Here is a 55593-nt window from a genome sequence, read left to right on the forward strand (position 1 = left end):
CCGACGCCACACCCGGCGCCGCCCGCGGCGGTGGCCCCGGTGGCGAACCCGCCCGCGCCGCCCGTGGTGCCGCCCGCGCCGAGCGCACCGCCGCCGCGCCCCGGGCCGCCTGCGGCCGTGCACCGGATCACCCTGCGCCACTACCAGATGCCGCCGCGCAAGAAGCCCGCGCCCCGGCTCTCGCCCGTCACCTTCACGCTGCTCCTCACCGCCCCCGCCGTCATCGGCGCGGCCCTGCTGCGTTCCCGCTCCGGCTCCCGCTCGCGCTGAGCCCACCTTCCCTGAGAGGTCCCGTTGTCCGACTGGCTCGTCCTGGTCATCGCCATGGCCGCCGCATGCGCGGTCGTGCTCACCATCACCCTGTTCAGCAGCCGCCGGATCACCCCGGACGTCGACACGTCCGAAACCCCCGACGTCATCGAGTACATGACGATGATGATCGGCGTGGTGTACGCCATCGTCCTCGGTCTCGCCATCGCCGGCGTCTGGGAGGGCCGCGGAGCCGCCCAGGCGGACGTACAGCAAGAAGCCCAGGCCCTGCACGAGATCAGCCAGCGCGTCCAGGTGTATCCGGCGGAGGTGCGCGACCGGACCCGGGCCGACGTCGACGCGTACGTCAGCTATGTGGTGCACACCGAGTGGAGCCACATGGCCAAGCACGGTGATCTCACCGACGAGGGCAGCGAGAAGCTGGAGCGGATCCGCCGCGATGTGACGGACTACCACCCGGCGAACGACTTCGAGGCCCAGGCCTACCAGCCGGTGATCGACCAGGTGGGCGCGGTGGACGCGGCCCGGACCGCCCGCGGGCAGGGGGCGGGCGCGACCATGCCCGGAGTCGTGTGGTTCGGCCTGATCATCGGTGCCCTGGTCACGGTCGGGCTGATCTTCACGATGCAGATCCGGCGCAGCTGGCGGGAGCTGCTGCTCGCGGGTCTCTTCAGCGCCCTGATCGCCTTCCTGCTCTTCCTGATCTGGGACTTCGACGCCCCCTTCGGCCGGGGCATCTCGGCGACCGCGGGACCGTTCATGGATCTGTTCCCCGGCATCGGCTGACACCCGGCCCGCCGTACCGCGCACCGAGGCTCCGCCGGACCGGCGGGGCCTTCGCTCGGCCGGGCGGGGGACGGCGATGCCCCATTCGCCGGACAGCGATCGCGACACACCGGGCCGCCTCCTAGCGTTTCGGGCATCGAGGTGCATCACCCCCCATGTGGAATCGGATCCGCAGCTGCTCCTCGGGGACCGGAGGACTGACCATGGGCGCGATACGCATCGCTTCCGCCACCCTGCTCGGCGCTGCCGCCGCCCTCTCCCTCGCCGCGCCGACCGCCACCGCGGCCGAGGGCACCGCCGGCGGAAGCAACATCACTCCGTTCGGCTTCAGCGTGACCCCCTCGCTGATCGCGCCCGGCGGCCAGGTCACGCTGAACGTCACCGGCTGCTCCACGGAGGCCACCGTGTCCTCCGGAGTCTTCGACACGGTCACCGTGCCCAAGGACAGTTCGCGGAACGCGACGGTCGACTGGGACGCCAAGCGCGGCGCCGCGTACACGGTGACGTTCTCCTGCGACGGAGCCCGCGGCACCAGCCAGCTGACGATCAGCGGCGGTTCGCCGACCACCAGCTCGACCGTGCGCCCCACCGTCCGGCCCACCGTCACCACCCCGCGGGGCGTCCGCGGCGGCCTCGGCGGCAGCGTGGACGGCTCCCTCAGCCCTGTCGAACTCGCGGCCGGCGCCACCCTGATCGCGCTCGCGACCGGGGGCACGGGCTACGCCCTGTACCGCCGGCGCGCCACCGGCCGCCGCCACTAGCGGCCGCCGCCGCACCGCACGCACACCCGTCGCCCCCGAGTCCTGGCCAGGACTCGGGGGCGGGGCCGCCTGGATCCTTCCGGGGAGGTTCGTCCCGGTCAGACCCGTACGCCTTGGCGCCGGCGGCGGGCGACGAACAGCGCGCCGCCGAGCGCGGCCGTGCCGACGAGGGTGCCGCCGACCGCCATCTCGGTGTCGGTGGGGCCGGCCGCGCCGCCGAGGCCGCCGTCGGCTCCGCGGCCCTCCAGGACACGGAAGCTGCGGGTCGCCACCCGGTCGTTGTCGTTGCACTTGACCGCCAGGCTGTACGTCCCCGGCGTCGTGTGGTCGTGGATCCGCGCGGTGGCGTAGTTGACGTCGCCCGACGACAGGTGGACCTCGTCGAAGGCGTTCGAACTGACTCTGCCGCCGTTCTGGCAGCCCCTGGCGGTGATCCTCAAGGTGGCGCCCTGGTGGACCGCGTAGGGGTCGACTTCGACGCTGTTGGGGCCGCCGCCGTTCGGCGGGCCTCCGGCGACGGCCACCGGGGCGGCGAACGCGACCGCGGCGCCGACCGCGAGGGCCACCGTTAGAGCGCGTGAAGCACGCATCGTTGAACCTCCATGGGAGGACGCCCCGGAGCCGTGCTCCGGGATGATCGACGAGTACGCCTCCCATGACGAACCCTCACCGCCGCTCATACAAGCCGCATTTCGACGCTCATCCACCCTGGTGAACCGCGGGGTCCCGGCCCGCCCCGGAATCTGACGGACCCGCAGGTCACAGGCCGTCAGATCATTTTCGCCGCCGCCCCACCCGGATGGCTCAGGCCCGCTGGACAGCACCCGTTCGCCGCTCCCCGATCGCCGCTCGATCACTGCGCCCTTACGTTGCTCGAAGGCGCTGAGGGTGGACGGCGAAGGAGACGGAGAGACATGGCGCAGGACGAGTACGGCACGGAGCGTCGCAGATACTCCCCGTGGGGAGCCCTGGCCCTGGTGATGCTCACCGGCCTGGCGCTGTTGCGCAACGGGGCGGACGTGACGATGGGCCCACCGCAACCGGCCGCCGCAGCGGCGCTGACCAGCAGCGCGGGGGTCGCGACACCGCCCGCGTCGGCCGGGGCGGTCCAGCCGCTGCCCTTCGCCCCCGCCTCCCGGGTGCGGATCGAGGCGATCAACGTGAACGCCCCCGTCATGGACGTCGGCACCGACCCCCAGGGCTGGGTGCAGGCCCCGCCGCCCGAGGACCCGAACCTCGCGGGCTGGTATCAGAACGGGGTGGCCCCGGGGATGCGCGGAACGTCGGTCATGGTCGGCCACGTCGACAACATGAAGGGGCCCGCGGTCTTCTACGGGCTCGGTTCCCTCCAGAAGGGCAACCACATCGAGGTGGACCGCTTCGACGGCCGCACGGCGGTGTTCGAGGTGTACGGCGTCGAGGTCTTCGACAAGGCCACCTTCCCGGGCACCCGGGTGTACGGCGACACCGGGCACCCGGAGCTCCGGGTGATCACCTGCGGCGGCGGCTTCTCCAGGGGCCGCGGATACGACGGAAACGTGGTGGCCTTCGCCCGCCTCGTGTCCGTCAAGTAGCCCCACAGCGGCGGGCGCGGGCGTCGCAGGGACGCCTGCCGAGGGTTCATCTGCGACGCGGCGGGACCTTCAACTCGTAGCCCTGCTTGAGGAGTTCGGGCAGGTAGCTGCGCAGGGCCGCGACGCTCTGCGAGCGGTCGCCGCCCGCGTCGTGCGAGAGCACCACGACGCCGGGCGCGGCCCCTTCGAGAACCCGGCTGATGATGGTGGGGGTGCCGGGCGTGGTCCAGTCGAGGGTGTCGACGGTCCAGGCGAGCGGCTCCATGCCCATCTCGGCCTGGATCTCGAACACATTGCGGTTCCACGCCCCGTACGGCGCCCGGAACCACTGGGGCGGCTCCCCCAGGGTCTGCTCGATGACCTCGCTGGTGCGGCCGATCTCGGAGCGGATCTGGGCGGAGGGCGTCTTGTTGAGCTGCGGATGGGTCCAGGTGTGGTTGCCGACCACGTGCCCGTCGTCGCGCATCTCGCGCAGCAGGTCCCGGTTGTCGGTGGCCATCTCGCCGCACAGGAAGAACACCGCGCGCACGTCGTGCTCGCGCAGGGTCTTGAGGATGCCGGGGGTGTAGCGCGGGTCGGGCCCGTCGTCGAAGGTGAGCACCATGGAGCGCTCCCCCAGCTGCGGCATGCTCAGGAACGGCCTGGTGCGCACCGGTGGCAGCGCGGTGTGGTAGCGCGGCGGGGTGTAGGCGGTCATGGGTTCGAGGCGGTACGCGCTGGCGCGCACGGGGGGCACGGCGGCCTGGGGACCCGCGGCCGGCGGTGCCGCGCGGGGCGCGGTGGCCGGGGCGACGGTGTCCTCCGCGGTGAGCACGCGTACGGCCGCTGCGGCCGCGAGGCAGCCGGTGATGCGCAGCAGTGTCCGCCGACTGGGGAGCATCTGATCCCTTTTCATGACATACGGCTTTTGTTCGTCATGGCGGAAGATTAGGGTGTATCGGGCGCAACCGGGCCGACGAAACGTCAACAGCACGAGGACACCAGCACGAATGGAGTCACCGGACGCCGCCTCCCGCCGGGCGTCCAGGCGCGGCGGGCGCGGACGGCTCAGCCGCGGCGGACCAGGGGGAAGGGCAGGGTCTCGCGGATGGTGAGGCCGGTGAGGAACATGACGAGCCGGTCCACGCCGATGCCGAGGCCGCCGGTGGGCGGCATCGCGTATTCGAGGGCGTCCAGGAAGTCCTCGTCGATCTCCATCGCCTCGACGTCGCCGCCCGCCGCGAGCAGCGACTGCGCGGTGAGCCGGCGGCGCTGCTCGATCGGATCGGTCAACTCCGAGTAGGCGGTGCCCAGTTCGGTGCCGAAGGCGACCAGGTCCCAGCGCTCCGCGAGCCGTGGGTCGGTGCGGTGCTGGCGGGTCAGCGGGGAGACATCGGTGGGGAAGTCCTTGTAGAAGGTGGGTAGCTCCGTCTTCTCCTCGACGAGCCGCTCGTACATTTCGAGCACGATGTCGCCGCGCGTGTTGTCCGGGGTGTGCGGAACGTGCACCCGGTCGCAGAGCCGGCGCAGCCGCTGCTCGTCGGTGTCGGCGTCGACCTCCTCGCCGAGCGCCTCGGACACCGCCCCGTACAGCGTCTTGACCGGCCAGGGCCCGGAGATGTCGTACTCGACGACCTTGCCGTCACGGTCCGCCTTGCGGGCGATCGGAGAGCCGAAGGCGGCGGTGGCCGCGCCCTGGATCAGCTCGCGGGTGAGGTCGAGCATCACGTCGTAGTCGGCGTACGCCTGGTAGGCCTCCAGCATCGTGAACTCGGGGTTGTGCTTGTAGGAGACGCCCTCGTTGCGGAAGGTGCGGCCCATCTCGAAGACCTTCTCGACACCGCCGACGCAGAGCCGTTTGAGGTAGAGCTCGGGCGCGATGCGCAGATACAGGTCGAGGTCGTAGGCGTTGATGTGGGTGGTGAAGGGGCGGGCGTTGGCGCCGCCGTGGATCTGCTGGAGCATCGGCGTCTCGACCTCCAGATAGCCCCGCTCCAACAGGCCCTGGCGCAGCGCCTGGACGGCCGTGGAGCGGGCCCGGACCACCTCGCGGGCCTCGGGGCTCGCCACCAGGTCGAGATAGCGGCGGCGCACCCGGGCCTCGGGGTCGGCGAGGCCGCGCCGCTTGTCGGGCAGCGGGCGCAGGCACTTGGCGGTCATCTGCCAGCCGGTCGCGAACAGCGTGAACTCGCCCTTCTCGCTGGGTCCGGTCGTGCCGGTGGCCGTGATGTGGTCGCCGAGGTCGACATCGCGGGTGAACCGGCCGAGGACCTCCTCGCCCGCACCCTCCCGGGTGAGGGCCAGTTGGAGGTCGCCGGACCAGTCGCGCAGGACGGCGAAGACCACACCGCCGAAGTCGCGAACGGCCATCACACGCCCGGCCACGGTCGCGCCGATGCCCTCGCCCTCGGCCCGGAGCCGGGCCAGGGTGTGGCTGCGCGCCGGGATGACGACGGGGTAGGGCTCGGTGCCGTCCGCGCGCAGCCGGTCCAGCTTGCGGTGGCGCACCCTTACCTGGTCCGGGAGTTGACGCTCCGTCACTTCTGTGGCGCCGGGCCCGGTGAGACCGAGCGCCTCGATGGAGGGCAGGCCCGCGGTGGTGACCGGTGTGGTGACGCCCTTGTGGTGGCCCTTGCCCCAGAGCTTGCGCAGGCTCGGCACCGAGACGAAGCCCTCGGCGATGCCGGAGGCGAGGCCGACCCGGGCGAGGGAGCCCGCGTCGCCGTAGCAGAGGAACCGGGGGAACCACTGCGGCTGGTACTTCACGTTGGACCGGTACAGGGCCTCCAGCTGCCACCACTTGGAGAAGAAGAGGAGCAGTTTGCGCCACAGCCGCAGCACGGGTCCGGCACCGATGCGGGCGCCCTCCTCGAAGGCCGAGCGGAACACCGCGAAGTTGAGCGAGATCCTGCGCACCCCCAACTTCGGTACCGCGGCGCAGAGTTCGGCGACCATGAACTCCATGACGCCGTTGGGCGCACTGCGGTCGCGGCGCATCAGGTCGAGCGAGATGCCGTCGGGGCCCCAGGGCACGAAGGAGAGCAGCGCGATCAGCTTCCCTTCGGCGTCGAAGGCCTCGACGAGCAGGCAGTCGCCGTCGGCGGGGTCGCCGAGCCGGTCGAGCGCCATCGAGAAGCCGCGCTCGGTCTCGGTGTCGCGCCAGGCGTCGGCCCGGTCGACGATCTGCCCCATCTCCTCGTCGCTGAGCGCCGAGTGGCGGCGGATGCGGGTGGTGGCCCCGGTCCGCTCGACGCGCCGGACCGCCTGGCGGGTGACGCGCATGTCGCGGCCGTCCAGGTCGAACCTGGCGACGTTCAGGATCGCCTCGTCGCCGAGCTGGATCGCGCCGAGCCCGTGCCGGGCGTAGGCGGTCGCGCCCTCCTCGGACGCGCCCATCACGGCGGGCGCCCAGGCGTACTTGCGGGCGACATCGAGCCAGGCGTCGATGGCCGGGCCCCACGCGCCCTCGTCACCCACGGGGTCGCCGCTGGCCAGGGCCACCCCGGCCTCGACCCGGTAGGTGACGGCGGCCTTGCCGTTGGGCGAGAAGACCACGGCCTTGTCGCGCCGGGTGGCGAAGTAGCCGAGGGAGTCCTGGCGGCCGTAGGCGCCGAGCAGCGCCCGGATGCGGGGCTCCTCGTCGCCGTGCAGGGCGGCCTCCATCCGCTGCGAGCGGAAGAGCGTGGAGGCGGCGGTCAGCAGGGCGATGGCGCCGAACAGGCCGAGGAAGAAGTAGAGGGGCTTCGGAGGGCTCCCGTCGAAGCGGCCGCCGGAGACGAGGCCGCCGAGGACGCGGTTGGCGGCCCACAGGAGGCGCTGGCCGCGCGGCAGGGTGTTGGGGAACAGCTCGATCAGGCCCCAGCCGACGAGGACGCCGGCCGCCAGCCCCAGGCACAGCACCCCCACGGCCCGGCGGAAGGCACCCCGGCGGGTCTGCGCGTAGAACTGCTTGCGGGCCAGGATCAGCACCACGAGGGCGGCTCCGCAGAGCAGCCCGTTGGCGATCCAGGCCCATTCCATGACGGCGAGGAGCAGCACGTCGAGCAGGAACAGCAGCCCCAGGTAGATGACGACCAGCCACCAGGCGACCTTCTTGCGGGCGCCGATCGCGGCCGCGAGCAACAGCAGGAAGACGGCGTACGCGAGGTTGGCGCTGACCGGCACGGCGACCCGGTCCAGGAACCAGGAGATCGGGTGGAGCAGCCGGCGCAGCGGCGGGATCAGCGCGATGACCGCACAGAACAGGCCGAGCGCGGCGAAGAACATCGCGAACGCCTCGGGCACCCGCCCCAGAAAGCCGGTCCGGGACGGTGTCGGCGCCGCCTGGCTGACAGTCATGCTCAGCACTCTAGGGAGGCCGGGGCCGGGCCGCCTGTCGAAGGCTCCGCCCGGCCCGTTAGCCTCGGGGCGTGACAGAGCAGCAGCCCCACCCCCTCCCCGAGTCCCAGCGCTTCGAGCGCGGCACCGACGGTCCGAAGGTGATCGTCGCCGGTGTCGACGGCTCGGACTCCTCCCTGCGGGCCGCGGCGTACGCCAGTGGCCTGGCCCGGCGCCAGAACGCGCTGCTCGCCCTCGTGTATGTGCAGCCGGTCCTTCCGGCGGGCGCCGCCCTTGGCGCCCCGGTCGCCGACACCACGGGCGAGATCGCCGAGGGCCTGGTCGCCGAGATCAGGGCGGCGGCCGAGCGGGTGCGCGGCATCTGGGACGTGCGGTGGGAGTTCCACACCTTCCGGGGCGACCCGTACTCCGGCCTGGTGACCGCGGCCGACGAGCTCACGGCGGACGCGGTCGTGGTGGGTGCGTCGGAGTCGGCCGGGCACCGCATCATCGGCTCGGTCGCCGTCCGCCTGGTGAAGGCGGGCCGCTGGCCGGTCACCGTGGTGCCGTAGCCGCGCCACCGCCATCGCCACCGCCACTCGGACCTGCGCGGACCTTACTGGGACATCGTCAGGCCGTCCTTGGCCGCGCCCCGGCCCAGGACCGCCTCGCGGATGTGGTCCCGGGCGGCGGTGTAGTCCTCGCGGTCCGGTGACTTCGCCAGCGCCTGCGGCAGGCTCATCACGCGGCCGCGGTCCACATCGATCCACTGGGGAATGAACTCCGCCTTGCTGACCTCCCAGCGCGCGCCGGGCCTGGCGGGCGGTGCGAAGGTGAAGCGGGCGATGGAGCTCATGTTGCCGCGGTCGTCGCGCGCACCGGTGTCGTTGAACATCTCGCCCGCGATCTGGTCGCCCTCGCCGTAGACGATCCAGGTCCCGTTGACCTTCTCGTACGCCTGCGGGATGTGCGCATGGGTGCCGAGAATGAGGTCGATGTCGGGGCGGCCGTTCGTCTTCGACGCGGTGAGCGCCTTGCCGAGGCCGAGCTGCTGCTCGTCGGGGTCGGTCTGCCACTCGGTACCCCAGTGGAGGCTGACCACCACGACGTCGGCGCCCGCGGCCCGGGCCGCCCGCGCATCGGCGACGATCTTCTTCTGGTCGATGAGGTGGACCGCCCACGGCTGTCCGTCCGGCATCGGATAGCCGTTGGTGTCATAGGTGTAGGCGAGCTGGGCGACCTTGGCGCCGCCCGCCGCGAGCAGCGCGGGCCGCGCCGACTCCTCGGCCGTGCGGCCCGACCCGGCGTGTTTCAGGCCGGCCTTGTCGAAGGCCTTCAGGGTGCGGGCGACGCCGTCGGCCCCGTCGTCCAGGCTGTGGTTGGAGGCGGTCGAGCAGGAGTCGTACCCGGCGTCCTTCAGGGCCGCGGCCACCTGCGGCGGGGATGTGAAGGCGGGGTAGCCGGTGAAGGGCCCCTCGTCCTCGCCGTACACCGTCTCCATGTGACAGATCGCCAGATCGGCCCGGGAGATGATCGGCTTGACCCCGGAGAGCATCGGCCGGAAGTCGTAACTCCCGTCCTCCGCATCGGACTTGGCGCGCTGGATGGTCGAGTCGTGCGGGAGTACGTCGCCGGTGGCGACCAGCGTGAAGGGGTGCGGAGCGGGCGCCGGCCCCGCGGCCAGGGTCCGGTGGGCGCCCTGTGGCTGCGGCTGCTGGACGGGGGATCGCTGCCCCTCGCCGCATCCCGCGGTGGCCGCGAGCAGGAGGGCCAGGGCGGCCGCCGCCCCGAGTCGGGCGCGCTGGGTCGGCTGGTGCATCGCAGTCGGACTCCGTTGCTCGAAGGCGTTCGTGTGTCCGAAATCCACCCCGCGAGAACCGGCCGGTCAAGCCGAAAAGCCGTTCATACGATTCAAGATCGCTGAATCGGACGCACCCGGGGCAGGGACCGCCGCCCCGTCCGACCGTTCGCCGTACCACTCGTCGGCCCGGTTCGACCGCTCGTCGCAGGGCGCGGTACGACGGCTGTCCCCGTACTCCCCGATGCGCTCGGATACCGCTGGTCAGGGGTATCGGGGAGAGGGCGGGCACGGTGACGACGGCGGTCGGGGACATACGGCGCTACACCCACGAGCGGGATCTGGCCGAGTTGCAGCGTGTGCACGGGCCGGCGCTGCTGCACTTCCTGCTCGGGCTCACCTTCGGCGACCGCCAGCGCGCCGAGGATCTGCTCCAGGAGACGCTGGTGCGGGCCTGGCAGCACCCGGAGGCGTTCGAGGCTCCCTACTCCTCCATGCGCCCCTGGCTGTTCACCGTCGCCCGGCGGCTCGCCATCGACGCGCGGCGCAGCCGGCTTGCCCGTCCCGCCGAAGTCGCGGACGAGGTGCTGCTCGCGACCGCGGAGTGCGCCGACCACACCGAGCGCTGCACCGCCGCCCTCGACGTCCGCTCGGCCGTGAGGTCGCTCACACCCGAACACCGCGCGGTCCTGGTCCAGTTGTACTTCCGCGGCCTCAGTGTGAACGAAGCGGCACAGGTGCTCGGTGTGCCGCCAGGGACCGTCAAGTCCCGTTCGCACTACGCACTGCGCGCGCTGGCCCGGGTGCTGCCCGGCTATTCTCCTTCGGGTCCCGAAGGGCTCTCCTCGGTGGGTTCCAGGTCCGCCTCGGTGAGCAGGGCGAGCAGCGAGGACGCCTCGGCGGCCTCCAGGTAGGCGGCCCGGCACGGCGCGCACCGGCGCAGATGCGCGGCGACGTCGCGGTCCTCCTCCGGCTCCAGCGCGCCCAGCACGTACGCGCCGAGGAGCTGCCGCACATGCATGAGCACCTCGTGTCTTGTGACGGATCCTGCCCTTCTGGCCACGGCGGGCACGCGCCCCCGGTTCAATGCTCCCTGGAGCTCCCCGGGAGCGCCGGGACGGTCGATGAAAGAGGCGAGACAGGATGCGTCCGGAGGGAAGTAGCGGGACCAGTGGTGGCGAACTGCTGGTGCCGATGGCATGGATGTACGCGGAGTACATCGCCGACGAATTGCTGCGTACCGGCGATCTGATGCCGCCGACGACGCTGGAGTTCAGGGCCGGGCGCAACGCCCTCGCCCTGACGATCTTCCTGTCCGACGGCGCGGTCGGCGGGGCCCGGGTGGTGGCCCGGCTCGACGAGTGGAGCTCGCTCACCGCGGCCGGGCGGCCCTGGCGGCGCTGGGTCTGCGCCCGGCTGCACCGGCTGCTGCGCGATCAGGAGCGGGGGCCGGACGTGGAGCTGGCGCGGGCGGCCTGGCGGTGGCTGGAGGAGACCGAGCTGCTCGCGGCCGATCTGGACGCGGTGGTGCCGGGCGGGGTCGATCCCGGCGCCGACAGCGAGGACGAGCCCCGGGTGTGGACGCCGGCGTGGGAACTCGGCCTCCCTCTGGGGCACTTGGCGATCCACCTCTTCTGACTCTTCCGACTCTTCTGACACAGCTGACACAGCTGACACAGCTGACACAGCATCAACTGTGCACGCCCGCACGGTATTTGGGTATGCGCGCCGTGATCTTCATACCCGCACCCACGCCCGTCTCGATGACGAGGCCGTAGGCGTCGCCGTAGACCTGCCGCAGTCGTTCGTCCACGTTGAGCAGTCCGATGCCGCCCGAGGCTCCGCCCTCGCCGCGCAGGACGCGGCGCAGCCGCTCCGGGTCCATGCCCGCGCCGTCGTCCTCGATCACGACCTCGGCCTCGTTGCCCGCGTCCAGGGCACTGATCGTGATGCGCCCCGCCCCGACGGCGCCCTCGATACCGTGCTTGACGGCGTTCTCGACGAGCGGCTGGAGGCACAGGAACGGCAGCGCGACCGGGAGGACCTCCGGCGCGACCTGGAGGGTGACGGAGAGCCGGTCGCCGAAGCGGGCCCGGACCAGCGCCAGATACTGGTCGATGCAGTGGAGTTCCTCGGCGAGCGTGGTGAAGTCGCCGTGCCGCCGGAAGGAGTAGCGGGTGAAGTCGGCGAATTCCAGCAGGAGTTCGCGGGCGCGTTCCGGGTCGGTGCGGACGAACGAGGCGATCGCCGCGAGGGAGTTGAAGATGAAGTGCGGGGAGATCTGGGCGCGCAGGGCCTTGATCTCGGCCTCGATCAACCGGGTCCGGGAACGGTCGAGTTCGGCGAGTTCGAGCTGTACGGAGACCCAGCGTCCGACCTCGCCCGCCGCGCGCGCGAGGACCGCCGACTCGCGGGGCGCATAGGCGATCAGGGTGCCGAGCACCCGGTGGTCCACGGTGAGCGGCACGGCCACCGCCCAGCGCAGCGGGCAGTCCAGATCGTCGCAGGACAGCGCGAACGCCTTGTCGCGTCCGGTGTCCAGCAACACCCGCACCTGGTCCATGACTTGGGCGCCGTGATGCTGCTCCCCCGCCCCGTCCCAGGTCAGGACGGTGTCGCGGTCGGTGAGGCAGAGCGCGTCGGTGCCGAGCAGGGAGCGCAGGCGCCGGGCCGACTTGCGGGCGGCCTCGGCGGTGAGCCCGGCGCGCAGTGGGGGCGCCGCGAGCGAGGCGGTGTGCAGGGTCTCGAAGGTGGCGTGCTCGACGGGCGTGCCGACGTCGCTGGTACGGGCCCGCCGTGCGGTGCGCCGGCCGAGCAGATACCCGGCGGCGGCCAGGAGCGGTCCGAGGAAGAGCAGGGCGGCCAGGGTCATCGCGGCGCGCCTCCCGCGCGGGCCAGGGCTTCGGGCAGATGGAAACGGGTCATGGCGGCGTTGGTGCCGGCCGGGACGCGCCCCGGGGTGGCGAGCGAAACCCCGATCATGGCGAGGAAGCCGACCGGCACCGACCAGACGGCGGGCCAGGCGAGCAGCGCGTGCGCGAGCCCCGGCGGGGCCAGGCCGAGGACCGTGGCGGCGACCGCGAGCAGCGCCGAACCGCCCCCGAGGAGGAGCCCGGCCGCCGCCCCCGGCGGGGTCAGCCCGCGCCACCAGATGCCGAGCACGAGCAGCGGGCAGAACGAGGAGGCGGACACCGCGAACGCCATCCCGACCGCGTCGGCCACCGGCACCTGGCTGACGAGCAGCGCACCGAGCAGCGGCACCGAGATGGCGATCGGCGTGGCGAGGCGGAAGTGGCGTATGCCGCGCGAGGGCAGCACGTCCTGGGTGAGGACTCCGGCGACCGCCATGGTGAGTCCGGAGGCCGTCGACAGGAACGCGGCGAAGGCGCCGCCCGCGACCAGCGCGCCCAGCAGATCGCCCCCGGCACCGCCGACGAGGCGCTCGGGCAGCAGGAGCACGGCCGCGTCCGCGTCCCCGGTGAGGGCGAGTTCGGGGGCGTACAGGCGGCCGAGCGCCCCGTAGACGGGTGGCAGCAGGTAGAAGGCGCCGATCAGGGCGAGGACGACGACGGTGGCCCGGCGGGCCTCGCGGCCGCCCGGGCTGGTGTAGAAGCGGACCACGACGTGGGGCAGGCCCATGGTGCCGAGGAAGGTCGCCACGATCAGCCCGTACGTGGCGTACAGCGGGTGTTCGGTGCGGGCGGCGGTGCCGGGGACGCGGGTCGCGGCGTCGAGGGCGAGCCGGGTGCCGGCCTCGACGCGGTGTTCGCCCGGCACCAGGGTCAGCGCCTCGCCGTGCCGGGGGCGGCCGTCGACGGTGCCGGTGGCGCGGACGGACAGCGGATCCGTCAGTCTCAGGGTCAGGGTGTCGGCGACACGGACGGTCTGCTGGTGGCGCAGGGCGGCCGGTTCGTCGTAGACGGGACGCGGGGCGCCGTCGCCCCGCCAGGCCAGGACCAGGAAGAGGACGGGCACGAGCAGCGCGGTCAGCTTCAGCCAGTACTGGAATGCCTGGACGAAGGTGATCGAGCGCATGCCGCCGGCCGCGACCGCGACGACCACGACGGCGGCGACGAGCACCGGCCCGAGCCAGTCCGGCGCACCGGTCAGGATCTTCAACGTGAGCCCCGCGCCCTGGAGTTGGGGCACCAGGTACAGCCAGCCGGCGCCGACCACGAACACGCTCACCAGACGGCGCACGCCCGGCGATTCGAGCCGGGCCTCCGCGAAGTCGGGCAGCGTGTACGCGCCGGAGCGGCGCAGCGGCGCCGCCACGAACAGGAGCAGCACCAGATAGCCGGCGGTGTAGCCGACCGGGTACCAGAGCATGTCCGGGCCCTGCACCAGGACGAGTCCGGCGATGCCGAGGAAGGAGGCCGCGGAGAGGTACTCCCCGCTGATGGCGGCCGCGTTGAGCCCCGGCCCCACGGTGCGCGAGGCGACGTAGAAGTCCGATGTGGTGCGCGAGATGCGCAGGCCGAACCCGCCGACCAGGACGGTGGCGAGCACGACGGCGGTCACCGCCACCACGGCGTACGTCTGGCTCACTCGGCGCGGCGGCCCTGCGTCGGGCGGCCGTCCGTCGGCCGGTCGGCGACCAGGCGGGCGAAGTCACGCTCGTTGCGCTCGGCGGTGCGCACGTACCACCAGGCGATGAGGGCGAGCGGCCCGTAGACGGCGAAGCCGAGCACGCACCAGGTGACGGCGTCGTCGTCCAGGGCGCGAAAGGCGAGCGGCAGCGTCCCCACCGTGAGGGCGAGTACCACGAACCCGGTCACGGCGGCTCGGAATTGACCGCGCATCAGGGAGCGCACATAGGCGCCGCCGAGCGCGGTCTGCTCGTCGATCTCGGACTGGGCGCGGTGGCGTGGCAGTGGGCGGACCCTCCTCGGCTCCCCGGTGACCCGCTCGCGTCGCGCCGCCTGCTCTGCGGACATGGCGCGGAGTGTACGCAGCCGCTCACCGATCGGGGAAGGGGCAGGTCAGCGGGTGGTGCGCCGCAGCAGGCGGTCGCGCACGGTGCGGGCGTGGCGCCGGCTGACGGGGAGTTCGGCGCTGCCGACCCGCACGCTCATGCTGCCCGCGTCCAGGCGGAGTTCGTCGATCCGGTCGAGCGCTACCAGGTGGCTGCGGTGGATCCGCACGAAGCCCCGGCCGCGCCAGCGCTCCTCCAGGGTGGACAGCGGGATCCGCACGAGGTGGCTGCCGCGTGCGGTGTGCAGCCGGGCGTAGTCGCCCTGGGCCTCGGCGTACGTGATGTCGTCGATGGCCAGGAAGCGGGTGACGCCGCCGAGTTCGACCGGGATCTGGTCGGGTTCCTGGACGGTGGCGGAGCGGTCGCCGACGAGTTCGGCGACCCGGCGGACCGCCTCGGCCAGGCGCTCGCCGCGCACCGGTTTGAGGACGTAGTCGACGGCCTTCAGATCGAAGGCCTGCACGGCGAAGCCCTCGTGGGCGGTGACGAAGACGATCAGGGGCGGTCGGGCGAAGCCGGCGAGCAGCCGGGCGATGTCGAGTCCGGTGAGCCCGGCCATGTGGATGTCGAGGAAGACGACGTCGACGCCCCGGTCGCCGTCGTCGCCCGCTTCCAGGGCCGCGCCGATCAGCCGGAGCGCCTCGGTGGCGCCGGTCGCGCCCTCGGCGGTGCGGATCCGGGGGTCGGAGCGGAGCAGGTAGAGGAGTTCTTCGAGGGCGGGGGCTTCGTCGTCGACCGCCAGTACGCGCAGCATGGGGCCGGAGTTTAGGCGGGCGCGTGCCGGGGTGTCTTGAGTGTTCGGGGCGGTTCCCGCGTACCTGATGGCATGAGTCCGCCGCAGATCCACCAGGCCGTCGGGGCCTACGCCCTCGGTGTGCTCGGTGCCGCCGACGCCTTCCGCTTCGAGGAGCACCTCGCCGGGTGCGCCGGCTGCGGTGCGCTGCTCGCCGAGTTCGACGGCGTGACGGCGCTGCTCGCCGCGTACCTCGCGGGCGGGCCGGTGCCGGCCCCCGCGGTGTCGCCCGAGGTGCTGCACGGGATGCTGGGGGCGGTGGCCGGGCGGCGCCGGCGTGGACGAGTGGTGCGGCTCGCCGTGGTGGCCGCGGCGGGCGTGCTGGTGGCGGGCGGCGTCGGCATCGCCGTCGAACCCGCGCCGTCGGGCTGGACGGTGGCCTCGCACGCGCCCGGGGTGGCGGCCTCACTGGTGACGGATCGTCAGGAGTGGGGCACCGATGTGGAGTTGACGCTCGCCGGAGCGGAGCCGGCGTCGTGCACGCTGGTCGCGGTGGGCCGGGACGGCTCGCGCGAGACGGTGGCGAGCTGGGCGGAGCGGGGCGGCCCGCCCGTTCGGATGCGCGGGGCGGCGGCGTTCGCGCAGGACGCGATCGCACGGTTCGAGGTGCGGGTCGCGGACGGGACGCCGCTCGCGACCATGATCCCGCGGTGAGACGGTCGCCGAGGCGGCCGTGCCGGGCCCGGGCCGCCCGCCCGGGGTGCGCTACTTGAGCAGCTTCGACAGGCGCCGGTCGGCGAGGATCCTGCCGCCGGTCTGGCAGGTGGCGCAGTACTGGAGGGAAGAGTCGGCGAAGGACACCTCGCGGACGGTGTCGCCACACACCGGGCACGGCTGACCGGTGCGGCCGTGCACCCGAAGGCCGCTCTTCTTCTCCGCCTTGAGGCGGCCGGCGGCAAGCCCGTGCGAGCGCTCGACCGCCTCCGCCAGGGTGGTGCGCATGGCCTCGTAGAGCGTGGTCGTCTCCTCGTCGGTCAGGTGGGCGACGGCCTTGAACGGTGACATGCGCGCGACGTGCAGGATCTCGTCGCTGTAGGCGTTGCCGATGCCCGCGATGAGGGACTGGTCGCGCAGCGCGCCCTTGAGCTGCCGCCGCTCGCCCTTGAGCAGGGCCGCGAAGTCGTCCCGGCCGAAGCCGGGGGCCAGCGGGTCGGGGCCGAGCCGGGCGATGCCGGGGACCTCGGACGGGTCGTGGACGAGGTGGACGGCGAGGCTCTTGCGGGTGCCGGCCTCGGTGAGGTCGAAGCCCGCGCCGCCCGCCAGCGAGACCCGCAGCGCGAGCGGCCCCTTGCCGGGCTTCGGCGGGGCGGTGGGCAGGGTGTCGTACCAGCGCAGCCAGCCCGCCCTGGCCAGATGGGTGCACAGGTGCAGACCGTCGGCGTCGAGGTCGAGGAACTTGCCGTGCCGGGCGACACCGGTGACGGTGCGCCCGGCAAGGGCGGTGTACGGCGGGTCGTAGGTCTTCAGGACGCTGATCGCGACCGGCACGGCGGCCGCGATCTCCTGTCCGACCAGGTGGTCGGAGAGGAATTCCCGCAGGGCCTCGACTTCGGGCAGTTCCGGCATATGTCCAGGGTGCCCCGGCGGCGCGCGCTCAGCGAGCCGCGGACGCCGCGAGGAGGTCCCCGAGCTCGCGCCGCAGGCACGCGGCGAGCCGGTCGAGATCGGGGACGGCCTTGCCGTCGGCGACCAGGCCGATGTGGACGCGGCCGCCGTACGCGGACAGGGCGACCGCCAGGGACTGGCCGCGGGCGAGCGGCGCCATCGGGTAGACCGCGCGCAGCGGGCAGCCCCCGAGGGAGAGCTCCGCGCGCGGCAGCGGCACGCTGGTGACGAGCACGTCGAAGAGCATCCGGGCCGCGCTTCCGGCCAGCGGCGCCCCGAACCGGTGGGCCAGTGGCGGCAGTTGATCGGCGAGCAGGGCGACCGCCCCGGCCCCGCGGCCGGGCCCCGCCGCCTTGTTGCGGTCCATGGCGGTACGTACCGCGGCGAGCCGGGCCAGTGGATCGGGCTCGGCGACGGGCAGGCCGAGCAGGTACGCGGAGAGCTTGTTGCCGGAGCCGGGCGGGGCACCGGGGCGCCGCCGCGAGACGGGGACCAGGGCGCGCGGCTCGGCGCCGGGGACGCCCGAGCCGCGCTCCAGGAGCCAGCGGCGCAGCCCGCCCGCGACGACGGCGAGCAGCACGTCATTGGCGGTGCCGCCCTCGGCCCTGCGCACCCGCTGGACGTCCTCGTGGTCGAGCACGGCGGTGGCCAGGCGCCGGGTCCCGCTGGAGTCGGCGGCGAGCGCGGAGCCCGCGCCGAGGTCGAGGCGGCCGGCCCGCATCACGGAGGCGCCGATGCCCACGGCCCGGGTGAGTTCGCCGACCCGGTCGCGGGCGAGGCCGGCCACCTCGCGCGGGCCCGGCAGCCAGGAGCGGGGCGGCACCGGGCGCCGGCGCCGGACGCCCGGGGTGGCGAGCTGGTCGAGGACGCCGGCGCCGATGGCGACCGCGCGCATGCCGTCGGCGAGCGCGTGGTGCAGCTTCACCAGGACGGCGAAGGGCCCGTCGTCCTCGCCGGTCAGGACGTACATCCGCCAGGGCGGCAGACCGCGCGAGAGCGGGCGTTCCATCAACTCGCCCGCGATCCGGGCGGCTTCGGCGTCGAAGTCCGCCGCGGGCAGCCGCACCCGCCGGACATGGCGGCGGACGTCGAAGTCCTGGTCGGCCACCCAGGCCGCGCCGCCGACGGGCAGCCAGACGTCGCGTACGCGCATCCGCAGCCGCGCGATGGCCGCGGCGCGCCCCGCGAGGAGGTCGAGGACCTGCCCGGCGGCCGTACCGGGGCTCGGGTCGAAGTGTGCGAGCGCCCCCAGGTGCATGGGGTGCTCCGCCGATTCGAGGTGCCAGAACGCCAGATCAAGAGGTGCCAGCAGCTCACTGCTCAAGGGGTCCTCGTGTCAGTCGGAGGCCGATCGGGCGGCCACGGTGCCACCCGCAGGGAGTGAGCAGTCAAACCCTTACGAACGGTTACGGTCAAGTAATGACTCGCTACGGATAGTTACCGCCAAGTATTGATCACTTCCGCTCCGCTCCCCCGGCCCGCCCCCGGGGCCGCGGACGTCCGGGGCCAGACCGCCCGGGGCCCCGACCGCCCGGGCTCAGTCCTCGCCCCGCTCCGGGACGGTGAACTCGCACCACACGCACTTGCCGCTGCCGCGCGACTCCACGCCCCACACATCGGCGAGCCGGTCCACCAGCATCAGACCGCGCCCCGACACCCCGGAGGAGCCGGCCTCGCGGCGCCGCGGCAGCGCGCTGGAGCGGTCCTCCACCTCGACGCGCAGCCGGCGCTCGGGGCCGGACAGCGCGCGGATGGTGACGATCGCGCCGCCGTCGGTGTGCATCAGGGCGTTGGTGATCAGCTCGTCGGCGGCGAGCTCGATCTCGTCGGACCGCTCGCGGGCGCCCCAGGCCCGGACCGCCGCCCGGATCATGTGCCGGGACGAGGCGAGCGCCTCCGGGTCGTTCTGTGCCACGTGCTGGCGGAGCCGGCCGCCGCCCTGCGGCACCTCCATGGCGCTGCGGCGCAGGAGCAGCAGCGCCACGTCGTCCTCGCCGCCCCGCTCGTCGACCACGTCGCACAGCCGGTCGGCGAGCGCTTCGAGCTCCTCGGGGCCCGAGCGCACCAGGGACGCGAGGAGCCGCATACCGTCGTCGAGGTCCGCGCCGGGCTGCTCGACGAGGCCGTCGGTGTAGAGCAACAGGGTCTGGCCCGGGTCGAGTTCGATCGTCGACACCGGGTATTCGAGCCGCCCGAACTCGGCCGAGAGCCCGAGCGGGAGGCCGCCTTCGACCGGCAGCCTGCGGCAGCTGCCGTCCGCGCGGCGGAGCAGCGGATCGACGTGGCCGGCCCGCACGATCTGCACCACCCCCGTGCTCAGGTCGGCCTCGGCGTAGGTGCAGGTCGCGAAGCGGTCGGTGTCGAGCTCGTGCAGGAAGACCGAGGCCCGGGCCGTGACCGTGGCCGGTGCGTGCCCCTCGGCGGCGTAGGCGCGCAGCACGATGCGCAGCTGGCCCATCACGGCGGCGGCGTGCGTGTCATGGCCCTGTACGTCGCCGATGGCGACGCCGACCCGGCCGCCGGGCAGCGGGATCACGTCGTACCAGTCGCCGCCGATGTCCCGGCCGAACCGGGCCGAGCGGTAGCGCACGGCGAGCTGGGCGCCGGGCACCTCGGGGATGCGGCGCGGCAGCATGGCCTGCTGGAGCCCCTCGGCGAGGTCGTGCTCCTGCTCGTAGAGCATGGCCCGCTGGAGCGACTGGGCGATCGAACTGCCCAGCGCCACCAGGAGGTTGCGCTCGTCGCTGGTGAAACCGCGCTTGTCGCTGTAGAGCAGGCCGATCGCGCCGATGGGGCGGCCCTGGGCGATCAGCGGCAGATAGGCGGCGGAGGTGATGCCGAGCCCGCTGATGTTCGGCCACAGGCCCGGATAGGACTCGGCGAAGTCCTGGGGCGACTCGATGAAGCGCGGGGCGAGCGTGCGGACGACCTCGCTCATCGGGTACTGCTCGTCGACCCGGGTCCACCGGGTGCCCGGCACGAAGCTGCCCTCGGGTCCCTCGGCGATGAGGTGGATGCGGCCCGCCTCCAGGAGGCCCATGACCAGACTGGTGGCGCCCAGGTACTCGGGGCCCTGCGAGTCCTTCATGACGTCGATGACGTCCTTGACGGTCCTGGCGTGCGCGAGGGCGGCGGTCGCCGCCTCCACGACACTGGTCGTGCGCCGCCGTTCGTCGTCGAGGCCGACCCGGGCGGTCGACTCGGCGAGTTCCTGCGTGGCGTCGCGGACGATGCCGATGATGCGCAGCGGGCGCCCGCTCTCGTCGCGCCGCACGAAGCCCTGGGTGTGGGTCCAGCGCAGGCCGCCGTCCCGGGACCGGATGCGGAAGTACACGCCGTAGTTGACGCTGCCGTTCTTCAGCGCCTGGGACACCAGCGCGTCCAGCCTGAGGGCCTCGGCGGGCGGCACCCGGGCGGCCAGCGACTCGGGCCGGTTGTCGTACTCGTCGGGCCTGAGGTCGAACACGTCAAGGGCGGGCTCGTCCATGTACATGAGGCCGGCGCCGAGGTCCCAGTCGAAACTCCCCATGCGCAGGTCCCGGCCGTACGAGTGGAGGAAGCGGCACTCCTCGCCGCCGGCCGCCTCGCCGCAGTGGCACAGCCCGGCCGCCCCTCCGCCCCCTGCACCCGCGTCCATGGGGCCACGCTAGGCGCAGCCGGGACCGCGCGCATCAGGGAGCCGCCGGTGGGCGCGGGAGCGGGCGGGGGCGGCCGGGGCCGTGCCTCAGTTGGCCGGTGAGGCCTTGCGCAGGGCGGTGATGCAGCCGGCGATGGCGCTCTGAAGGGCTTCGAGGCGCTGGACCATGTCGTCCTCGTAGATGTCATCGGCGTCGTCGAGCGTCAGCTCCTCGAACACCTTCGTCGCCTTCTGCAGGCTGCTGTAGAACTTCGTGCGGCGCTCCTGGACGCGCAGCTCGGGGTCGGCCTCCACGGCCTGTACGACGAGGCCCTTGACGGTGTCGTACGCCTCGGTCGCCCACTCGCCGGCCTCTTCCGAGTCGTCGAGCTCGTCGAGCAGGGACAGATGGCGCTCGGCCTCGGCGCGCAGTTCGGCGGGCGCCTCGACGGTCTGCCCGGCCGGCGTCCTGATCTGGCCGTTCTCGACGATCTGGCGGACGTAGCCGATGCGGTCGGCGGCCCTGGTCTCGGAGGCCACCGCCTTCTTCAGCTCGTCCGTGCGCGCGATGTCGCGGGCCAGCTCGGTCTGGAGCGCCGGGTCCTCCTTGATGCGGTCCAGGAGGGCGGAGCGGGCGGCCTGCGCGGTCCCGGGGTCGGCCAGGATCGCGGCGCGCAGCGCGGTCGGGTTCTCGGCGACCTCCAGGGCCTTGGTCGGCCGGATGCCCTCGGCCTCGGCGGCCGCGGTGATGGCGGTGCCGCGCTCGGAGGTCGCGCTGGAGCGGGAGGTGTAGTAGGTCAGCCACACGTCCGCGTCGGGAAGTTCGATGTCCTCGCCGGGGACGAGCGCCTCGAAGAGCGGGACAAGGCCGTCGTCGGAGGCCCTGTCCCAGGCCTTGTAGTAGCGCATGACGCGCTCCGCCGAGCAGCCGGCCAGCTCGCTGAACTCCTTCGCGGAGACCTTCGGCGTCTCACCGGCCGCCTGCCCGCCGGGCCGTACGCTGCGCGCCACCTTGAGGGCGAAGGACCAGCCGCCGGTGCGGGCGTAGGCCCCGAACTCACGGGCGTCCCGCGCCACGCTGTCGTGGACCGGGTCCGCCGCCGCCTCGTCGTGGACGAGGGCGCCGGCCACGCTGTCGTGGACTTCTGCGGCGGGGGGCGCGGACGGCTCGGGCAGGTCGATGGCGACGGTCACTGAGGACGCTCCTGGCTGCTGGAGGAGGGACAACGGCACAAAGGACGCAGCCTATATGCACCTCTTGGTCCCTCTTTCCGTCACACCCCGCGCCGCAGCCCGCGCGTCACGGCCCGTGTCGTGCTCGCGGCCACCGGCAGGAGTTGCCGGTGGCCGCGAGCGGGGCGGAGACGTTGCTAGACGTTCTCCGATTCCGGGGACGGCGGGACGATGCCGGAGTCCCCGCTCGGCAGGTCCGTCGGCATGTCCGTGGGCAGCGACGGCATGTCACCGGAGGGGCTCGAATCCGGGATCGAGGGCTCCACGGGCGACGGGGTCGAGGGGCTCGGGGACGGCGTGGAGGGGCTGGGCGAGGGCGTCGCGGTGACCGTCGTGGTGGCGGTCGGGCAGCCGCTCGGGGTCGCGGCGCCCGGCTGGTCGGACGGCGGGGCGGAGCCGGGCGCGGCGGGCGAGGGCGTCTCGGTGACCGTCACGGTCGGCGTGGGCGTCGGGCAGTCCGGGCTCGGCGGCGGGGAGCTGATCGGCGGCGAGGTGCTGGGGCTCGCCGGCGGCGACGGCGGCAGGGTGACCGGCGGCTTGTCCGGGTCGATCTGGATGTCCGGGCGCTCGCGGTCGCGCCGGCCGTCGTCGCCGGTCTTCCGCTCGATCCAGGTGTTGTTGGTGATGTTGACGATGATGAGGTTGTTGATGACCACGGTGGTGGGCCGCACCACGACGACCCGGTCCGCGTGGTAGCCGGGCCACGGCTTGCCCTTGTCGTTCCACTCGCCCTGGTGGGCGTTGGGCGGCTTCAGCGGGTTGCCGCACGCGCACCGCACGCGGGGCGCGCCGTGGTCGTCGACCAGCACGGCGGTGCCGGCCTGGAGCACGGACTGGAAACTGGTGGCCGAGCCGTCGCGGAAGCCGTGGTTGGTGACCCGGGTGTCATTGCGCAGCACGACGGGCGTCAGTCCGCGCAGGAAGCTCGCGACCGAACCGGGGTCGATCCCGGCGGCGTCCGCGAAGGCCCGGTTCTTCGCCCGGTCGCCGCCGAGGAAGCGGATCTGCTTCTCCACGTCGCAGCTGGCCACGGACTGGGTGCCGCCGTACAGGCCGGGCGCGGCGCCCGAGACGATACGGGTCGACCGGCCCCCCGGCGCCGGACTTCGGGGAGCGGCGGGCGCCGCCGGGGTGGGGGTCGCCGTCGAGTCGGCCGTGGACTGGGTGAACGGGTCGGGTCCGGCGGCGGCGATCGGCTGGAGGTTGAGGTCCTGCCGGCTGTCGGCGCCACTGGCGCCGCCGCCGCATCCGGCGGCGAAGGCACCGACGGACAGTGCGGCGGCGGCCGCGGCGATTCTGCGCAGGGTCGAGGGCACGTGGATCTCCCAGCTGTACGCCCCGAGTTGCCCCTCATTGTGTGCAGCAGGCGCACGCCCCGCGCAAACGGACGGGGGCGGAACGGGGGACACGGCCGCTCGCCCGTACCGCTCCCCCTCCCCCACCCGGGCGGGCCGCCGCCCACACGCGCGGTGGCCGGCACGGCGCTGACCGGGTCATGGCCGCTGGGTCACGCCCGAGCGGCGTCACACCAGTTCGGGCCGCTGCCACTCCCCGCCCAGCACGTGGTGGTCGAAGAAGCCCAGCAGGGTGCTGTACCAGAGCCGGGCGTGGTTCGGGGCGAGGATCCAGTGGCCCTCGTCGGGGAAGTACAGGAACTTCGTCGGGACCTCGCAGCGCTGGAGGGCCTGGAAGAGGGCCATGCCCTGCCCGACCGGCACCCGGTAGTCCTTGGCGCCGTGGACCACCAGCATCGGCGTGTGGATGCGGTCGGCGCCGGCGGCGGGAGAGTTCAGCTCGTAGCGCTCCGGCCGGGTCAGCGGGTCGCCGAAGATCCGCCGGAAGTAGTCCGAGGCGTCCGTGTCCGACTGGAACGCCCCCATGTCCCAGACCGAGGCGTGCGAGACGATCGCCTTGAACCGGCCGGTCAGCGTGGCGATGCGGTTGGCCAGGTAGCCGCCGTAGGAACCGCCCGCGAGGCCGGTTCGGCTCGCGTCGATGTCGGGGCGGGCCTCGGTGGCATCGGTCAGCGCCATCAGGTCCCGGTAGGGCTGCCCGCCCCACTGGCCCCAGCCCCGCGTGTGCATCCGGGGCCCGTACCCGGACGAGAGCGCCGGGTCGGGCAGCAGGACCGCGTAGCCGCGGGCCGCGAACGGCCACGGGTTCCAGCGCCAGGTCCATGCGTTCCAGGACGTCTCGGGGCCGCCGTGCGGGAAGACGAGCAGCGGCGCCGGCCGTTCGGCGGACGCCCCCTCGGGCAGCACCAGCCAGGAGCGCAGCGGGAATCCGTCGTCGGCCACCGTGTGCACCTCGGTCAGCGCCCCCGGCAGCCGGCCCGCCGCGCCCGGCGCGGCGAGCGCGACGGGCTCCTGGTCGGGCGCGGCGGCGTCGAGGCGGACCGGGGTGGGCGGCAGGTCGACCCCGTTGCGCAGCGCGTACAGGGTGCGCCCGTCCGGTGCGACGCACAGCGAGGTGTACGCGCCGGAGGCGGTGAGCCGGGTGACGGTGCCGTCGGGGTCGCGTCGGAAGACGGGCGAGTGCCCGAGCTCGTCGGCGGCGAACCAGACGGTGGCGTCGTCGGCGAGCGGCGAGACCACCGCGCCGGCGGGCCAGTTCTCGAACTCCGGCACCAGCTCGCTCTCCGCGCCGGTCGCCAGGTCCACGCGTACGAGGGTGTAGGAGTACGGCGTGTCGTACGTTTCGAGCACCTGCCGGGTGCAGATCAGGCCGGTGCCGTCGGCGGTGAACAGCGGGGCGTGGTAGACGAATCCGTCCCGGTCGATCACGCGGAGCTGTTCGCCGGTGGCCGCGTCGGCGATCACGACGACGGTGCGGTTGCGGTCGGGCACCGGCCCGTGGACGAAGCGGGTGTGGGCGACGCGGGTGCCGTCGGGCGAGAGCGCGGTCTCGGCCTCGCTCGGGCTGCCTTGGCCGCCGGCGTCGACCGGCGGGCCGGGCGCGTCCGGGACGCGGCGCACGAACGTGTGCGGCTCGTCCGGGCCGAGGTCGCTGTCCCAGTGCCGGGTGGGCCCGGACTCGTAGAGGATCGCGGTGACCTTGGCATCGGCCCGGGCCTCGCGCAGCTTCGCGTGCGCCGCGGCGTCGGCGGCGCCGGGCAGGAGTCCCGCGGTGTAGGCGAGGGTGCCGGTGTCCCGGGCGAGGCAGAAGCCTGCGATGCCACCGGGGTGACGGGCCGTCAGAACGGCCTCGCCGCTCTCCGGCAGCGTCCACACCGCCGCGCCCTCCTCGTCCTCCTGCGCGGTGGCGGGGTCGCTGTCGGGACGGGCGGAGAGGAAGTACAAGGTGCCGTCCGAGGCGAACGCGGGCGCCGACTCGCCCTTGCGGGAACGGGTCAGCCGGCGGGGCTCCCGGGCGCCGGCGGGGTCGAGCTCCCACAGACCGGATACGCAGGTGTTGCCCTCGGCGTTGAGGGTCCCCACGGCGGCCACCAGCCGCTTTCCGTCGGGTGAGAGCACGAGGCCGTGGACGCGCGGGATCGCGAGGAAGGCGGACAGGTCGTGGAAGGCGGTGGAGTCACCGGGTGTCTCGGACATCCGGTCATCCTGTCCCGGGGAGGCGGGCGGCAACAGGGGACAAAGGGCCGAATCACGTCCCTGCCGTACCGTCAAATCGCGTGCCCGGAACGGCATGCGGAGGTCGCCAGGCATCACGAAGGCCCGCGCCCCCGTGGAGAGGGGGGCACGGACCGGTGTTCGTCGCGGGTCAGTCGATGCCGGGCAGGATGTGCGGCTCGGTGAGGTCCTCCTCGTAGCCCGCGAGGCGGATCGGGGCCGAGCGGGCCCAGACCTCGATGTTGCGGAGCTTCTCGGGCCGTCCGGGCCGTTCGCCACCGCGTTCCGGCGTTCGGCGTTCGCGCTCTGTGGTCTCTGGTGTCACCGCGCACTCCTTTGTGTCGCGTAACCCTGGGCGTCCCGGTCTGCGTCGGTCTCCGACCCGGTGTCCGCCCGAAGGCAGGGGCAAGGGCAGTTCTGACGCGGTGGCGCCGGCACTCTGTCCGCATCCCGCCCGCAGGTTGCGGGACGGATCCGGTACGGGCCTTGGGGGTTGGTGGACCCGCTGTGGCTACCGTTCGCACCAGAGTAACCAAATGAGCGCGGTTGCGCTCGATAGGGCCACTTCCTTTGCGTCAACTTTCCTTCGCCGGGCGTTAAGCCCGATGTTCACCCCGCCATGATCTGCTGATGGGGTCGGCTGCCGCGCGCGGGGAGGAGACCACATGGAGCTGTCGAGCGGACCCGTTCCGGACCGGACAGTGGGCTCGGTCGAGGAGCTGATGGAGCTGCTGCACGCGTGCCGCGGCGCCTGGGACACCCCCGACCGCAGCGGCGATCCGGTCGATCTGCACGACCACGCGCTCCAGACCTCGCACCTGCTGCGGCGCTCCCACCCGGCCGACAAGGAACTCCAGGTCGCGGGCCTGGTGCACGACCTCGGCCATCTACTCCATCCAGGTGATGACGCCGGACACGCCGACACGGCCGCACGGGCGGTGCGCCCCCTGCTCGGCGACCGGGTGGCCGGGCTCGTCCGGCTGCATGTGCCGGCCAAGCGGTATCTGGCGGCGGTCGAGCCGGACCGGACGCTGTCGCCGCAGAGCGCACTGACCCTGCGGGCGCAGGGCGGGGTGATGGGGCCCGAGGAGGCGGCGGCCTTCGCCCGCGATCCGCTGGCCGAGGACGCCGTGGTGCTGCGGCAGGCCGATGACGCGGGGAAGGTCGTGGGGCTCGACGTGGGCGTGATGGAGGACTGGCGTCCGGTCCTTGAGCTGGTCGCGGCGCGGCTCGACCAGCCGGGGAACGGCCCCCGCTGACGCCGGGAGCAGCCCCGCTGACGCCGGGGAAGGGCCTCCCGTTCGCGCCAGGAAACGGCCTCCCGTTCGCGCCGGAGGGCGGCACGCCGGTGCGCGTGCCGCACTCCGGTCGAAAGCCGCTGGCCTACCAGTTGGCCGGCGCGTAGTCCTTGAGGAAGACGCTGTGCAGGTCCTCGCCCAGCTCGCCGCGCACGATCGGGTCGTAGACGCGGGCGGCGCCGTCGACCAGGTCGAGCGGGGCGTGGAAACCCTCCTCGGCGAGCCGCAGCTTGTCGTGGTGGGGGCGTTCGTCGGTGATCCAGCCGGTGTCGACCGACGTCATCAGGATCTTGTCGGTCTCGAACATCTCCTGGCCGCTGGTGCGCGTGACCATGTTCATGGCCGCCTTGGCGGCGTTGGTGTTGGGGTGCCCGGCGCCCTTGTAGCCGCGGCTGAAGACGCCCTCCATCGCCGACACGTTCACCACGTACGCACGGCCGTTCGGCGCCTTGCGGGCGGCGTCCGCCATGACCGGGCGCAGGCTGCTGATCAGGATGAACGGCGCGGTGTAGTTGCACAGCTGGGTTTCGAGCAGCTCGACCGGCGAGATCTGGTCGATGGACTGCACCCAGGTGTTGCTGTCGACGACGTCCGGGAGCAGCCCGCCCGCGTCCAGGGCCGTGCCGTCGTGGTGCTTGGCGATGCTGGCGTTGCCGGCGACCAGGGCGAGGTCGGCGACGCGCTGGGCGTCGAGCCCGGAGGTGCCGACGGGCAGCGCGGCCAGGCCGTCGACCGCGCCGGAGTTGAAGGCTCCGATGACCTCGTGGGCAGGCAGTTCACCGGCGGGCAGCGGCGCGCTCTCGCCGTCGACCAGGGCCGCGTACGCGGAGGGCAGCCGGCGCACGGTCTGGGTGGCGTTGTTGATCAGGATGTCCAGCGGTCCCTGGGCCGCGGTCCGCTCGGCCAGGGCGACCACCTGCGCGGGGTCGCGCAGGTCGATGCCGACGACTTCGAGGCGGTGCATCCAGTCGCCGGAGTCCTCCATCGCCTTGAAGCGGCGGATGGCGTCCTTGGGGAAGCGGGTGGTGACGGTGGTGTGCGCGCCGTCGCGCAGCAGCCGCAGCGCGATGTACATGCCGATCTTGGCGCGGCCGCCGGTGAGCAGGGCACGCTTGCCGCTGAGGTCGGTGCGGGCGTCCCGGCGGGCCCGGTTCTCGGCCGCGCACTTCTGGCACAGCTGGTGGTAGAACGCGTCGACCTCGACGTACCGGGTCTTGCAGATGTAGCAGGACCGGGGGCGCTGGAGTATGCCCGCGATCTCGCCGGTGACGGAGGAGCTGGGCAGCAGACCCTCGGTCTCGTCGTCGATCCGCTCGGCGGAGCCGGTGGCGGTCGCCTCCGTGACGGCCCGGTCGTGGGCGGTCTTGGCGGCGCGGCGCTCCTGGCGGCGGCGCTGCTTCACGGTGCGGTAGACGCCGGCCGTGGCGCGGCGCACGGTGATCGCGTCGGGGTGGTCGACGTCGATCCGGTCGAGTTCCGCCAGCACGCTCAGGCAGAGCGCGAGCCGCTCGGGGTCGATGCCGGGGCCGAAGTCCTGGTCAACGCCCTGCGCGGGCCACTCGTCGACACCGGGGCCCTGCTCCTGGCCCTGGAAGTCCTCTGTCACCGTCATCGCCGCTGCGTTCCTCGATCAGTCCGAATATCAAGTTCCCAAAAGCGCCATGGTACGGAGCGACCGGCCCACATACCAAACCGAGGTGCCCGGCGCCTTCACGGCGCGGCGGCCGTTCGCGCGTCGCCGAACCGTGTCAGCGCCGCGTGCCGTGGCGCGCCGCGCTTCGCCCGGGTGGCCGTTCGAAGACGCAGTCGCCGCAGAGGCCGCCGCCGGGGCAGCGGTAGTAGAGGCAGCAGCTGCGCCTACGGAAGGCCGGTCCGCTCAACAGGGTTCCGGTGTCGGCGAGTTGGGGGTGCTCGAACAGCTCGGCACCGAGGGCCAGGGCCCGGTCCGCCACCTCCGGGCGCCCCGACTTCCGCGCCCAGCCGTGGAGTTCGCGCACCGCACCGGCCAGGGCCGAGCCCGCGTTGCCGCGCAGCAGTCCGTACGAGACGGGGGTGTCGCGGCGGAACACCTCGGCGAGCGGGGCGAGATGGCCGTCGATGACGCCCTGCGCCAGGGCTTCGGCGCTCGCCTCGCGGTCGGGCCCGCCGGGCGTCAGGAGCAGATCGTCCGGCGAGGTGCGCCGGCCGTCCCAGCACAGCCGCTCGGCCCCGAGGTCCGGCAGTACGCCGTGCAACACGGCCGGCCCGAGCGCGATCGACCAGAGCCGGGCCGCGAGCCCCAGGTGGGCGATGGACGCGGCGACCCGGCGCTCGGGAGCGCCCAGCCGGGCGGCCACCGTGTCGACGCGGGCACTCAGGGGCGCGTCCTCCCCCGCGTACACGGCGGCGAGGGGGCGGCCGGCGGCGTCGCCTGCCGTGCCGGTTCTCAGGGCGAAGAAGCCGCCGACCGACGAGACCTCGGCCCATTGTTCCGGATGCACTGCCCTGCCCGCCCGTCCCTGGATGTCAGTTCGTGCCACTGTGGCACGAAGTCATGGACGTCCGGTCCCCCGGTCCGCGGGCGCAGGGGCGCCGGTCGGCGCGGGGTGGCGGAAGGTGATCGCCAGATCCTCTTGACGCCCTGTTTGAGCTGCGGTTTTACTGAAAGTCCGATATCTGGGACGACTTTGGTCGTATGCCCCTACTCCTCCTGGAGTACGCGTCAATCGGTGCTCAGGGACGACGACACGGGGTTCACAACGAGACATTGTGGAGCCATGAGCGCCCTTGTCCTGGCCGTGCTGCTGTCATTGGTCTCCGCCGTCGCGTACGCGGCGGCGGCGATCGTTCAGGAGCGCGTGGCCGCCTCCACCCCCAGCAGCGCGTACGCCCCCGTGCGCCGCCCGGCGTGGTGGGGCTCGGTCGCCCTCAACGGCCTCGGCGCCGTGCTGCACGTCGCGGCCCTGGCCTATGGCCCGCTCACGCTGGTGCAGCCGATGGGCGCGCTCACCATCGTCTTCGCGCTGCCGATGTCGGCCGTGTTCATCCGGCGCAAGGCCGGGGCCGCCGCCTGGCGCGGTGCCGTCATGGCCACGGCGGGCCTCGCCGGCCTCCTGACGCTGACGAAGGGGGCGGACGCGGGCGCCGTCGCCATGGGCCCGCGCCTGGTGCTCGCCGCGGCCGGGCTCGGGGCGGTCGCGGCGCTGTTCGTGGCGTCGCGGGCCCTGCACCGGGCGGTCACGCGCAGCGTGCTGCTCGCCGCGGCGGCCGGTGGCGCGTTCGGTCTGGCCTCGGTGTTCACCAAGTCCGTCGCCGAGGACTGGGAGTCGGGCCTTCCGCTGACGGAACTGCCCATCCTGTTCGCCATAGCCGCCTTCGCGACCGCGGGCCTGGTGCTCTCGCAGGCCTCCTATCGCGGCGCGGGCCTGGCGGCGCCGCTCGCCACGGTCACCGTCGTCAATCCGGTGGTCGCCGCGGCCATCGGCCTGACCCTGTTCGGCGAATCGTTCCGGTACGGGACCGCGGGCACCGCGATCGCGCTGGGCTTCGGCGTGGTGGCCGCGGGCGGCCTGATCCTGCTCACCACCGAGCGGCTGCACGCGGCCCACCACGACGGGCCGGTCCTGACGCCGGCCCCGGACGTGCCCAATGCGCCCGCTTCCGCCGCCCGCCGGGGAGACACCCCGGATCAGACGGCCACGCCGCCCGCCCTCAGGTAGGCGAGCGGGTCCACATCGGATCCGTAGGCGGGACCGGTCCTGATCTCGAAGTGCAGATGGGGCCCGGTGGCGTTGCCGGTCGCGCCCGAACGCCCGATCCGCTGGCCGGTGTTGACCTTCTGGCCGGTCTTCACATTGACCGCGGAAAGGTGGGCGTACTGGCTGTAGCGCCCGTCGGGGTGGTGGATGACGACCTGGTACCCGTACGAGCCGCCCCAGCCGGCCGCGACGACCGTGCCGGAGGTGACCGCCTTCACCGAGGTGCCGGTGGACACGGGAAAGTCGACGCCGGTGTGATAGCCGCTCGCCCAGGAGGAACCGGCCTTGTGGTACGGGGTGCTGGGCTCCGCGTCGACGGGCGCGGTGAAGGCGGCCGTCCTGGCCGGCGCCTTCGCCACGGGCTTGGCGGCGGGGGGCTTGGCGGCGGGCTTGGCAGCCGGGCGCTTGGCCGTGCTCTTCGGCGGGGCCGTCGGTCTGGCGGGGGCACCGCCGGGGAGCGTCAGCTGCTGGCCGGGGCGGATGAGGTCCGGGTCGGCGCCGACGACCGTGCGGTTCTCGGCGTACAGGTGCGGCCAGCCGCCCTGGACGCGCTGGCGCTCGGCGATCAGGGACAGCGAGTCGCCGTGCATCACGGTGTACGACTCCCGCTGGCCCGGCACCTTGGTCGGGCTCGCCTGCTCGGCCTTCTTCGGGGCGGCGGGCTTGACGGCCGGGGGTCTCGCCGGGGACTTCGCCGCCCTGTGCGCCGACTGCGGCTTGATCTCGGTGGTCGTGGTCAGCTGCGGGTTCGCGCCGCCGCGGGAGAGACCGGCCTCGCCCGAGCACACCGGCCAGGCACCGGGGCCCTGCCCCTTGAGCACCTTCTCGGCGATCGCGATCTGCTGGTCCCTGCTCGCGAGGTCGGCGCGTGCCGCGTACTGGCGGCCGCCGTACGCCTCCCAGGTGGACTGGGTGAACTGGAGCCCGCCGTAGAAGCCGTTGCCGGTGTTGATGTGCCAGTTGCCGGTCGACTCACAGGCCGCGACCTTGTTCCACACGTCGACGGAGGCGGCGTCCGCGGTGCCCGCCGCGATCAGCGGAAGGGCGATGCCCACGCCGCCCGCCGTGACCGTCAGGGACGCCTGGTTGATCCGGCTCGGCTGGTACCGGCGGTGCCGGCCGCGTAAGGCCATGAGTCCCCCTCGAAGGCTCCAAGAGCCGCCAAAGTAGGGGCTGCGAACAGGTCATGACAAGGGGTCGGACAAGCGGAGGGAAGCCTTCAGGGGAGTGAGGACTTTCGGCACGCCGTGTCGGGGATCCCGTCCATGCCGTATGACGTGCCGCGTTCCGTAGGGTGGGCGCCAAACGTGCGCCATGACGGACGCTCGTGGCGTCGCGCACCCCGAGGATCCAGGAGCAAACACGCATGAGTGGAACAGCCCAGATCGGCGTCACCGGACTCGCGGTCATGGGCCGCAACCTCGCCCGCAACTTCGCGCGCAACGGGTTCACGGTCGCCGTGCACAACCGGACGGCCGCCAAGACCCGCGCCCTGGTCGAGGAGTTCGGCGGCGAGGGCAGCTTCGTGGCGGCCGAGACGCCCAAGGACTTCGTGGCCGCCCTGGAGCGCCCGCGCCGGCTCGTCATCATGGTCAAGGCGGGCGAGGCGACGGACGCGGTGATCAAGGAGTTCGCGCCCCTGCTCGAAAAGGGCGACGTCATCATCGACGGCGGCAACGCCCATTTCGAGGACACCCGCAGGCGCGAGCGCGAACTGCGTGAGCGGGGCATCCACTTCGTGGGCGTCGGCATCTCGGGCGGCGAGGAGGGCGCGCTGAACGGGCCGAGCATCATGCCGGGCGGCTCGGCCGAGTCCTACGAGTCCCTCGGTCCGCTCCTGGAGCGCATCGCGGCGAAGGCGCCGGACGGCTCCCCGTGCGTCACCCATGTGGGGCCGGACGGCGCGGGCCACTTCGTGAAGATGGTGCACAACGGCATCGAGTACGCCGACATGCAGCTCATCGCGGAGGCGTACCACCTGCTGCGCACGGTCGCGGGCTACTCCCCCGAGAAGATCGCCGAGACGTTCCGGGACTGGAACACCGGGCGGCTCGACTCGTATCTGATCGAGATCACGGCCGAGGTGCTCGCCCATGTCGACGCCGCCACCGGCAAGCCGTTCGTGGACGTGGTCGAGGACGAGGCCGAGCAGAAGGGCACCGGCCGCTGGACCGTGCAGATCGCGCTCGACCTCGGCGTTCCGGTGTCGGGCATCGCCGAGGCCGTGTTCGCCCGGTCCCTGTCGGGCCACGCCGAGCTGCGCGAGGCGGCCCGCTCGCTGACCGGGCCCGCGGTGAGCCCGCTGAACGAGAAGGAGGCGGCTGCCTTCGCCGCGCAGGTGGAGCAGGCGCTGTACGCGTCCAAGATCGTTTCGTACACGCAGGGCTTCCACCAGGTCCAGGCCGGCAGCCAGAACTACGACTGGGACGTCGACCCCGGCGCGGTCGCGGCGATCTGGCGTGCGGGCTGCATCATCCGGGCCGCGTTCCTGGACCGGATCCGGGCGGCCTACGACGGACAGCCCGAACTGCCCAGCCTGCTCTCGGACAAGCGGTTCGGCGACGAGATCGGCGCGGCGCAGGACGACTGGCGCGCGGTGATCGTGGCGGCCGCCCGCCAGGGCGTGCCGGTGCCCGGCTTCTCGGCGGCGCTCGCGTACTACGACGCGCTGCGCGCCGAGCGCCTCCCGGCGGCGCTGACGCAGGGCCAGCGCGACTTCTTCGGCGCGCACACCTATCGGCGCACCGACCGGGAGGGCTCGTTCCACACGCTGTGGGGCGGCGACCGGTCCGAGGTCAGCACCGGCTGACCGGCGCCGCGGCCGGGCCCCTCAGCCCGCCGGTTCGGGCTGCGGCGGGCCCGGTACGGGGTCGGGGCCCGGGGGCTGCGGCACGGGGTCCGGCAGACCGGGGTCCGGGTCCGGCTGCGGGGGCCTCGGGTCGGGCCCCGGGCTCGGCGGCTGCGGGTCGGGACCGGGGCCGGGCCTCGGCGGAACCGGATCGGGGCCGGGGCCGGGACCCGGTCCGGGGATCGGGCCAGGTTCGGGATCGGGCAGCGGCGTGGGCCACGGCGGGGTGGGCTCCGGGTGCGGCACGGTCATGTTCGGCCTCCTCATGGTCTGAGATCAGCTTCACCTGCGCGCCTGCCCGGCGCCCGCCGGTTCAACCCGTACGGGTCAGCGGGCCCGGCCCGCCGCCGCGGCCGCCGCCCGCAGTCCGGGCCGGGGGCTGGACAGGACCGGAACGCCGATCGTGGTCCGCTCGGCGGCGGGCGCCATCGACGCCTGCGCGAGGACGACGACATCGACGTCCGTGAGGGCGTCCACCACCCGGACGATCTCCGCGAAGTACGCCTCGGAGTCCCCCGATCCGAAGTGCTGCCAGGCGTCCTCGGCGAGCACCGTGCGCAGCGCGAGCGACCGGTCGCCGGCCTCCTCGCGGATCAGTGCGGCCGTCGGCCCGAGCGTGGAGGCGACGGTGGCGACCACGACGATCCGCCGCCCCCGCGCCACCGCGGCCGCGGCCATCGGCCGGTCGACGCGCAGCACCGGAACGCCCAGGGACGCGGACATCGCCTCCGCGACGGCGCCGATGGTGGAGCAGGTGCACAGGACCGCGTCCGCGCCCCTGGCCACCGCGTCGGCCAGGACGGCCGCGATGTCCGCAGCCACCGCGTCGGGGCCCGACTCCCCTGCCCTGCTGAGGAGTTGTGCGTGCACGAGGTGGCGCAGCCCGAGGCCCGGGGCATCCTCGTCCCGCAGGGCGTCGAAGACCGGGACATGGACCGGCGAGGTGTGCAGCAGTGCGAGCACGCTCACCACAGCTCCGGGTCGGCGGCGAGCTGCGCCTTGGCGGCCTCGACCAGGACGGCCGGGGCGGCCGGCGCCTCGCCAGGATGCCGCTCGGCCCACTTCGCGGCGTACGGGCAGAGCGGCACGACAGGCACGCCCTCGCGCGCCGCAATGGCGTAGAACTCCCGCACCAGGTCGCCGGCGATGCCCCTGCCCTCGTGCCCGGGCTCCACGACGGTGTGCACCGCCACCAGCGCGGCGGACGGCTGGTCGAGTACGAAGTAGGCGATGCGGCCGACCACTTCACCGCCCTCGTACGCGGCGAGCAGCCCCTGGGCGCGGTCGTCCCGGATCTCTGTCATGGCGCGGGGTCCTCTCCGGGAACGGGTCAGCGCTGCGGGACCGGGATCGTCGCCTGCGGGCTGCGCCGCTGGTTGCTGCCGGGCACCGGGGCAGCGGCGTCGGTGCCGAGCCCGACGATCCGGTTGGCCCCGTCCACGTGCACGACGCTGGGCTTCAGCACCCGCGCCTCGGCGTCGTCGACCTGGGCGTAACTGATGAGGATCACCAGGTCACCGGGGTGCACCAGATGGGCGGCGGCCCCGTTGATGCCGATGACTCCGGAGCCGCGCTCACCCTCGATGACATACGTCTCCAGGCGGTTGCCGTTGTCGATGTCGACAATGTGGACCAGCTCACCGGGGAGCAGATCGGCGGCCTCCATGAGCTCGGCGTCCACGGTGACCGATCCCACGTAGTGCAGGTCGGCCTGGGTGACGGTGGCTCTGTGAATCTTGGACTTGAACATGGTGCGCAGCATCGAGGTACTCCTGAACTTAGGCTCCCTGCCTGCGTTTATGCAGGTCAAGTGCGGTTTTCCTACTCTACAACCCGTCGCGCGCCCGGCTCAAGCGTCCGGGTTCGGGTGCTGCGCGGGGCCTTCCGGGTCGAGCCTGGGGAGCCGGCGGTCCAGCCAGGCCGGGATCCACCAGTTGGCGCGGCCGAAGAGGTACATCGTCGCGGGCACCAGGAGCAGCCGGACGACCGTCGCGTCGACGATCACGCTCACGCCGAGGCCGAGCGCCAGCATCTTCACCACGACGTTCGGGGAGAGCATGAACGCCAGGAAGACGCTGGTCATGATGAGCGCCGCGCAGGTGATGACGCGGGCCGTGGCGGCGAGGCCGGTGGCGACGGAGAGGTGGTTGTTGCCGCCGTGCAGCCAGGTCTCGCGGATGCGGGCCAGCAGGAAGACCTCGTAGTCCATGGAGAGCCCGAAGATGATCGCGAACATCATCATCGGCACATAGGACTCGATCGGCACCTTCTCACCGACGCCCAACAGCGAGCCGCCCCAGCCCCATTGGAAGACCGCGACCACCACTCCGTAGGCCGCGGCGATGGAGAACAGGTTCAGGACGGCGGCCTTGAGCGCGACCAGGGGGCTGCGGAAGACGCAGAGCAGCAGCACGAAGGCGGCGGCCACGACCACGCCGATGATCAGCGGCAGTTTCGCCACGAGGGTGTCGGTGAACGTCTGGCCCGAGACCGTGGGTCCGGTGACATAGCCGGTCGCGCCGGTGCCGGAGAGGGCGTCGGGCACGGTGTGGTCCTGGAGGGTGTGGATCAGGTCGGTGGTCGCCCGGTCCTGCGGTCCGGTGTCGGGGGTGACCGTACTGACCAACAGGGCATGGTCGGGGGTTGGTTGGGGTGGCGTCACCGAAGCGACGCCCGGCACGGCCGTGAGGTCGTGTTGCAGGGTGGTGGCGAGGGCCTGGCTCTTGGACGGGTCGGCGGCCTGCTGGCCGTCGAGCTTGGTGACGACCGTGATCGGCCCGTTGGCGCCGGGCCCGAATCCCTGGCTGATCAGGTCGTAGGCGCGCCGGTCGGTGGTGGAGGTGGGCTGGGCCCCGGCGTCGATGTGGCCCAGGTGCAGCGAGCCGACCGGAATGGCGAGGACGCCGAGCACGATCAGGCCCGCCGCGAGGAAGAGCCAGGGGCTGCGGCCGACCCGGGCTGCCCAGCGGTGCCAGACGTCGTCGGTGCCGGTGGGTTCGGCGACCGGCCTGCGGACGTGCAGACGGTCGATGCGGCGCCCGAGCAGGCCGAGCAGTGCGGGGGTGAGCGTGACGGACGCGGCGGCCGCGACGATCACGGTCAGGCCCGCCGCCGCGCCCAGGGTGCCGATGAAGCCCATGCCCGAGACGTACAGACCGGCCAGTGCCATGGCCACGGTCGCGGCGGCGACCAGGACGGACCGTCCGCTGGTGGCCACCGTGCGCCCGGCCGCCTCGGCGGGATCGAGGCCGTTCCCGATGCCTCCGCCCCCGTCGGCGCCGAGCAGGGCCCGGTAGCGGGTGGACAGGAACAGGGCGTAGTCGATGCCGACACCGAGGCCCATCATCGCGGCCAGCGTCGGGGCGGCCTGCCCGAAGCTGAACTGCGCGGCGAGCAGGCCGAGTCCGGCGAGGCCGACGGCGAGGCCGAGCACCGCGGTCACCAGGGGCAGCACGGCGGCCGCGACACTGCCGAAGCCGATCAGGAGCACCAGGAGGGCGACGCCGAGCCCGATGACCTCGGAGGTCAGGTCGGCGGCCTTGGGCGCGGCCAACTGCCCGAGCGGATCGCCGTAGTCGACCGTCACGTGGTCGGCGCGCAGCGGCTGCACGGCGGTGTCGACCTTGCCGACGTACGCGTGGTCGAAGCCGGCGGGGTTGCTGGTGAACGTGACGCCGATCTGGGCGATGTTGCCCTGCGGCGAGACGGCCCCGGGGGTCGTGAGCGGGTCCTTCACCGAGACCACGTCCGGCAGGTGTGCGAGGTTGTTCACCGCCGCCTCGACGGCTGCCTGGTGGTCGGCGACCGAGCCCTGCTCGGACTTGATCACCACCGGGGCCGTGGTGCCGGACGTACCGCCGTGGGCCTTGAGCAGGTCCGCGCCGGTCTGGGTGCTGGTGCCCGGCAACGAGAAGCTGTCGGCGAAGCTCCCGCCCCACCGCGCGTGCGCCGCGCCGATCGCGACGAGCAGGACGAGCCAACCGATCACGATCCGCCAGGCGTGCCGGGCACACCAGCTTCCCAGGCGGTGCAGCAGTCCGGTTCCGCTCTCGACGGCCGAGCCGTTGGTCATGGTCGTGGCCCTGTCTGTGGTGGTGACCTGTCTGCCGTGCCTGCCCTGTCCGTGGTCATCCTGCCCGCGGCGACCCTGTCGCCGCGCTGTCGCCGCGCTGTCGCGGTCTGTCCGCCGTGCTGTCGTGACCTGTCCGCTGTTCTCCCGTGACGCTGGCCGCTGCGCGAGGGCCTGGTCGGGGGTTGCTACCCGTCCTGTTCCTCGTCCTGGTCCCGCTCCTGGTTCCTGGCCCGTCGTCCGACCACGGCCGCGGCCGCCACGGCGCTGCCGAGGAAGGCGAGGGCTACGGTCCAGGGCTGGTCCAGTACGTGGTCCGTGGCGTGGTCGAGCGAGTAGCGCCCCGCGCCGGCGAGGCCGATCGCGGCGGCGGTGAAGCCGAGGAACGCCGGGTATTCGAAGCCGCCGCCCTGGGCGAAGAAGCCCGCCGGCGCGTGCACGGAGACGGCACCCGCCATGGCGCCGGCCGCTGCCGCTCCGGCGGCCGGGGTGGCGAGCCCCAGGGTCAGCAGGGCGCCACCGCCCATCTCGCCCAGCCCGGCGGCTAGGGCGCTCTCTCTGCCAGGCGTGAAGCCCATGTGTTCCATGGCGGCGGCGGTGCCTTCGAGACCCCCGCCGCCGAAGCAGCCGAAGAGCTTCTGGGCGCCGTGCGCCATCAGGACCGCGCCGGTGCCGGCCCGCAGCACGAGCAGTCCGAGGTCGCGTCGGTTGAGGCAGGTCATGGCGTCTCCCAGGGCGAACGGCGATGGACTCGGGATCCACTCTCCGGGGCACCCGGCGCCGACCCGCAGCGTTACTGGGCCGTACGGGTCACGGGCCGCGGCCCCGAAGGCCTCAGCGAGGCGCCTCTCCCTGGGCTGTCTCGATGCCCCCGTGCAGATCCGCGGCGGCCTCGATCGCCGAGGTGGCCGAGGCGCACAGGCAGCCGAGCAGGACGGCCGCTATGAACCGGGCACCGCGCGAGCTCGGCAGCCGGGGCGCGGGACGGCGGTCGAGCAGGGCCGCGACCCTGCGCGGCACCGGGCCGGCCGCCGCTGCCAGCACCGCGCGGGGGCGGGCCGCGCCCGGTTGGGCGGCGCGGGCGGCGAGGGCGGCGCGGCCGATCGCGCGGGCGGCGAGCTTGCGATCGCCCACGGCTCCGGCGGCGTATTCGTCGGCGGCGCGCTCCAGAGCGTAGGCGAGCGGGGCGCGCAGCGAGCGGAGCGACGGGTGGCAGTGCGCGGCGAGTTCGGCGGCGGCCAGGAACAGGTGGTGGCGGCTCTTGAGGTGGGCCCGCTCGTGGGCGAACAGGGCCTCGCGCTCGGCGGGGCCGAGGGCCTGGAGCATGCCGGTGGTGACGACGATCCGGCCGGGTCGCCCGGGCAGCGCGTAGGCGTCGGGAGTCGGGTCGCGCAGCACGGCCAGCTCGCCGGTGCCGGGCGTCAACCGGCCGTGGGCGGCGCGCAGTTCGGCCAGGTGGTGGCGGGCGGTGCGGACCAGCGCCAGGCCCGAGGCGGCGACGAGTCCGGCCGCGGTGGCCGCGGCCGGGAAGGCGAGCCAGGCAGGAAGCGCGTCCAGCGGGGAGGTGAGGTCTTCGAGCGAGGCGAAGAAGGGCAGCCGGAGCGCGCCGGCCAGTGCGATCAGGCCGAGGGCGGCCGTCGAGCAGGCGGCGAGGCCGGTGGCCGCGGTGGCGAGCAGCCAGGCCGCGGGCCGGGGCGGGAGGGCCTCGGCAAGCCTGCGGGCGGCGGGCACCGCGAGGAACGGCACGAGGAGCGGGATCCACACCGAGAAGATCACTGACCGTCGCCTCCGGACTCCTCCAGGAGGGCGCGCAGCAGCTGCTCGTCCTCGTCGCTGAGCTGGGAGACGAACCGGGCGAGGACCGTGGAGCGGTCCTCCTCCTTGGCCAGTTCGGTGTGCATGCGGCGGGCGGTGAGCCCCGGCGCGTCCTCCGTGGGGGTGTAGGCGTAGCCGCGGCCGACGCGCGTGCGGGTGACGGCGCCCTTGTCGTGGAGGCGCGAGAGGATCGTGGTCACGGTGGTGCGGGCGAGCCGCCCGCCGAGCCCTGCCTGGACCTCGCCCGGGGTGAGGGGCGCCCCGGCGGCCCAGAGCGCGGCGAGCACCCCGGCCTCCAGTTCGCCCGCCGGGCGTCGCGCGTCCCCGTGCCCGGCGTCTCCCGTGACAGTCATGGAACACTCCTCCCGCTTCATTCGTCTACAGTGCTGTAGACCGTCTACACCACTGTAGTCAGCCGGGCCTTGCGCGTCCCCCTCGGACGGGCGGCCCGAACACCATTATGGGAGGGCCCACTGACATGGCTGTCGCACCCCTGTTCGCAGCCGCGGCCCCACAGGCCGTGAACGTTCTCGACGCCGGTTCGCTGCTCGCCTCCTTCGGAGCCCTGGGCATCGCCGTGGTGCTCTTCGCCGAGACCGGCCTCCTCGTCGGCTTCCTGCTCCCGGGCGACTCCCTGCTCTTCACCGCGGGCCTCCTCTGCGTGCCGGGCGGCAACGGCCCGGTGACGCTCTCGCTGCCGCAGGTGCTGGTCTGCTCGGTGGTCGGCGCACTGGTCGGCGCGCAGGTGGGCTACTGGATCGGCCGCCGCGGCGGCCGCGCACTGCTGGCCCGCAGCCGGTCCCGCAAGCTCCATGAGGGCGCGGCCCGCGCCGAGGAGCTGCTGGCCAAGTACGGGCACGCGAAGGCGATCGTGCTGGCGCGCTTCGTACCGATCGTCCGCACGGTGCTCAACCCGCTGGCGGGGGCGCTCGGCGTACCGGCCAGGGTCTTCGCCCTCTGGCAGGTCATCGGCGGCCTCGTGTGGACCTGTGCGCTGGTCCTCGGCGGCTACGCGCTCGGCTCGTCCGTGCCGAACATCGACCGTTATCTGCTGCCGCTCGTGGCCCTGGTCGTCGCCGTCTCGCTCATCCCGGTCGCCCTGGAGATCCTGCGCGCCCGCCGCTCCCGTACGGCCGCCCCGGAGGACGTCGGCTGATGCACTTCGACGACGGCCTCTACACCTGGGTCACCGACCTGGCGCACCGTACGCCCGGTCCCCTGGACACGCTGATCGCCCTCTGGTCGGACTACGGGCTCGCACTGTTCGCCGTCCTGATGGTGCTCGCCTGGTGGCGGGCCCGGCCGCTGGGCTCCGTCCGCACCGCGATGGCGCTCGCCGCTCCGCTCGTCGTCGTCGCGGCGTACGCGGTCAACGACCTCTTCAAAGCGGCCGTGCACGAGCAACGGCCCTGCCAGACGCTGCACACCCTGACCGTCGAGACCTGCCCCCCGCTCGGTGACTGGTCGTTCCCCAGCAACCATGCGGCGATCGCCGCCGCGGCCGCGGTCGCGATCCTGCTCACGGACCGGAAGCTGGGCGCGATCGCGGTGCCGGCCGCACTCCTCATGGCGGCCTCGCGGGTCTGGATCGGGGCGCACTACCCGCACGACGTGGTGGTCGGCCTGGCGGTCGGCGCACTGGCCGGCCTCGCCCTGACGCTCGCCGCACGCCGGGCGGCGCCCTTCGTGGAGCGGCTCGGCGGCACCCGCCTCCGGCCGCTGGTGACCGCGCGATGACGTCGGCCCGGCGCACGGGACTCGCGGTCTGCGGGCTGCTGCTCCTCCTCGCGCTCCTCACGGTGTTCGTCGCCGTGCGGCACGGGGCCCCACTGCCGGGCGACCTCGCCCTGCACCACTGGCCGCTCGACCACCGGCCGCCGGTCGCGGTCGCCGTCGCCCGCGCCGTCACCGCGACCGGCACCGGGGTCCTCCCCTACGTCCTGGCCGTCGGCGCGGGCCTGATCGCGGGCCGCGACGGCCGACAGCGCCGGTACGCGGCGGCCGGGGCGCTGGCGGTACTCCTCCTCGGCCAGGGGGTGCGGTTCGGCCTGATGGCGGCCGTCGCCCGCCCGCGCCCGGACGCCATCGACTGGGCGACCACCGCCTCCGGCCACTCCTTCCCGTCCGGGCACTCCGCCACGAGCGCGCTCACGGCGGGACTGCTGATCTGGGCGGTGCTGACCCGCTCACGCCTGTCCGCCGCCCGGTTCGCGGTCGCCCTGCTCGCGCTGTGGGCGGTCGCCGTGGGCCTCTCCCGCGTCTACCTCGGGGTGCACTGGGCGAGCGACGTCCTGGGCGGCTGGCTGTTCGCCGCCCTCTGGCTCAGCCTCACCCGGCTCGCCACGGCCCCTCGCGTACGCGCCCTCCGCACCAACGCACCCCCCGAAGCGCCGGAGGAGCCGGACCGTCCTCCGCGCACCCAACTCCCCTGACCCACAAGCTGATTGAGTACACCGCACCTCAACGACGAACCCGCACGCATCCGTTCGCACAGGCCGGTTCAGGCCGCCTTGAAGAAGGCGTTCCAGCCACCGGGAGGCGCCTGCCCCACTTCGAGCGAGCGCAGCCGGCCGAGCACCCTGGGGTCCTGCACATCGAGCCAGTCCACGAACTGGCGGAACGACACCAGGCGCACGTCCCGCTTTCCGGCCATCCCCTTCAGCGCCGCCTCCACGGCGTCCATGTAGATGCCGCCGTTCCACTCCTCGAAGTGGTTGCCGATGTAGAAGGGCGCGCGGTTGGTCTCGTAGGCGCGCTTGAAGCCCGCCAGGTAGGAGGCGGTGGCCTGCGCCCGCCACGCGGGGTAGCGGGACGTCATGCCCTTGGTGGTGTTCTTCGACTGGTTGGCGAGGATGTTGTAGTCCATCGACAGGACGTCGAAGGAGTGCCCGGGGAACGGGATGCCCTGGAGCGGAAGGTCCCAGACGCCGTGGCGCTTCTCGGGCCACATCTGCCGGCCGCCCGGCGACGAGGCGTCGTAGCGCCAGCCGCGCTCCTTCGCGGTGGGCAGCAGATTGTCCTGGCCGAGCAGGCAGGGCGTACGGCCGCCGACGAGCTCCCGGTGGTAGTCGAACGGCAGCGGCTCCTCGTCCGTCCAGCCGGTGTTGGTACGCCATTCGGTGACGAAGGACACCGCCTGGTCGATCTCGCTGTTCCACTGGGCCGGGGTCCAGTTGGCGACCGATCCCGAGCCGCCGCAGAAGTGGCCGTTGAAGTGCGTGCCGATCTCGTGGCCCTCCGACCAGGCCTGCCGGGTGTACTTCAGCGTCTCCTTGACGTGCGCGTCGCTGAGGTAGCCGATGTCGGAGGCGCCCACGGGGTTGTTCGGCGGCTGGTAGAGGCGCTTCTTCGACTCGGGGAGCAGATAGAGGCCGGACAGGAAGAACGTCATCCCCGCGCCGTGATTCCTGGCCAGTTCGAGGAAGCGCGGGAAGAGCCCGTTGCCGACCTCGCCGGCGCCGTCCCAGGAGAAGATCACGAACTGCGGCGGCGTCTCCCCGGGTTCGAGCGGAATCGGCCTGTCGGGCTGGTTGGGCTGCTTGCCGGTGTCCGCGGTCGAACCGTCACCGATCAGCCTGGCCTGCGACTTTGCCGGTTTCGCCGGCCCCTGTCCCGGCCCGGGCCGACTCGATCCGGCGGAGCTACCACCCCCCGGTGAACCGCAGCCGGCCAGCCCCGCCGCCGCGGCGGCCCCAAGTCCCGCGCCCAGCAATCCCCTTCGACTGATGTCCCGCATGCCAGCTCCCGTCACTCATCCCACGGACCTCAGATGTGTAGACCGGATAGTCATTAATTAACCCGATATTCGCCTATATTGAGCCGCTCGCCATGCCCCAAGAGCCCCAGCGTCACCACGCGTAACTACCTGACCACCTTCCGTCACCCATAAGCGAGAGCGTCCACCCCGGACCCGCTTCCACCCCGACGACCCCGAAGCCCGCCTGCTTCAACTCGCGCCGAAGCAGGGACCCTTCCCCCTTTCCCGTCATCTTGACGATAAGAAACCGGTCCCCTATCGTCCAGTTGACGAAAAGGAAGGGGTTCCACCATGGCCGACATCTCCCGACGTCTGGGCAGGCGCCATCTGCGCTCCGCACCCACCTCGTACATCCGGCACCACAGGAACGGCCGGCCGGCCCACGACGGCGTCGGGCTCAGCTTCTGGTTCAGGCCGCTCAGCGCCGCGCTGTCCGAAGTGCCGGTCAACGACCGTGAACTGGCCATGGCCTTCCACGCCCGCACCGCCGACTTCCAGGACGTCACCGTGCAGGCGACCGTGACGTACCGGATCAGCGAGCCGGGCACCGCCGCCGACCGCCTCGACTTCTCGATCGACCCTGACACCGGGATCTGGCGGGGCGACCCCTTGCAGCAGCTGTCGACGCTGCTCACCGAGACGGCACAGCAGCACGCCCTGGACGTCCTGGCCCGTACCGACCTGTCGGCAGCCCTCGCCGACGGCGTCGCCGCGGTACGCGAGCGGATCGCGACCGGACTGGCGGCGGAGCCCCGGCTGCCCTCGACCGGCATCGAGGTGGTGGCGGTTCGGGTCGTCGCGATCCGCCCCGAGCCCGAGGTCGAGCGGGCGCTGCGCACCCCGGCCCGCGAGCGCATCCAGCAGGAGGCGGACCGGGCGACCTACGAACGCCGGGCCGTGGCCGTCGAGCGGGAACGCACCATCGCCGAGAACGAACTGGCCAGCCGCATCGAACTGGCCCGCCGCGAGGAGCAGTTGGTGGAGCAGCGCGGCACCAACACCCGCCGCGAGGCGGAGGAGGCGGCCGCCGCGGACGCGGTGCGCACCGAGGCGGAGGCCGCCCGTACCGTACGGCTCGCACAGGCCGAGGCGGCGGCCGCCCGCGCCTCGGGCGAGGCCCGGGCCACGGCCCAGGCGGCCTGGCTCCAGGTGCACGGCGAGGCGGATGCCACCACCCTGCACGCGATGGCCGCGACCCGGCTGGCCGAGAACCTGCCCCGGATCGACAGCCTGACCCTGTCGCCCGACGTCCTCACCACGTTGCTCGACCGGCTCGGCCGGGGTGAGCGGGCGTGAGTCTGGCCCCGCGCGCGGTCCTGGTCCACCGCACCTCGGAGTACGAGGAGTTGCTGGCCCGGCACGGTACGCACGGGCAGGCCGACTTCTTCCTCAGCTCGCGCGGCCGCAGCATCCGCGAGGTGGCCGAGCGCCATCACCGGGCGCTGCGCGCACTGGCCGACGTGGCGGCGGCGATTCCCTCCCCGTGGCGCCAGGCCCGGGTCGAGCGCGGCGACCTCGACCGCTTCCTGTTCGCACCGGAGGACGTCGTGGTGGTGGTCGGCCAGGACGGTCTGGTCGCCAACGCCGCCAAGTATCTGTCGGGCCAGCCGGTGATCGGCATCGATCCGGAGCCGGGGCGCAACGCCGGTGTCCTGGTGCGTCACCGGGCATCGGCCGCGGCGGGGCTGCTGCCCGCCGCGGCCGGGCGCGGCTGCGCGGTCGAGGAACTCACCATGGTGGAGGCGCTCACGGACGACCGTCAGCGGCTGCTTGCGCTCAACGAGATCTATCTGGGAGCCCCGGGCCACCAGACGGCGCGTTACCGCATCGGGCCCGACGACCCGGCCGCCAACGCCGAGGCGCAGGCGTCCTCGGGCGTCCTGGTCGGCACCGGAACGGGGGCCACCGGCTGGCTGCGCTCGCTGTGGGAGCAGCGCGCGGGCTCCCCCGCGCTGCCGGACCGGGTGGATGCCCGTCTGGTGTGGTTCGTGCGCGAGGCATGGCCCTCCCCCGTGACCGGAACCTCTTTGGTCGCAGGGGAGTTGAGCGGCGCCGGCCGGCTGCGGATCACCGTCGAGTCGGACCGGCTCGTCGCGTTCGGGGACGGCATGGAGGGGGACGCGCTCGATCTGACCTGGGGGCAGTCGGTGAGTGTGGGGGTCTCGGACACCGCGCTGCGCCTGGTGGGTTGAGCAGCCGGGCCCGGCGGGCCGATGGAGGTCCGCGGGGTGGTCCGGGGGCGACGACGGGGCGGTCCGAGGGGGCGGCCCGAGGGGGCGTCGGGCGGTGGATCGGGGGAGCCGGCCGCTGGATCGGGGGGAGTCGGCCGCTGGATCAGGGCGATCGGCCGCGCGTCAGCGGGCCGTGAGCCTCGATTGTCAGTGGCGTACGGCATCGTGAACGGTGAGCCCGTACTCCGAGGGAAGGCTGCCGATGACCGCCACCGCCGTGATGACGTCCCATGAACGCTCCGCCGCCCAGGCCTATCTGCGGCTTCTGAGTACCGTGCGCGCCGCCCTCGACTCCCCCGTGGACCGGCCGGGCGCTCCCGTCTCCCTGGAGGGCGTCATCGCCGAGGCCGACGAGGCGCTCGCGCGGGCCGGGCTCGCGGGCAACGAGGCCGAGCTGTTCGCGCTGGTCGGCAGTCTGCACACCGGCGGGGCGCCCGCACCGGGGCAGCCCCGCCGATGAACGCGGCGCTCGCCGTGCGCGGGGTCAGCGCTTGTGGCCGACGCCGCCGTACATCGCGACCTCGTCGGGCAGCGTGTCGCCCGCCTCCGGGCGCCAGCGCGAGCAGGACACGAGCCCGGGCTCAAGGAGTTCGAGCCCCTCGAAGAACCCGGCCACCCGGTCCGGGGTGCGCTGGGTGAGCTTCGGCGTGCCGTGCTCGTTCCAGAACGCCACCGCCGCGTCCACATCGGGCATGGCCGGGCTGGTGATGGTGTGCGAGAGCACGAGATAGCTGCCCGGCGCGAGTTCCTTCATCAGATCGCGGACGAGGGCACGGGCCTCGTCCTCGTCGGGGATGAAGATGACGACGCCGAGCAGCATCAGGGCAACCGGTCGGCTCAGGTCCAGGGTTTTCGACGCGTGCTCCAGGATGGTGGCCGTGTCCCGCAGATCGGCGTCGAGGTAGTCGGTGCGGCCCTCGGGGGTGCTGGTCAGCAGGGCGCGGGCGTGCGCGAGGACCAGCGGGTCGTTGTCCACGTAGACGATCCGGGCGTCCGGTGCGAGGCGCTGGGCGACCTCGTGGGTGTTGTCGGCGGTGGGCAGTCCGGTGCCCACGTCGAGGAACTGGCGCACCCCGCGGTCGGCCACCAGATGCCGCACGGCTCTGCCGAGGAACAGCCGGTCGGCCAGGGCGTAGTCGCCGATGCCGGGATGCAGGGCACGGATCTGGTCACCGACCTCACGGTCGACGGGGTAGTTGTCCTTGCCGCCCAGCCAGTAGTTCCAGATGCGGGCGGTGTGCGGCTGCGCGGTGTTGATGCGGTCGCGCACGTGGTCGGGCGTCGACGAGGGTGCGGGGTTTTCGGTCACGGGGTGTCTCCTGGAGATGCGGCGCTGCGTCAACGGCCAATCTAGATACTCGTGTTGCGAACTGTCACAGAGAACGTGCCGTTGCGCATGGCTGTCTCACGCCGGGCCGTGCACCGGGCCGCGCCCGGAGTGCGGCACCTGCGCGCCGGACCGGCGACCGAGGCGTACCGGGATCTCCTGCCAGCCACCGGCGATGAACGACGGCACCTGCCGCAACTCGGCTGCCTTGACGGCGAGTTCGAGGTCCGGGAAGCGGTCGAAGAGCGCCGGGAGCGCGGTGAGCGCCTCCAGGCGGGCGAGCGGGGCGCCGATGCAGCGATGCACACCGATACCGAAGGCGAGGTGGTCGTCGGCGCCCCGGGCCGCGTCGAAGGCGTCGGCGTCGTCCCCGTAGTGCGCGGGGTCGAGCCCCGAGGCCGCGTAGCTGGTGATGATCGCGTCGCCCGCCGGGATGGTGACCCCGTCGATCGAGAGGTCGCTGACGGCGAAGCGCAGCGGGAGGCTGGCGATCGAGGGGTGGACGCGGAGGGTCTCGTCGACCACGGCGTCCCAGCCGATCGTGCCCGAACGGACGGCGGCCAGCTGTCCGGGCTGGTCCAGGAGCGCCACGACGGCGTTGCCGATGAGGTTGACGGTGGTCTCGAATCCGGCGCCGATGATCAGGAGCAGCGTGTGGAGCAGCTCCTCGGAGCTGAGCCGGTCGCCGTCCTCGTGGCGCACCCTGATGAGCTCGGTCGCCATGTCGTCACCGGGCCGTTCGGTCTTGTACGCGACCAGGGCCGGGAGCACGGTGGCCATCTGCTCCTGCACGAGCGCGCCGTGCTCGGGGCTCGGGTCGGAGGTGTCGAAGACCGTGGCGATCATCCGGGCGGCCGGTTCGGTCAAGTGATCGGGCACGCCCAGCAGTTCGCAGATGAAGCGCATCGGGAGCGGGTGGGCGTAGCCCGCCTTGAGATCGACGGTCGCGCCCGAGGAGCCGGCCTCGGCCAGGTTCTCCAACAGGTCGGCGGTGATCGCCTCGACCCGGCCGCGCATCGCCTCGGTGCGCCGGGCCGTGAAGCTGGGGGCGACGAGCTTGCGCAGCCGCGTGTGATCGGGGCCGTACGTGGTCAGCATGTTGACCACGCCGACCCAGCCCAATATCCAGGCCCAGTCGGGGTTCTGGTCCAGATCCGGCCAGAGCGACCAGTGCCGGCGCGCGTCCTTGCTGACGCGTGGATCGAGGATCAGCGCCTTGAGCGTGTCGTACCGGGTGGGCGCCCACGCGGGTATCCCGCCCGGCAGGGTGATCGCGACGATCGGTCCCAGGGCGCGCAGCCGGGCGCTCTCGGCGGCTGTGTCCGCCCCGAACGGATCGATGGGCACACGGCTTGTCGCGGTCATTCGGGGTCTCCTGACTGGGGTCCTGCGTCATCAACACGTCCAGTACACCGCCCGGTTGCCCGTGCTGCCGAGCCGTTTCCGGGCGTGGCGCGCGGGTTGGCGTGTCTGCGCGCGCCGCGCCCGGCGCCCTCACACTCCTTCGAGGGCGTCCGCGACCGTGCTGAGGAAGGCCGCGTGGGCACGGGCGCTGCCAGGGGATTCGGGGTTCCAGGCAACGACACGGGCACCGCGTTCCAGGTCGCGCCACGAGGCGTTGGAGCCCAGGGTGTCGAGCGGGGCCGCGTTGCACCTGATGTCGGCGAGGACGATGTCGGGCCGCAGCCCGGCCGCCTGCTCCCAGGACCCGGTCAGCCAGTTCGCGCCCGGCCCCGCCTCCGGCTCGATCAGGTCCACCCCGTACCCCGTGAGGCCGCGCAGCTCCGGCCAGGCCTGCGGCCGTGCGATGTGGACCTGGTCGGGGCCGGCCGGCGAGAGCGCGAGGACGCGCGGGCGCGGGGCCCGCGCGGCGACGGCACGCAGCCGCTCCTCCGCGTCGGTGAGGGTGCCGGTGTCCTCCTCCGGCGCCCCCAACGACCGGGCCAGATCGGCGAATCGGCCCCGTATGTGCGCCAGGGAGCGGTCCTGGCCCACCTCCAGCACGGCCACCGGAACCCGCTCCTCCAGATGCTTGGCCACCTCGGGGTCGAGCCCGTACACCTGACCGCCGCCGTAGCTGACGGCGACGACGAGGTCCGGCCCGGCCGAGAGCAGGGTGTCCACGGTGAGGCCGCCTCCCGCCCCCAGATAGCCGACCTCGCCCCGCGGCAGGGCGCCGGTCTTGGCCGGGTCGGGCGCCTCCACGTCGTCGTGGAACGAGCCGAACACGGCCGCCGGACGGATGCCCAGGTCCTCCAGGGTGGCTCCGGCCTGGATGTAGGCCACTACGCGGGACGGCGTCGCCGACGCCTTCGACAGCTGCCCACGGTCGTCCGAGAATCGCCAGGCGCTCTGCTCCATGACGTCATCCGCCCCCAATGCGGTCGCGTTGCCGGCTCGTGCGAAGCCATTTCCCCGCTTGCCTGCCCAACGCTCGCGACCGTCACGCCAGTTCCCGCTCTTCGGCTCCAACCCGCCCGCGCCACCTGCCCTTTGGGGCGGCGTGCGGCAGCGCGGAGGAACTTGTGCGGCCTGTGGCCCGACCGCACGGCACCGAGCGTTTCGAGCCGTATGCGGTGGAGGGGGGCGCCGGCGGGCCGGGCAGCTTCTAGTCTGCGAAGCCATGAACACGACGCGTCTCGCAGGTCTCGGCCTCGCCGCGGTCCTGTCATGTACCGCAGCCCTGCTGTTCTACGTGGGCACTCCCGCCGAAGCCGACACCGCCGACCTGACCTTCAGCACGGACAGGACCGCGGTCACCCCCGGCTCCACGGTCGAACTGAGCATGACGCTCACCAACACCCAGTCGACCGAGATCCGGTTCGTCTACCAGTCGGTCCGCCCGACCTGGGACACCGAACGGCAGGCGGACCTGAAGTACGCGCTGGTCTCCTGCGAGGCGGCGGGGTCCCCCTGCCAGGACACCGGCAGGCTGGGCCTCGCCTACGCCGTCCCGCTGGCCCCCGGCGCGAGCCGCACGGTGACCCTGACGTACCGGGTCGCCCCCGGCTCCGCGTGCGGACGGACCCTGGGCTTCTCCTCGTACCTCTACTACGAGTACGGCAGCGGGCTGTTCTCCACGAGCGACACGTACTGGAGCCCGGAGGTGCGGGTCGACTGCCCGGCCGCGCACTGAGCCCGGTCCGGGCACGGCTGTGGCCCCGGCATCGGCACCGGGGCCACGAGCGATCGCGGTGCGTTACCGCGTGGCGCCGCGGAACCGGCGGTAGAGGACACCGCCGCCGAGGAGCAGCGCGGCGGACGCGGGGACCGCGTATCCGATGCCGTCGGCGCCCGTGTGGGCGAGAGCCTTCCCCTGCGGCACGGGGAGCGCGGGGGCGGCCGGGGGCGCCGGGACCGGGGTGGGCTTCGCGCGCGGCGGGACGGGGGCCGGCGGCGGGGCGGGCCGGTGGCGCACCGGCGGTGTGGAGCCGTTCGTCGAGGTGTTGCCGACGGACGGGTTCAGGACACCGACGACACCGACCGAGTTCCCGGAGATGTTGACGGGGAGGTCAACGGGGAGCTGGAGGCCGTTCCCCGCGAGAACGCCGGGCGAATCCTTTCCGCTTCCGGATGCGAGGGCACCGCCGCCGTTGCCCGCGCGCGCGGAGCCGGCCCTGGCGCCGTGGGGGGCGCGCGAGGCGTTGGCGCAGGTGTTGCCGGCGCTGGGGTTGAGCAGTCCGAGCACATCCACGGTGTTCCCGCACACGTTGACGGGAAGATCGACGGGAAGCTGTACGGCGTTGCCCGCCAGTGCCCCCGGGGAGGAGTCGGCGCTGCCGCCGGCGTTCGAGTCCGCGTAGGCGTAGCCGGTCGCGGCCAGTACGCCGCCCGTGGCCACCGCCGTGACCAGGCCCTTCATGGCGACCCGTCTCATTGGTTTCCTGCCTTCCGGAGTTCGTCACGGACTACTCGCCCGCACCGCCATCAACGGCGAGGGGACCGGATGGGTTATGCCTAATACGCCTTTCACCCCATCGAGTGGCCTGATTATCGATTTGAGCCATGCCCGACGCTTCACTCCGGTATCGGAAGGAACAGGGGCTCACGACAAGGCGCCGCGCACCCGGGCGAACGGGTCAGGGGGCGGCCCCCGAACCGCGCGCGCCCCATGGCAAGATCGCTGGAAGGCCGGTGGGGAGTCCCTGGCCGGGACGGGTCCGGGAGTCGAAGGTGCGCGGGGACACGAAAGCGCGGGAGCGGGCGGGCGGACGCGAACCGGGCCCATCGCCGCTTCGGCGTGCTGCCGTCGCCCCCGCACCCGGCCCGGCTCCGCGAGCCGAACACAGGCTCAACCGGTTCGCACGCCTCCTCGGACAGCAACTGCTCCGCGAGTTCCGCGTCATCGTCGCCGAACCCGTACGCACCCTCGTGCGGCGCGGCCTTTCCGGCGTCCTCCTGGCGGTCTTCACGGCCGTCGCGGTGCTGACCCTGCACGCCGTGGACCAGTCCTCGACCGGGGCGACCCTGATACGGCTCACCTCGCACGTCCGGGGCGACATCCCGCTCCCCCTCGTGCTGCTGCGCACGCCGCTCTCGCTGTTCGTCCCGGCGCGTGACATGCCCGCGCTGCCCGGTATCCCGGTGCTCTTCCTCGGGATCGCGCTGGCCCAGCTGGTGCTCGGCCGCACCCGGACCATCGCGGTGGCCTACGCGGTCTCGCTGGCGGGCACGCTCAGCGCCCGCGTCATGATCGCGGTGGGGCCCGGGTGGTGGGGGCTTCCGCCGGACGCGGCCCAGGTGATCGACACCGGGGCGTCCGCCGCGGTGGTGGGGCTTTTCGCCCACATCGCCACCGTGAAGCGGGCCCCGGTCCTGTTCCTGTGCGCGGTCACCCCGACCGTGCTCCGGTCCGTCCACAAGCCCAACCTGGCGGGCCGCGAGCACCTGGTGGCCATCACGGTCGCCATCCTGCTCGGCCTCCTCGCCACCCGGCGCGACCCTGCACTGCGCGACGGCCCGGGCCGGGCCTGAGCGGGCCCGCCCGCCTCACTCGTCCTCGTTGCCGCCCCGCGTGACGGCCACCACACCGGCCACATCGGCGAACCGGGCGGTGAGGACGGCCGGGTCGGCGCGGCCCACCGCCGAGATCAGCACCTCCGCCGCATCCCCGGTGCCGCCCGCCCGCATCATCCGGAGCCCGGCCACACCGAAACCGGCCCGCTCGCACTGCTCCATCAGCTCGCGCAGCAGACCGGGCCGCTGCTCGTACGCGATCCGGAACGTCGAGGCCACCGAGCGCATCTGCGGCAGCCGGTGGACGAGGGGCCGCACCAGGTACGCGGCGACGAAGTAGGCGGCCGTCGCCAGTATCGAGAGCAGCGGGAGCCCGGCCGCGGCCGCGGCTCCCACGGCCGCCGTCAGCCAGATCGTCGCTGCCGTGGTGAGCCCCTGCACCGAACCCCGGTGCACGAAGATCACCCCGGCGCCGATGAAGCCGACGCCCGACACGATCTGCGCGGTGACCCGGGACGGGTCGAGCTCGATGGTCCCGACATGCAGGACGTCGCCGAAGCCGTACTTGCTGACCAGCGTGAACAGGGCCGCGCCGACGCCGACCGTGGTGTACGTCCGCAGCCCCGCGGCCTTCTGCCGGATCTCCCGCTCCAGGCCGATGGCCGCGGACAGCAGGAACGCCAGACCGAACTCGCCCGCCTGCACCCAGCCCTGGCCGCTCGGCTCAAGCACCCCGGCCGCCACCTGCACCATCCCGTGCCCCTTCCCACTCGGGCCGCGCCGTCACACGAACAGGCTCCGCCTACCCATACAGCCACATTTCATGACGCCCCGCCCCGCGCCGGCGTCGCGAACCGGCTCAGCGACAGCGCAGCGCGGCGTACATGTCCAGCTTGTGCTCCAGGCGCGAGAGGTCGCGGCCGGTGAGCACCTCGATCCGCTGGATGCGGTAGTGGACCGTGTTGACGTGCAGATGCAGGGAGGCCGCCGTGCGCGCCCAGGACCCGTTGTGCGCGAGGAAGGACTCCAGGGTCTCCCTGAGCATCTGCGAGGAGGTGTGGGCGTCGTCGGCCAGCGGGCCGAGGACCCTGTCGTGGTAGATGGCCCGTACGTCGGTGGGGATGCCCGCGAGCAGCCCCTCCAGCGTGGTCAGGTCGTCCACGGCGGCCACACCGGCCCCGTCGGGCTCCTGTGTGCGGGCCGCGGCCAGCGCGTAACGGGCTCCGGTCAGGCTGGAGTTGAGCCGGTCCGGCGCGTCGGCCTGGCCACCGACGCCGACATGGAGCGGGACGAGCGGTTCGCACGCCTGCACCAGGCGCCACAACTCCCGCAATTCCAGGGCCACTTCGGTCCCGCCCTGAACCACGGCGAGCACCTCTGCGTGCGGGAGGCGGCCGAGGGCGAAGGGCCGGTCGGGGGTGTGGCGGAGCGCCTCGGCCAGGGCGTCGGCCGCGGCGCCCTGGTCGCCTTCGGTGCGGGTGGCGGCGGCGATCACATGGAAAGGACCGCCGGGGGAAAGGCCGCAGGCGGTCAGGGCGCCGCTCAGCGCGGGCAGATCGGCGGCCGGTGCGTCGACGAGCCGGATCAGCTCGCCGGCCCGCCGCCGGCTCTCGTTGCGGGCCCGGTCCCGGCCGTAGCGGTGGTCGGCGAGCACGTCCGCCGTCTCGTGCAGCAGGCGCGGGGGCACGGCGGCCGCGTCCGCGAGGTGCAGATACCAGCTGTCGTACGGCGAACTGTCCGTGTCGATCAGCAGGGTGAGGCCGTCGGGCGCGCGGCGCAGCAGCTCGCGGCCGCGCTGGGCGGGGATCGCCGGGGCCGCGGGGGTGCGCGCCACGGTGCGTCCGGTGGGGGTCAGGACGTAGCAGTCCGGCGTCCCCACATGGGCCAGGGCCCGGTCCAGCAGTACGTCCGGTTCGGCTCCGGCCCGTACCAGGTCGCTGAGCTCGCTGCGGACGTTGTCCGGCAGCGCGTAGCGGTGCGAGGTGGGCCGCCGGCTGAGGTCGCCCCACTGGCGCAGGTAGACGGCCTCGGTGATGGCCCGGAAGTTGGTGCGCGAGGGCACGGCGAGCAGGGCGATGCCGTTCTCCCGGCACGACCGGGTCAGCTCCTCGGGCACCCTGCCGTGCGTCTCCTCACCGGCCAGGAGCGCGGCTGCCCCGGCGGTCACGAGCGCGGAGACGAAACGGCTGATCTTCTCGGTCCCCTTCTCCGGGCCCCACCACACGAGACCGCTCAGCACGACCTCTCCCGGCCGCAGGAATCGAGTCGGGTCCTCCAGGTCGGTGGCGGTCACCCCGGTGATCTCCCGGAGGAGCTGCTGCTCCTCGCCCCAGAGCAGTTCCAGATCCAGGGATTCGAGACGCAGGAGGTCTTCGACGTGCATGAGTGGCTCCTTGGTGCGGGTGCCGGTTCGGAGGCACCGGATCCGCATTCACCAGGTGAATGCGAGTTTCTGCATCGTAGATGCAAGGAGAGATGGCCGATACACCTCTTGGTTGATCCTCCAGAGTGGGCCCGGCCCTCTGGTGCTTTTCCGTGTGACGCACCAGTCGCGCCCGGCGCCGGTGGCTTGATTCACTCAGGGAGCCGCCCCGCGCCGCCGTCGGCCCCATCTCCCGGTCATGCCGCGGGAGTTGGGGCGAACCTCTTTCAGCACGGACGAGATCCGGCCGGCCGGGTCTGCACGTCAGGCCCCCCGTGCTCGCGGCCTCGGCGGCAGCCGTGCACTCGGCGTCGAGGCGGGCGCCGCGTTCGGGCGAGATGTCCGGGCGGCCCGGAAACCCCGGCGCGGGACGCGGGCCCGGGCAGCCGGCGCAGTGTCAGGAGTCCGAGTGCTACGTGCAGGAGACCGGCCACGGCCACGACCACGCGCAGGCCGGTCACGAAGGCCGACTTCGCCACGTCGGCCCGATGCTCGCCTGGCGGAACTGATCGGCGAACTCACCATGCGCAGCGACGAGTTCTCCTCCATGTGGGCCACTCGGGACGTCGCGGACTGCACCACGGGAACCATGCACCTCCAGCACACCGTCGTGGGCGCCGCGAGCGTCGACTACCAGGTCTGGTTGCAGCCCGACAGCCCCGACCACCGTCTTGAGGTCTACACCCCCAACGACCCGGGCTCCGCGGACGCCTTGCGGCTCCTGACCCACCGGAGCCGAGACCGCGTCGGCTCCCCGCGCGAAGGAAGAGGGACCGACGGGCTCGCCGGCGAACGACGAGGGCCGGTGTCGGATGTCTCCGATACCGGCCCTGATCTGCGACTCCTTCGAGTCGGGACGACAGGATTTGAACCTGCGACCCCTTGACCCCCAGTCAAGTGCGCTACCAAGCTGCGCCACGTCCCGATGCCCGTCTGACCTGGGGTTTCCCCCGGCCGCTCGTGCATGAGAACCATACCGCACTCCGGCAGTGCGACAGGAACGGGGGACAATCGGCGCATGGACGGTTCCGCACGTGATCGTGACGACGAGGGGCGGGCGCGCAACGCCCGGCCCAGGGACGGGCTCGGGCGGCCGCTGCCCTATGGCGCCGACGGGGTGGCCCGTCAGCCGGAGGGGGTGGCGCGCACCCCCGAGCAGACCCTGACCGAGGCCCAGCGGCTCCTCGACGCGGGAATGCCGTTCCACGCCCACGAGGTCTTCGAGGACGCGTGGAAGTCGGGGCCGCCGCAGGAGGAACCGCTGTGGCGGGGGCTTGCCCAGCTCGCGGTGGGACTCACGCACGCCGCGCGCGGCAACGCGAAGGGCGGCGCCTCCCTCCTGGAGCGGGGCACGGACTCGCTCGCCCGGTACCCGGCCGGGACCGGCCTGCCGACGTACGGGCTCGACCTGGCCGGGCTCGCGGCCTGGGCGCGGGAGCTGACGGGCCGGCTGCCGGGGCCGCTCGACGCGGCGGCCGAGGCGCCCAGGCTCAGGAGCTGAGAGGCGCCCGGCTCAGGGGCTGAGCAGGATCACGTCCAGGGTGCGGGGGCCGTGCACGCCCTCGACCCGGTCGAGTTCGATGTCGCTGGTGGCCGACGGCCCCGAGATCCAGGTCAGCGGCCGGCCGGGATCCAGACGCACCATGGCCTGCGGTACGGACGCGACGACCTGGTCCGGCACGCGCACCACGCAGATGTGGTGGTCCGGCACGAGCGTGATACGCCGTCGCCCCTGGGCCGTTCCGGCGTCCAGGACCAGGGTGCCGGTCTCGGCGATCGCGAGGGCGCAGCCGGTGACCACGCTGTCGACGGCGTCGAGTTCCGCCGCGGTGGACTCCGGGCGGTCCTCGACGCGCA

At 73.1% G+C, this 55593-nt stretch carries 53 protein-coding genes, 1 tRNA gene and 2 pseudogenes (1 of these 56 only partly in view); 21 read left to right on the forward strand and 35 right to left on the reverse strand.

From position 1 onward, the window contains the following. The 3 genes and pseudogenes from CG740_RS35605 to CG740_RS35615 form a co-directional block, all read left to right on the forward strand. Positions 1-270: pseudogene (locus CG740_RS35605) on the forward strand (hypothetical protein); the annotation flags it as partial. 24 nt (positions 271-294) lie between these two features. Then, positions 295-1056: a bestrophin-like domain gene (locus CG740_RS35610; RefSeq protein ID WP_100579458.1), complete on the forward strand. Its 762-nt coding sequence runs from the start codon at positions 295-297 to the stop codon at positions 1054-1056. 203 nt (positions 1057-1259) lie between these two features. Beyond that, positions 1260-1817 (forward strand): hypothetical protein, encoded by a 558-nt coding sequence (locus CG740_RS35615; RefSeq protein WP_100579459.1) that lies wholly within the window; start codon positions 1260-1262, stop codon positions 1815-1817. Between the two features lie 98 nt (positions 1818-1915). Here CG740_RS35615 and CG740_RS35620 read toward each other — a convergent pair whose 3' ends face one another. Continuing rightward, positions 1916-2407, reverse strand: a complete 492-nt coding sequence (locus CG740_RS35620; protein WP_100579460.1) for a hypothetical protein — start codon at positions 2405-2407, stop codon at positions 1916-1918. A gap of 324 nt (positions 2408-2731) precedes the next feature. Here CG740_RS35620 and CG740_RS35625 point away from each other — a divergent pair, with 324 nt between their 5' ends. Further along, the gene (locus tag CG740_RS35625; RefSeq protein WP_100579461.1) at positions 2732-3391 is read left to right on the forward strand and encodes a class F sortase; all 660 of its coding nucleotides are present in this window, start codon (positions 2732-2734) and stop codon (positions 3389-3391) included. A gap of 46 nt (positions 3392-3437) precedes the next feature. Here CG740_RS35625 and CG740_RS35630 read toward each other — a convergent pair whose 3' ends face one another. Continuing rightward, positions 3438-4286, reverse strand: coding sequence for a polysaccharide deacetylase family protein (locus CG740_RS35630; RefSeq protein WP_100579462.1), 849 nt, complete (start codon positions 4284-4286; stop codon positions 3438-3440). Positions 4287-4438: 152 nt separating this feature from the next. After that, positions 4439-7708: a bifunctional lysylphosphatidylglycerol synthetase/lysine--tRNA ligase LysX gene (lysX, locus tag CG740_RS35635; protein ID WP_199846675.1), complete on the reverse strand. Its 3270-nt coding sequence runs from the start codon at positions 7706-7708 to the stop codon at positions 4439-4441. Between the two features lie 71 nt (positions 7709-7779). On the opposite strand from lysX, the gene CG740_RS35640 reads away from it, so the two are divergent. Next, positions 7780-8259, forward strand: coding sequence for a universal stress protein (locus tag CG740_RS35640; protein WP_100579463.1), 480 nt, complete (start codon positions 7780-7782; stop codon positions 8257-8259). 44 nt (positions 8260-8303) lie between these two features. Here the strand turns inward: CG740_RS35640 and CG740_RS35645 are convergent, their stop codons facing one another. Continuing rightward, positions 8304-9506, reverse strand: coding sequence for a CapA family protein (locus CG740_RS35645; protein ID WP_100579464.1), 1203 nt, complete (start codon positions 9504-9506; stop codon positions 8304-8306). 272 nt (positions 9507-9778) lie between these two features. Between CG740_RS35645 and CG740_RS35650 the strand changes: the two genes are divergently transcribed. Then, the gene (locus tag CG740_RS35650; protein WP_234376685.1) at positions 9779-10399 is read left to right on the forward strand and encodes a sigma-70 family RNA polymerase sigma factor; all 621 of its coding nucleotides are present in this window, start codon (positions 9779-9781) and stop codon (positions 10397-10399) included. On the opposite strand, the gene CG740_RS42050 is transcribed toward CG740_RS35650, so the two are convergent. Continuing rightward, positions 10300-10686: a zf-HC2 domain-containing protein gene (locus CG740_RS42050; RefSeq protein ID WP_384498316.1), complete on the reverse strand. Its 387-nt coding sequence runs from the start codon at positions 10684-10686 to the stop codon at positions 10300-10302. The genes CG740_RS35650 and CG740_RS42050 overlap by 100 nt on opposite strands. On the opposite strand from CG740_RS42050, the gene CG740_RS35660 reads away from it, so the two are divergent. Beyond that, positions 10629-11123, forward strand: coding sequence for a hypothetical protein (locus tag CG740_RS35660; RefSeq protein ID WP_100579465.1), 495 nt, complete (start codon positions 10629-10631; stop codon positions 11121-11123). The two genes, CG740_RS42050 and CG740_RS35660, sit on opposite strands and share 58 nt — an antisense overlap. A gap of 52 nt (positions 11124-11175) precedes the next feature. On the opposite strand, the gene CG740_RS35665 is transcribed toward CG740_RS35660, so the two are convergent. The 4 genes from CG740_RS35665 to CG740_RS35680 are packed head-to-tail and all read right to left on the reverse strand — an operon-like array spanning position 11176 to position 15214. Beyond that, positions 11176-12357 carry a sensor histidine kinase gene (locus CG740_RS35665; RefSeq protein ID WP_100579466.1) on the reverse strand — a complete coding sequence of 394 codons (1182 nt, stop codon included), beginning with the start codon at positions 12355-12357 and terminating at the stop codon, positions 11176-11178. After that, positions 12354-14033, reverse strand: coding sequence for a sodium/solute symporter (locus CG740_RS35670; RefSeq protein WP_100579467.1), 1680 nt, complete (start codon positions 14031-14033; stop codon positions 12354-12356). The genes CG740_RS35665 and CG740_RS35670 overlap by 4 nt, the downstream gene beginning before the upstream one ends. After that, entirely contained in the window at positions 14030-14422 is a 393-nt protein-coding gene (locus tag CG740_RS35675) for a hypothetical protein (protein WP_100579468.1), read from the reverse strand. The genes CG740_RS35670 and CG740_RS35675 overlap by 4 nt, the downstream gene beginning before the upstream one ends. A 45-nt stretch (positions 14423-14467) precedes the next feature. Continuing rightward, complete coding sequence (locus CG740_RS35680; protein WP_100579469.1) at positions 14468-15214, reverse strand: LytR/AlgR family response regulator transcription factor; 747 nt, start codon at positions 15212-15214, stop codon at positions 14468-14470. Between the two features lie 72 nt (positions 15215-15286). On the opposite strand from CG740_RS35680, the gene CG740_RS35685 reads away from it, so the two are divergent. Further along, on the forward strand, positions 15287-15907 hold the full coding sequence (locus tag CG740_RS35685; RefSeq protein ID WP_100579470.1) for a zf-HC2 domain-containing protein: 621 nt from the start codon (positions 15287-15289) through the stop codon (positions 15905-15907). A 51-nt stretch (positions 15908-15958) separates the two neighbouring features. Here CG740_RS35685 and CG740_RS35690 read toward each other — a convergent pair whose 3' ends face one another. The 7 genes from CG740_RS35690 to CG740_RS40600 form a co-directional block, all read right to left on the reverse strand. Next, positions 15959-16819, reverse strand: a complete 861-nt coding sequence (locus tag CG740_RS35690) for an Fpg/Nei family DNA glycosylase (RefSeq protein ID WP_100579471.1) — start codon at positions 16817-16819, stop codon at positions 15959-15961. Positions 16820-16847: 28 nt separating this feature from the next. After that, positions 16848-18182: a wax ester/triacylglycerol synthase family O-acyltransferase gene (locus CG740_RS35695; protein ID WP_100579472.1), complete on the reverse strand. Its 1335-nt coding sequence runs from the start codon at positions 18180-18182 to the stop codon at positions 16848-16850. A 213-nt stretch (positions 18183-18395) separates the two neighbouring features. After that, on the reverse strand, positions 18396-20387 hold the full coding sequence (locus CG740_RS35700; protein WP_100579528.1) for a SpoIIE family protein phosphatase: 1992 nt from the start codon (positions 20385-20387) through the stop codon (positions 18396-18398). A 195-nt stretch (positions 20388-20582) separates the two neighbouring features. Continuing rightward, complete coding sequence (locus CG740_RS35705; RefSeq protein ID WP_234376686.1) at positions 20583-21668, reverse strand: hypothetical protein; 1086 nt, start codon at positions 21666-21668, stop codon at positions 20583-20585. Positions 21669-21844: 176 nt separating this feature from the next. Further along, positions 21845-23023 (reverse strand): DUF6777 domain-containing protein, encoded by a 1179-nt coding sequence (locus tag CG740_RS35710; RefSeq protein ID WP_234376687.1) that lies wholly within the window; start codon positions 23021-23023, stop codon positions 21845-21847. 207 nt (positions 23024-23230) lie between these two features. Further along, positions 23231-25258: a S9 family peptidase gene (locus CG740_RS35715; RefSeq protein WP_100579473.1), complete on the reverse strand. Its 2028-nt coding sequence runs from the start codon at positions 25256-25258 to the stop codon at positions 23231-23233. 169 nt (positions 25259-25427) lie between these two features. Further along, a complete protein-coding gene (locus CG740_RS40600) occupies positions 25428-25601 on the reverse strand; it encodes a hypothetical protein (protein ID WP_199846677.1) in 174 nt (57 codons plus the stop codon). Between the two features lie 340 nt (positions 25602-25941). Between CG740_RS40600 and CG740_RS35720 the strand changes: the two genes are divergently transcribed. Then, positions 25942-26535, forward strand: coding sequence for an inositol oxygenase family protein (locus CG740_RS35720; RefSeq protein ID WP_100579474.1), 594 nt, complete (start codon positions 25942-25944; stop codon positions 26533-26535). Positions 26536-26659: 124 nt separating this feature from the next. On the opposite strand, the gene CG740_RS35725 is transcribed toward CG740_RS35720, so the two are convergent. Then, positions 26660-28186 (reverse strand): SDR family NAD(P)-dependent oxidoreductase, encoded by a 1527-nt coding sequence (locus tag CG740_RS35725; RefSeq protein ID WP_100579475.1) that lies wholly within the window; start codon positions 28184-28186, stop codon positions 26660-26662. A 136-nt stretch (positions 28187-28322) separates the two neighbouring features. Next, complete coding sequence (locus tag CG740_RS35730; protein ID WP_376494813.1) at positions 28323-29093, reverse strand: (2Fe-2S)-binding protein; 771 nt, start codon at positions 29091-29093, stop codon at positions 28323-28325. A gap of 237 nt (positions 29094-29330) precedes the next feature. Between CG740_RS35730 and CG740_RS35735 the strand changes: the two genes are divergently transcribed. Next, positions 29331-30272 (forward strand): DMT family transporter, encoded by a 942-nt coding sequence (locus CG740_RS35735; RefSeq protein WP_199846678.1) that lies wholly within the window; start codon positions 29331-29333, stop codon positions 30270-30272. On the opposite strand, the gene CG740_RS35740 is transcribed toward CG740_RS35735, so the two are convergent. Further along, positions 30242-31444, reverse strand: coding sequence for a transglycosylase family protein (locus tag CG740_RS35740; protein ID WP_100579477.1), 1203 nt, complete (start codon positions 31442-31444; stop codon positions 30242-30244). The genes CG740_RS35735 and CG740_RS35740 overlap by 31 nt on opposite strands. A gap of 233 nt (positions 31445-31677) precedes the next feature. On the opposite strand from CG740_RS35740, the gene gndA reads away from it, so the two are divergent. After that, positions 31678-33120 carry an NADP-dependent phosphogluconate dehydrogenase gene (gndA, locus tag CG740_RS35745; protein WP_100579478.1) on the forward strand — a complete coding sequence of 481 codons (1443 nt, stop codon included), beginning with the start codon at positions 31678-31680 and terminating at the stop codon, positions 33118-33120. Between the two features lie 366 nt (positions 33121-33486). On the opposite strand, the gene CG740_RS35755 is transcribed toward gndA, so the two are convergent. The 7 genes from CG740_RS35755 to CG740_RS35785 all read right to left on the reverse strand — a co-directional run bounded on the left by CG740_RS35755 (position 33487) and on the right by CG740_RS35785 (position 39396). Beyond that, positions 33487-34122, reverse strand: coding sequence for an aspartate/glutamate racemase family protein (locus CG740_RS35755; RefSeq protein WP_100579531.1), 636 nt, complete (start codon positions 34120-34122; stop codon positions 33487-33489). A gap of 2 nt (positions 34123-34124) precedes the next feature. Further along, positions 34125-34463, reverse strand: a complete 339-nt coding sequence (locus tag CG740_RS35760) for a GNAT family N-acetyltransferase (protein WP_100579480.1) — start codon at positions 34461-34463, stop codon at positions 34125-34127. Between the two features lie 26 nt (positions 34464-34489). Further along, a complete protein-coding gene (gene panD, locus CG740_RS35765; RefSeq protein ID WP_100579481.1) occupies positions 34490-34921 on the reverse strand; it encodes an aspartate 1-decarboxylase in 432 nt (143 codons plus the stop codon). 87 nt (positions 34922-35008) lie between these two features. Beyond that, entirely contained in the window at positions 35009-37231 is a 2223-nt protein-coding gene (locus CG740_RS35770; protein WP_100579482.1) for an MMPL family transporter, read from the reverse strand. Positions 37232-37416: 185 nt separating this feature from the next. Next, complete coding sequence (locus tag CG740_RS35775; RefSeq protein WP_100579483.1) at positions 37417-37950, reverse strand: DoxX family protein; 534 nt, start codon at positions 37948-37950, stop codon at positions 37417-37419. A gap of 112 nt (positions 37951-38062) precedes the next feature. Further along, positions 38063-39004 carry a M56 family metallopeptidase gene (locus CG740_RS35780; RefSeq protein WP_100579484.1) on the reverse strand — a complete coding sequence of 314 codons (942 nt, stop codon included), beginning with the start codon at positions 39002-39004 and terminating at the stop codon, positions 38063-38065. Further along, complete coding sequence (locus tag CG740_RS35785) at positions 39001-39396, reverse strand: BlaI/MecI/CopY family transcriptional regulator (RefSeq protein WP_100579485.1); 396 nt, start codon at positions 39394-39396, stop codon at positions 39001-39003. The genes CG740_RS35780 and CG740_RS35785 overlap by 4 nt, the downstream gene beginning before the upstream one ends. A gap of 125 nt (positions 39397-39521) precedes the next feature. Here CG740_RS35785 and CG740_RS35790 point away from each other — a divergent pair, with 125 nt between their 5' ends. The 3 genes from CG740_RS35790 to CG740_RS35800 are packed head-to-tail and all read left to right on the forward strand — an operon-like array spanning position 39522 to position 41475. Further along, positions 39522-40199, forward strand: a complete 678-nt coding sequence (locus tag CG740_RS35790) for a DedA family protein (RefSeq protein ID WP_234376688.1) — start codon at positions 39522-39524, stop codon at positions 40197-40199. Next, positions 40199-40780, forward strand: a complete 582-nt coding sequence (locus CG740_RS35795) for a phosphatase PAP2 family protein (RefSeq protein WP_100579487.1) — start codon at positions 40199-40201, stop codon at positions 40778-40780. The genes CG740_RS35790 and CG740_RS35795 overlap by 1 nt, the downstream gene beginning before the upstream one ends. Beyond that, positions 40777-41475: a phosphatase PAP2 family protein gene (locus tag CG740_RS35800; RefSeq protein ID WP_100579488.1), complete on the forward strand. Its 699-nt coding sequence runs from the start codon at positions 40777-40779 to the stop codon at positions 41473-41475. Before CG740_RS35795 ends, CG740_RS35800 begins: the two co-directional genes overlap by 4 nt. A gap of 68 nt (positions 41476-41543) precedes the next feature. On the opposite strand, the gene CG740_RS35805 is transcribed toward CG740_RS35800, so the two are convergent. Next, positions 41544-42779 (reverse strand): hypothetical protein, encoded by a 1236-nt coding sequence (locus CG740_RS35805; RefSeq protein WP_100579489.1) that lies wholly within the window; start codon positions 42777-42779, stop codon positions 41544-41546. 312 nt (positions 42780-43091) lie between these two features. Between CG740_RS35805 and CG740_RS35810 the strand changes: the two genes are divergently transcribed. The 3 genes from CG740_RS35810 (at position 43092) to CG740_RS35820 (ending at position 45491) form a co-directional block, all read left to right on the forward strand. Further along, the gene (locus CG740_RS35810) at positions 43092-44096 is read left to right on the forward strand and encodes an SPFH domain-containing protein (protein ID WP_100579490.1); all 1005 of its coding nucleotides are present in this window, start codon (positions 43092-43094) and stop codon (positions 44094-44096) included. Further along, positions 44093-44992: a hypothetical protein gene (locus tag CG740_RS35815; protein WP_100579491.1), complete on the forward strand. Its 900-nt coding sequence runs from the start codon at positions 44093-44095 to the stop codon at positions 44990-44992. Before CG740_RS35810 ends, CG740_RS35815 begins: the two co-directional genes overlap by 4 nt. Positions 44993-45233: 241 nt before the next feature. Continuing rightward, the gene (locus CG740_RS35820) at positions 45234-45491 is read left to right on the forward strand and encodes a hypothetical protein (protein WP_100579492.1); all 258 of its coding nucleotides are present in this window, start codon (positions 45234-45236) and stop codon (positions 45489-45491) included. A 24-nt stretch (positions 45492-45515) separates the two neighbouring features. Here the strand turns inward: CG740_RS35820 and CG740_RS35825 are convergent, their stop codons facing one another. From CG740_RS35825 to CG740_RS35835, 3 genes are all read right to left on the reverse strand, one after another. Beyond that, positions 45516-46340: an SAM-dependent methyltransferase gene (locus tag CG740_RS35825; RefSeq protein ID WP_100579493.1), complete on the reverse strand. Its 825-nt coding sequence runs from the start codon at positions 46338-46340 to the stop codon at positions 45516-45518. Positions 46341-46436: 96 nt separating this feature from the next. Next, entirely contained in the window at positions 46437-47723 is a 1287-nt protein-coding gene (locus CG740_RS35830) for a cytochrome P450 family protein (protein WP_100579494.1), read from the reverse strand. A gap of 129 nt (positions 47724-47852) precedes the next feature. Beyond that, the gene (locus tag CG740_RS35835; protein ID WP_100579495.1) at positions 47853-48719 is read right to left on the reverse strand and encodes an ABC transporter substrate-binding protein; all 867 of its coding nucleotides are present in this window, start codon (positions 48717-48719) and stop codon (positions 47853-47855) included. A gap of 262 nt (positions 48720-48981) precedes the next feature. On the opposite strand from CG740_RS35835, the gene CG740_RS35840 reads away from it, so the two are divergent. Next, positions 48982-49494, forward strand: a complete 513-nt coding sequence (locus CG740_RS35840) for a hypothetical protein (RefSeq protein ID WP_100579496.1) — start codon at positions 48982-48984, stop codon at positions 49492-49494. A gap of 63 nt (positions 49495-49557) precedes the next feature. Here the strand turns inward: CG740_RS35840 and CG740_RS35845 are convergent, their stop codons facing one another. Beyond that, positions 49558-50235 carry a chaplin gene (locus tag CG740_RS35845; RefSeq protein WP_100579497.1) on the reverse strand — a complete coding sequence of 226 codons (678 nt, stop codon included), beginning with the start codon at positions 50233-50235 and terminating at the stop codon, positions 49558-49560. A 296-nt stretch (positions 50236-50531) separates the two neighbouring features. On the opposite strand from CG740_RS35845, the gene CG740_RS35850 reads away from it, so the two are divergent. Further along, entirely contained in the window at positions 50532-51332 is an 801-nt protein-coding gene (locus CG740_RS35850; protein ID WP_159030518.1) for a hypothetical protein, read from the forward strand. 15 nt (positions 51333-51347) lie between these two features. On the opposite strand, the gene CG740_RS35855 is transcribed toward CG740_RS35850, so the two are convergent. Then, positions 51348-52067, reverse strand: coding sequence for an MgtC/SapB family protein (locus CG740_RS35855; RefSeq protein ID WP_100579499.1), 720 nt, complete (start codon positions 52065-52067; stop codon positions 51348-51350). A 106-nt stretch (positions 52068-52173) separates the two neighbouring features. After that, the gene (locus tag CG740_RS35860) at positions 52174-53697 is read right to left on the reverse strand and encodes a helix-turn-helix domain-containing protein (protein ID WP_100579500.1); all 1524 of its coding nucleotides are present in this window, start codon (positions 53695-53697) and stop codon (positions 52174-52176) included. A 502-nt stretch (positions 53698-54199) separates the two neighbouring features. Between CG740_RS35860 and CG740_RS40055 the strand changes: the two are divergent. Next, positions 54200-54622 (forward strand): annotated as a pseudogene (locus CG740_RS40055) (MmyB family transcriptional regulator); the annotation flags it as partial. Here the strand turns inward: CG740_RS40055 and CG740_RS35875 are convergent. Continuing rightward, positions 54588-54661, reverse strand: a tRNA-Pro gene (locus CG740_RS35875). The pseudogene CG740_RS40055 and the gene CG740_RS35875 sit on opposite strands and share 35 nt — an antisense overlap. Before the next feature lie 93 nt (positions 54662-54754). Between CG740_RS35875 and CG740_RS35880 the strand changes: the two genes are divergently transcribed. After that, entirely contained in the window at positions 54755-55237 is a 483-nt protein-coding gene (locus tag CG740_RS35880; RefSeq protein ID WP_100579502.1) for a DUF309 domain-containing protein, read from the forward strand. Between the two features lie 12 nt (positions 55238-55249). Here the strand turns inward: CG740_RS35880 and CG740_RS35885 are convergent, their stop codons facing one another. Next, positions 55250-55593 carry the 3' portion of a LutC/YkgG family protein gene (locus CG740_RS35885; RefSeq protein ID WP_100579503.1) on the reverse strand. Its footprint extends 286 nt past the window's final position, so only the last 344 of its 630 coding nucleotides appear in the window; the start codon falls outside the window, past its right edge; it ends in the stop codon at positions 55250-55252.

This window comes from Streptomyces sp. CB01201, assembly GCF_002803085.1.
GTDB lineage: Bacteria > Actinomycetota > Actinomycetes > Streptomycetales > Streptomycetaceae > Streptomyces > Streptomyces hundungensis.

Excerpts from the sequence above, each read along its gene's own strand:
- CG740_RS35615 (WP_100579459.1), top strand. The coding sequence starts at position 1,260 with ATGGGCGCGATACGCATCGCTTCCGCCACCCTGCTCGGCGCTGCCGCC.
- CG740_RS35620 (WP_100579460.1), bottom strand. The coding sequence starts at position 2,407 with ATGCGTGCTTCACGCGCTCTAACGGTGGCCCTCGCGGTCGGCGCCGCG.
- CG740_RS35625 (WP_100579461.1), top strand. The coding sequence starts at position 2,732 with ATGGCGCAGGACGAGTACGGCACGGAGCGTCGCAGATACTCCCCGTGG.
- CG740_RS35630 (WP_100579462.1), bottom strand. The coding sequence starts at position 4,286 with ATGAAAAGGGATCAGATGCTCCCCAGTCGGCGGACACTGCTGCGCATC.
- lysX (WP_199846675.1), bottom strand. The coding sequence starts at position 7,708 with ATGACTGTCAGCCAGGCGGCGCCGACACCGTCCCGGACCGGCTTTCTG.
- CG740_RS35645 (WP_100579464.1), bottom strand. The coding sequence starts at position 9,506 with ATGCACCAGCCGACCCAGCGCGCCCGACTCGGGGCGGCGGCCGCCCTG.
- CG740_RS35660 (WP_100579465.1), top strand. The coding sequence starts at position 10,629 with ATGCGTCCGGAGGGAAGTAGCGGGACCAGTGGTGGCGAACTGCTGGTG.
- CG740_RS42050 (WP_384498316.1), bottom strand. The coding sequence starts at position 10,686 with ATGCCATCGGCACCAGCAGTTCGCCACCACTGGTCCCGCTACTTCCCT.
- CG740_RS35665 (WP_100579466.1), bottom strand. The coding sequence starts at position 12,357 with ATGACCCTGGCCGCCCTGCTCTTCCTCGGACCGCTCCTGGCCGCCGCC.
- CG740_RS35675 (WP_100579468.1), bottom strand. The coding sequence starts at position 14,422 with ATGTCCGCAGAGCAGGCGGCGCGACGCGAGCGGGTCACCGGGGAGCCG.
- CG740_RS35680 (WP_100579469.1), bottom strand. The coding sequence starts at position 15,214 with ATGCTGCGCGTACTGGCGGTCGACGACGAAGCCCCCGCCCTCGAAGAA.
- CG740_RS35685 (WP_100579470.1), top strand. The coding sequence starts at position 15,287 with ATGAGTCCGCCGCAGATCCACCAGGCCGTCGGGGCCTACGCCCTCGGT.
- CG740_RS35690 (WP_100579471.1), bottom strand. The coding sequence starts at position 16,819 with ATGCCGGAACTGCCCGAAGTCGAGGCCCTGCGGGAATTCCTCTCCGAC.
- CG740_RS35700 (WP_100579528.1), bottom strand. The coding sequence starts at position 20,387 with ATGGGGAGTTTCGACTGGGACCTCGGCGCCGGCCTCATGTACATGGAC.
- CG740_RS35715 (WP_100579473.1), bottom strand. The coding sequence starts at position 25,258 with ATGTCCGAGACACCCGGTGACTCCACCGCCTTCCACGACCTGTCCGCC.
- CG740_RS35720 (WP_100579474.1), top strand. The coding sequence starts at position 25,942 with ATGGAGCTGTCGAGCGGACCCGTTCCGGACCGGACAGTGGGCTCGGTC.
- CG740_RS35725 (WP_100579475.1), bottom strand. The coding sequence starts at position 28,186 with ATGACGGTGACAGAGGACTTCCAGGGCCAGGAGCAGGGCCCCGGTGTC.
- CG740_RS35735 (WP_199846678.1), top strand. The coding sequence starts at position 29,331 with ATGAGCGCCCTTGTCCTGGCCGTGCTGCTGTCATTGGTCTCCGCCGTC.
- CG740_RS35740 (WP_100579477.1), bottom strand. The coding sequence starts at position 31,444 with ATGGCCTTACGCGGCCGGCACCGCCGGTACCAGCCGAGCCGGATCAAC.
- gndA (WP_100579478.1), top strand. The coding sequence starts at position 31,678 with ATGAGTGGAACAGCCCAGATCGGCGTCACCGGACTCGCGGTCATGGGC.
- CG740_RS35760 (WP_100579480.1), bottom strand. The coding sequence starts at position 34,463 with ATGACAGAGATCCGGGACGACCGCGCCCAGGGGCTGCTCGCCGCGTAC.
- panD (WP_100579481.1), bottom strand. The coding sequence starts at position 34,921 with ATGCTGCGCACCATGTTCAAGTCCAAGATTCACAGAGCCACCGTCACC.
- CG740_RS35770 (WP_100579482.1), bottom strand. The coding sequence starts at position 37,231 with ATGACCAACGGCTCGGCCGTCGAGAGCGGAACCGGACTGCTGCACCGC.
- CG740_RS35775 (WP_100579483.1), bottom strand. The coding sequence starts at position 37,950 with ATGACCTGCCTCAACCGACGCGACCTCGGACTGCTCGTGCTGCGGGCC.
- CG740_RS35785 (WP_100579485.1), bottom strand. The coding sequence starts at position 39,396 with ATGACTGTCACGGGAGACGCCGGGCACGGGGACGCGCGACGCCCGGCG.
- CG740_RS35790 (WP_234376688.1), top strand. The coding sequence starts at position 39,522 with ATGGCTGTCGCACCCCTGTTCGCAGCCGCGGCCCCACAGGCCGTGAAC.
- CG740_RS35795 (WP_100579487.1), top strand. The coding sequence starts at position 40,199 with ATGCACTTCGACGACGGCCTCTACACCTGGGTCACCGACCTGGCGCAC.
- CG740_RS35800 (WP_100579488.1), top strand. The coding sequence starts at position 40,777 with ATGACGTCGGCCCGGCGCACGGGACTCGCGGTCTGCGGGCTGCTGCTC.
- CG740_RS35805 (WP_100579489.1), bottom strand. The coding sequence starts at position 42,779 with ATGCGGGACATCAGTCGAAGGGGATTGCTGGGCGCGGGACTTGGGGCC.
- CG740_RS35810 (WP_100579490.1), top strand. The coding sequence starts at position 43,092 with ATGGCCGACATCTCCCGACGTCTGGGCAGGCGCCATCTGCGCTCCGCA.
- CG740_RS35820 (WP_100579492.1), top strand. The coding sequence starts at position 45,234 with ATGACCGCCACCGCCGTGATGACGTCCCATGAACGCTCCGCCGCCCAG.
- CG740_RS35830 (WP_100579494.1), bottom strand. The coding sequence starts at position 47,723 with ATGACCGCGACAAGCCGTGTGCCCATCGATCCGTTCGGGGCGGACACA.
- CG740_RS35835 (WP_100579495.1), bottom strand. The coding sequence starts at position 48,719 with ATGGAGCAGAGCGCCTGGCGATTCTCGGACGACCGTGGGCAGCTGTCG.
- CG740_RS35840 (WP_100579496.1), top strand. The coding sequence starts at position 48,982 with ATGAACACGACGCGTCTCGCAGGTCTCGGCCTCGCCGCGGTCCTGTCA.
- CG740_RS35845 (WP_100579497.1), bottom strand. The coding sequence starts at position 50,235 with ATGAGACGGGTCGCCATGAAGGGCCTGGTCACGGCGGTGGCCACGGGC.
- CG740_RS35855 (WP_100579499.1), bottom strand. The coding sequence starts at position 52,067 with ATGGTGCAGGTGGCGGCCGGGGTGCTTGAGCCGAGCGGCCAGGGCTGG.
- CG740_RS35860 (WP_100579500.1), bottom strand. The coding sequence starts at position 53,697 with ATGCACGTCGAAGACCTCCTGCGTCTCGAATCCCTGGATCTGGAACTG.
- CG740_RS35880 (WP_100579502.1), top strand. The coding sequence starts at position 54,755 with ATGGACGGTTCCGCACGTGATCGTGACGACGAGGGGCGGGCGCGCAAC.